Genomic DNA, 57,671 nt, shown 5'->3' on the forward strand with positions numbered 1-57,671 from the left:
CCGGAGCCGCCGCCACCACGACTTCTTCTTCTCGTCGGCCGGCCGGGCCAGCAGGTGGCCGCAGGACCGGCAGAACTTGCGGGTGGCCAGGTTGCCGACGCCGCAGTTCGCGCACTCGATGTCGCCGGGGGTCTCGGTCGCCGGCTCGTCGGTGACCACCGGGGTGTACCGGCGCTGCTTCGCGTCCGGCTGGACCAGCCGGATGCCGGTGTCGGGGGCGGCGGCCTCCTCGACCGGCTTCGGCGCGGGCTCGGGCGGGCGCGGGGCCAGCGGCTCCGGCCTGGGCTGCGGCGGGCGCGGCGCCTCGTCGACGACCGGCTTGGCCGGTTCCGGCGGCTTCGGCGGTTTCGGCGGCAGCGCGGTGTCGGGCGCCGGAGGCGTCACCGGCTCGGCGGTGGTGGTGCCGCCGCCGCGCGCGGTCTGCGTGGTGGCGGCGGACGTCTTCGCCGGCTCGTCACCGGCCCATTCGAGGAACGTGCCGCACTCGCCGCAGAACTGTGTGCCGGGCGGGTTCCGGGTCCCGCACTCCGGACAGACGATCATTTATCTCTCCTCGTACCCGATATCTCAGGACTGCTCGATCTCGAGGGTCACCCGCACGTGCGCGGGCACCGCGTCGACCACGGCCGAACGCAGCCGGGCGGCGTCGACCGTGGCGGGATCGGCCACCCGGACCTTGACGGTCACCCACGGCGGCTCGTCGCCGGGCACGTCCTCGCCGGGCTGCTCGCTCGATCGGCAGACCCCGCTGTCGGTGATCTCGACCTCGCCCCCGGTGAGCAGCCGCACCTGCCACTCCAGCGCGTTCGTGGTGCCGCGCCGGCCGTGCAGGTAGACCGCGTTGGCGACCAGCTCGCGCTTCTTGGCCATCGGCCAGGCGTCGTCCAGCGGGAAGGCCACCCACTGCGACAGCCAGGCCAGGAAGTCGGGCGGGGCGAGGCGCGGATCGAGGTACGACGGGAACGAGTCCAGGGTCAGGAACAGCGGCGCCAGCACGTCGTCGAGCCCACTGGTGAACCGCTGGGTGAACTCGTCCTCGTGGTACACCGCGGGCAGGCGCTCGCCGATCGGATGCGGTGTCGGGACGCCGGGGGTGCCGAGGCGCATCAGTGGCTCCCCGTCACCCGGACCTGGTGCCCGAACGAGAACGGCAGCGCGTTGCCGGGCAGGTCGAGCCGCTGCACCGGGTTGCCGCGCTGGCCGGTGATCGGGTCGGCGCCGAACAGCCGCACGTCCTCGACCAGGTCGACGCCGGGCAGCCGCTGCAGCACCGCGTAGATGTCACCGGCCTGCACCGGGCGCCCGAACGGCCACCCGTCGCCCTCGGGCCCGCCGAAGATCGGGTCGAGGTACGCGTACAGCGCGTCGCGGGACTGTTCGCGGACGTCCTCCGGGGTGCTGCGCCGGCGCGCCACGACCGACGCCACCACCGTGACGCCCTGGTAGTACGGCGGCTCGACCGAGATCCGGGCGCCCAGGCAGCGCCGCTCGTCGAGGTAGCGGGCGATCCGGGCGAGCATGTCCGGCTTGGGCTTGAGGTCGGCGAAGTCGGTGGTGCCGTCGTCGCTGGGCGCGACCGCGGGCACCACCAGCACGCGGACCGCCGCCGAGTCGGGACCCACCGGCACGCACCGCACCCGGGCCGCCTCGGGCGCGGCCTCCCGGGCCAGCAGCTCGTAGTCCTCGGCGGTCACCGCGCGATACCGCGTACGCAGGCTGAGCGGCCCGCGCACCGCGGCGTCCTTCACCGTCTCGCCGTCCACGCCACCGGAGGCCGGGCGGCGGTTGGTCACCGTGCTGACGAACGGCACCGGGTTCCGCTGCACGGTCAGCGAGTCGCGGGCCACGTTGCCCCGCCGGCCGCCGCCGGTCAGATAGCGCCGCACGCGGATCGGCGCGCCCTTCGGCGGCACGTCGCCGTAGTAGCGAAGATCGCCGGACGCCTCCCGGACGACCGGCCCGAAGACCACCTCGCCGCTGTTCCGGTCGACCATGAAGTGCAGGTCCTCCGGGCCGGACTCGGAGAACGACGACACCTCGCGCCACTCCTGCCAGCCGTCGCCGCCGGCCACCTCGAGGACCATCGGCTCGTCGGAGGCGACCACCGGGCGGCGGGCCAGCGGGAACCGCTGGGCCGGCACGCCCTCGGAGAGGCTGAGCGTCTCGTCCCGCACCACCTCGGCGTGCACCGCGCGGGTGGTACCGCCGACCGTGCTGGCCACGGCCGAGGTCAGCTTGGGCGACAGCCGGTACGGCGGCTGGCCGACGTCCGGCTCCACCACCTTGCACCGCAGCCACCCGGCCCGCTGCCGGCCCAGTACCGACGCGGCGTGCGAGGCCGGCAGGTGCAGGATCACGTCGCCGGTCCGGTTGAAGCCACCGGTCGAGTCCTTGCCCACCTCGCACGGCACCCAGCCGTCGCCGTCCCACGCGGTCCACTCCCACGGTGGGTAGCGCGGGTCGACGCCGACGCCTTCCGCCTCGCACTCGACCCGGAGCAGCACGGCGCCGCCGGGCACCGGGTTGGACAGGCCGAAGTAGACCGCGTCGCCGGCCTGCGGCTCGGTGGTGTAGACCGGGATCGGCACCCCGGACTTCAGGTCCTCGGTGCGTTCGACCGGGTTGCCGTCGGACGTCGCGGTCATCATCCGCTCCAGCCGGGACGGCTCGATCCGCAGCTCCTTGAGCGTGGTGAAGACGATCGGGTCGGCGGTCTCGGTCGGCGCCGTGGCGACCTGCGAGTTGCCCGGCACGGTGACCACCTCGTCCTGCACCGCGGACAGCCAGAAGGTCACGTCGGCCGAAGCCATCGTGGGCGGGAGCAGGGACACCCCGATCAGGTCGAGGAAGCGCAGCAGGTGCAGGTCGGGCATCCGGTTCATGCGGTAGATCAGCTGATCGGTCATGAACGCGAACGTCTCGATGAGCGTGACACCGGGGTCCGACACGTTGTGGTCGGTCCACTCCGGGTTCCGCTCCTGCACCATCCGCTTCGCCTCGTCGACCAGATCCTGGAACCGGCGGTCGTCGAGGTTGGGCACCGGCAGCGGCATCAGTTTCCTCCGGTAATACGGGCCATGGCGGACGGGCCGGCCTCGATCTCGTCCTGGGCGTCGCCGCCGCGCGAGGGGATGACATAGAAGGGGAAGACCAGGTTGCGGGGGTCGTTGGTGCCGCGGATGGCGTAGTCGATGTCGATCAGCAGCGTCTCGGAGCGGCCCGGCGCGAAGCCGACGCGTACGTCGAGCAGCTCGATGCGCGGCTCCCAGCGCTCCAGGGAGACGCGCACCTCGTACGCGATCCGCCCGGCCGTGGACGCGTCGGCCGGCGCGAAGACCAGCTCGTGGATGTTGCACCCGAACTCCGGCCGCATCGGGCGCTCGCCCGGGGCGGTGCCGAGGATCAGCCGGATGCTCTCGACGATCTCGCGGTCGCCACGCACCAGCGCGATCGAGCCGGTGGCGTCGGTGCGCAGCGGGAACGCCCACCCCGCGCCGACGAACCGTTGCGGATCCTGCATCGTGTCAGCCCCCTCAGCCGATCAGCACGGTCGGGCAGCCGGGCGGCAGGATCGGCGCGCCACAGCCGGACTTGTCGCCCACCCGCGCGGCCGGCTTCCCGCCGATCAGCACGGTCAGCGACCCGGGCGGGATGATCGGGGTCGGCGGGTGCGGCGGCTGCGGGAACGAGCAGGTGTGCAGGTCGCCGACCACGGCCGCGGGCATGCCACCGATCAGCACGGTCGGCACCCCGGGACCGGTGATCACCCCGGGGTGCGGGGTCATGTCGGTGACCCGGGCGGCGGGCATGCCCATGACTGCTCCTCTTCTAGTTCAGCTTGATCGGGGTGCCGGAGACGGTCACCGGGCCGGAGGCCTTGACGTCGGTCTTGGACTGGCCGGCCAGCGAGGCGGTCATGCCCTTCATGTCCAGGGCGCCGGAGCCGGCGTCGATCTTCACGCCGTTCGGGCCCTTGATCTCGACGGTCTTGGTCGCGGTCAGCTTGATCTGGTCGCCCTTGGCCTCGACCGTGCCCGACTTGACGTCCAGCCGCACCGAGAGCTTCCCGTCGCCGGTGGCGATCAGCACCCCGCCGTCCTCGATGAACTGGATGCTGTGGCCCTTGCGGGAGACGAAACCGCGGACGGCGACCGCGCCGCTGCCGCCGTCGACCGGCTCGGTCTCCAGCTTGGGCGGCTTGTCGGTGCCGTTGTGCATGCCACCCAGCACGTACGCGTTGTCCGGGTCGCCGTGCGCGAAGCCGACCAGCACCTCGTCCTTGACCTCGGGCAGCACCAGCGCGCCCCGGTTGGCCCCGGCCCCGGGCTGCACCACGCGGGCCCAGCCGGTCACGTACTCCTTGTCCAGCCACGGGAACGTCACCTTGACCCGGCCCAGCTTGCGCGGGTCCTTGATGTCGCTGACCAGCCCCGGCACCAGGCCGCTCATCACCTCGGCCGGGAGGCCGCCGCCGGCGCCGCCGCCGGACAGGTCGTAGAGCGAACGCTCGGCCCGCCCGGCCACCGTGAACATGGTCCGGTAGCCGTCGGTCGGGCTGAACGTGTGCCGGGTCTGGGTGAGCACGTACTTGCCGGTGAACGGCTCGCCGACGTTGGTCAGCGCGACCGCGGCGCCGGCCCGCAGCGACGGGTTGCCCTTCGCCACGCCGTCCAGCTCCACGGCCGATCCGCCGAGCTGGTCGGCCAGCGAGGTGGCCACCGCCTTCACGGTCTCGGTGGTCTGCCAGGCCGGGTCGGCGGCCCGCAGCGGAGGCGCGCCGACCTTGGCCGCGATCTCCGTCGGCTTGGCGCCGGGCACCTCCATGCCGGGGGTACGCGGCGTCGCCGTCGCGGTCACCGCCTGCTTGTGCTCCATGTCCCAGCCGTACGCCTCGACGGTGGGAACCTGGTTCGAGGCGCGGACCGTGGCCCGCAACGACACCAGGTTGCGGTGCGCCTCCAGCACCAGCGGGCTGGTGGTGGCCTTGGCGTCGGTGGTGGGCGCCTTGGCCGGCGGTTCGGGCAGCTGGAAGCAGAGCTTGCCCTCCTCGACGGCCAGGTGCGCGCCGACCAGGTCGGCCAGCTGCGACAGGAACTCCCAGTCGCTCACGTTGTTCTGCGAGAGCTGGCCGTCCTTGCCCGCGCCCACGCCCGGCACGTTGTCGACCTTGCCGATGTCGACCTTCGCGCGCTGCGCGACCTTGCGGACCACATCACCCAGACTCATTCCCGGGTACGCGGCCACGCGGCGACCGCGGAACAGCCGGTGGGCGACGTCCTGGCCGCGGACCTCGGTGATCGTCCCGGTCGGGTCGAGGTCGAGCTCGAGCGCGGTGACCTCGCCCTCGATCAGGTCCTTCGGGCCGCCCGGCTCGGCGGTCTGCACGGACACCTTGACCTTGACGCCGATGGCGAAGCCGGCCTTCTTCAGCACGATCGAGCCCGGGTCGCGGAACCGCAGCACGAAGACGTCCGGCAGGTTGCGGCTGTCGTCCACATAGGCCAGTGACAGCATGGCCGCCAGGTCGGCCGGGAGCGCGTTGCCGTTCACGGTGACGACCGGCGTGTTGGAGAAGCTCTCATTCGCCATGACGCGCCTCCACCTCCTCGGCCGCCGGGATCAGCAGCCGCGAGCCGGGTTCCAGGCGCATCGGGTCGTCGATGTCGTTGAGCTCGGCGATGGCCCGCCACGCGTTCGGGTCGCCGAACGACCGGTAGGCCACCGAGGGCAGGGTGTCGCCGGCGATGACGGTGTGGGTGTCCCGGGCGGCGAGCGCGCCCGAGGTCGGGTTCTGGCCGCCCTGCTCGCCCGAGATCTCCTCCAGCGCCACCGTGACGACGGCCCGGACCGGCAGGCCGCTCGGCGTGAACAGCGTGTACTTGCAGCTCACCGAGGTGACGAAGGACGGGAATCCGGTCAGCCCGCCCCACGAGAAGATCACCCAGGGCGGCGAGCCCTTCTTGTTGTTGCGGCTCGTCGTGGTCGGCACGCAGCAGGAGAAGAGCATCTCCACCTTCTTCACGACACCGTCGTCCATCTTGTCGGTGGCGTCGAGGAAGATCTCCAGCGTCAGCTTGCTCGGGTCCGACCCGGTGAACTCCGGCGGCGCGCTCTTCGCCGCGTTGCGGTTGGAGTCCCGCTTCCACTTGGCGTTCTTGGCGACCGTCAGTTCCTTGGGGTTGTACTGGAACTTGATCACCCCGATGACGCCGCCGCTGGCCGTGGCCGTGCTGCCGTCGGACGGCGGGTCCCGCAGCTCGAGCTGGGCCTTCTGCAGGTTGGACGGGGCCGGCGCCGGGGCCTGGCCACCGGCCCCGGTGGCGGCGCCACCGGCGCTGACCGAGCCGGGCGAGGTGAACGCGACGGGCGACTTCATCGTCCCTGACCTCCGCTCTTGGCCGCCGCCCCGCCGCCCATGAAGCCGTGGTGGGCGAGTTCGAGGGTCTCGGTGGCCAGCTTGGGGCTGTCGACGCTCATCTGCGGACCGGTCCAGCGCACCGGGATCACCCCCATCAGGCCCCACCGGGCGATCACGTCGTTCTTGGCGTTGCGCGCCTCGATGGTGGCGGTCTTCCGCTGGACGCCCGAAGCCATCCGCATGAACCACGCGGCGATCTTCTCGGTGTCCTTGGTGACCGGCCGGGACAGCTTGATGTTGGTGAACTTGATCCGGGTCGGCAGCTGCCAGATCCAGCCGTTGTTGCCGCCCTCCTCGCGCTGCTCGACGACGAACTCGCAGCCCAGGCCGTCGCAGCTGATGAACGCGCCGAGGTCCTCGCCGTCGATGGAGACGGAGAAGAAGACGGCGACCGACTCTTCCAGGTCCGGCATCGAACTCTCCCTTCGTACTTCGGCTCGGCCGGGTCAGTGCCGCAGGTCGGTGAGCGACCCGCGGCGTTCCCGGTCCAGGCGCAGCTCGGCCTTGAGCCGGCGCAACAACGGATCGAACAGCTTCTTGACCAGCTCGTCGGGCTGGGTGGCGGCCCCGACCGCACCGGCCGCGCCCGCCGCGCCGGCCGGGGCGCCCGGGGCCGCGGTGGCCTCGGTGGCGGGCGCCGGGGTGGCGGCGCCGTCGGAGGCCCGGGACACGGTCGGCACCGGGTTCTCGGCCGACGCGCTCACCGTGACCTGCCGCGACACGGTGATCGGCGGGGCGTCGAAATAGTTCGGGTCGGCGTACAGGCTCGCGCTCGACATCGAGGTCATGCTCTCGGCCGGTCGGGCGGTGGCCAGGCGCATCGGCGACGCCGCCGCGGCCGCGGTCGCCGTCGTCGCGGACCGCTGCACGCCGGCCGGCCCGGCCCCGGACGTCGAGTAGGTCGGCAGCGGCACCGCGGCCCGCATCGGCGCGCCGGCCGGGGGCTCGGCCAGCAGCTGGGCCACCGGCACGGCCGGCAGGTCGGCCGGGCTCGGGCCGGGAGCGATCGAGGCGCCGGTCGCCGTCGGCTGCGCGGTGGGCAGGCCGGACAGCGCGGGGCGCAACGGACGGTCCCCCACCAGCCGGGACACCACCGGGAGCACCGGCGCGGCCGAGACCGATGCGGTCGGCGCGGCGGGCATGGGCACCGGCACCGCCGGACCGTTCGACCCCGGGCCGGCCATCGGGCCGCCGTGGCTCACCGCGACCGGGAGATCCGGTTCGGCCGACCGCTGGACCGACGACGCGGCCGGCGCCGTGGCGCCGCCCGCCGACGGGGCGGGCACGCCGGGGACCGAGAACATCGGGACCATCGGGCCCGACGCCAGCAACGGCGAGCCCTCGTCCAGCGGACCACCGAGTCCCAGTCGCTGCACCGAGGGTGGTGTGCTTGCCGACGGCAAGGGCATCGCCGGGCGGTCCGGCCCGGCGGACGGCTCGGAGCCGGTCGGAACGTCGATCGGCAGCGCGGGCGCCTCGGCCGGCACCGGCCGGAAGTCGTCGAAGCCACCGTCCGACCCGTGGGCGCTCTCGGTTCCGTGAACCGCGGCGGGCTCGTCGAGCCGCTGGACGAAGGGCAGGGCCACACCGCCGTCGTCGAACCGCTGCACGGCGGCCGGGTCGATGGGCTCGCCCAGGCCGAGCCGGCGCGGCGACCCGGCCGTGGCACTGCGCTGCACGGGCCTGGTCTCGCTGAACCGCGCGGGCGTCGTACCGCTCGGCGGCGCGGCCGACGTCCCGCCGAACTGCGCGGGCGCCGCCGTCGTCTCGCTGCGCTGCACGGGCGCGGTCTCACGGCCCGGCAGCGGCAGGTGGAAGTGGTCGCCGTGGGCCACCGCGCCCGGGGCGTCGGCGGCGACCCGCTGCACGCCCGGCTCGTCGTCGTGGCGGTGCGACTCGTCGGCCAGGGCCCGCTGAAGGGGCGCGTTGAGCAGCGGGGCGTCCGAATCGGCGGCGCGCTGCACGGGCATCTCGGTGGCGCCCTCGGCCGGCGTCCCGGAGCCGCCCTCGGGGCCGGCCTCGGCCAGCGTCTCGGCCAGGCCTTCCATCGGCGACCCGGTCTGCTCGGCCGAGCGCTGCACCGGCGCCGCGGGCGAGGCCACCGGCATCGGGGTGGTGTCTGCCTGCGACCCGGGAGCGATGGCCCGCTGCACGGCATCGGGCGACCCGGTTCGCTGCACCGGAGGCGGTGTCGACCCGGAGGCGACGGCCCGCTGGACCGGAGAGTCGGACGAGGCCGTCCGCTGGACGGGCGGCAGGGTCAGGTCGGCCGACGGGATTCGCTGCACCGCGTCGCCCTCGTCGGACGTACCCTCCGGCTCCGCGACCGGCGGCGCCTGCGCGCCCAGGGTCGGCGCGGCCGGCTGGGTCAGCTCCGGCACCTCGGCCGGCTGGGTGGGCGCCGCGAGCGGCATGGCCGGGTCGGCGGCGGCCGGGGGCGTGGGTGAAGGGCCAGACGGCGCCGCGGCGGCCTCCGATCCGGCCGCGATCGGCGGCGCCTCGGCGCTCAGCGGCGCTTCCGAGGTGAGTGGCGCGGCGTCCATCCCCGGCTGCGGCGCAGCCTCCACGGGGGACGGCTCATCGGCCGTCTGCGGCTCGGCCAGACGGGAGACCACGGCGGGTTCGGCCGGCTGGAAGACCGGGCCGGCCGGGCGGGAAGCCGGCTCGGCGAGGCGCGCGACCGTGAAGTGGGCGGTGCCACCGAGGCTCCGCCCCGTCTCGGGCGCCGGCTGGGGTGTGGCCACCGGCATCGCCGGGAGCGAACCGGCCGGATAGTCGGGCACGGCCGTGGCCGGCCGGGCGAACTCGCCGATCGTCCCGGACGGCTCCCCCGCGCCCACGCCGTGCCCGAGCGAGCCGACGAACCGCGGGTCCTGCCAGGACGCCAGCGAGCCACTGAACCGCTGCACCGGGTTGGCCAGGATGTCGTTGCCGACCACCCGCTGGATCGGCGCCACGAGCCGCCACTGATCGGCCGGCGGACGCGGCGACACGACCGGCGCCGGCGCGGGTGCGGGCGCCGGTTCGTCACGCTTACGCCGCCACGGCCACATGAGACCTCACCGACCTTGACTGATGCGGGTATTGATATTGGCGATCTCCGCCACGTAGCGACGGCGATCCGGGTGTTCCAGGTCGAGGATCTCGTCCAGCGACCAGTGGAAGTGATAGGCGACGTACGCGACCTCCTCGTGGAGGCGGTCGGCCGCGTACGTCACGATTCCCCCGGGCGCCCACCCGCGAGGTCGATCGCGAACGAGTGCCCGCAGGACGGGCAGCCGACGCTCGCCAGCGTGTGTCCCTCGGTGTTGATCCGGCGGTACATGTCCTGAAGGAACGCGAGGTCGGTGGCGAACAGGTTCTCGATGACCCCGGCGTGCACGTCGGTCACGTCGCCGATGTTCGTGACGACCCGGGCCAGAAGGACCACCGTCAGGTAGGCGGGGTTCTCCCGGACCCGGTCGTCACGCAGCGGGACAAGCTCGTCCCGGCCGGTCGCCAGCCGCATCGTGCCGCTGCGGTGCACCCTGCCCTCGTCGTCCACATAGCCCCGGGGCAGCTCGAAGTCGAACGTCGTCTGCAGGGTCGGTTGCGGTGACGGACTCGCCGGACCGGAGACGGGCGGCGCGTCCGCGACGGCGGCCATGGTGCGTCGCATGGTCTTACTCGACCTCCATCATCTCGTACGTGAGGACGATCTTCTCGGTGAGCACGCTGGTGTCGCCGGCCTTGAGCGAGCCGATCTCGAGGCTCTTGGGCCAGGCGTTGGTCAGCTTGTAGCGCTTGATCGGCATGCCCTCGTAGTCGAAGACGATGATCGCGCCGCCCTTGCGGGCCGCGCCCATCTTGCCGAAGTGGGCGTCCTTGACCCACTTCTCGAAGCTGTTGTCACCGGAGAGGCCACGGGTCAGCGTGACCTCGCCCGCCTTGGGGCGGCCGGGCAGCTTCTTGATGATGTACTTGCCGTCGTTCGTGTTCTGCTTGAGCTCGATGACGTCCTGTTCCATCTTGAGCCCGCTGACCTCCTGGATCTGCGAGATCATGATCCCGTCGACCTCGAGGCCGAACGAGTGGCCGACGGATTTGTCCAAATCAGGCAGTGCCATGACAGGTACCCTTTCGCTGCTGACCGGTGGGGATTACTCGCTGACCAGGCTGGTGCCACCGCTGATCTGGGCCAGGCGGAACACCACGAACTCCGCCGGCTTGACCGGCGCGATACCGATCTCGCAGGTGACCTGCCCGAGATCGATCTGCTCGGCCGGGTTGGTCTCCCGGTCGCAGCGAACGTAGAAGGCCTCGTCCGGGGTGAGCCCGAAGAGCGCGCCCTTGCGCCACTCGGTGACCAGGAACGACGCGACGGTGCGGCGGATCCGCGCCCACAGCGCGTCGTCGTTCGGCTCGAAGACGACCCACTGGGTGCCGACGAGGATCGACTCCTCGAGGTAGTTGAAGAGCCGTCGGACGTTCAGGTAGCGCCAGGCCGGGTCGCTGGAGAGGGTACGGGCGCCCCAGACGCGGATGCCCCGGCCCGGGAAGGCCCGGACGCAGTTCACGCCGATCGGGTTGAGCAGCTCCTGCTCGGCCTTGGTGAGCTGGGTCTGCAGGTCGACGGCGCCGCGGACGACCTCGTTGGCGGGCGCCTTGTGCACGCCGCGGGTGGCGTCGTTGCGGGCCCACACGCCGGACATGTGGCCGCTCGGCGGGACGAAGCCGTTGCTGCCGGTCGCCGGGTCGAAGACCTTGACCCAGGGGTAGTACAGCGCGGCGTACTTCGAGTCGTAGCCGGCCAGGTCCTGGCGCCACTCGCGCACCTGCTGCGGTGACAGCCCGGGCGGCGGGTCGAGGACGGCCATCCGGTTGCCCATCAGCTCGCAGTGGGCGATCAGGCTCAGCTGCACGGCCTTGAGCGTCTCGAGGTCGATCGAGCCGTTCTGGTACGCGCTCATCAGGTCGGGCACCGCGACCATGGTGATCTCGTCGACCGCCTCGAGACCGCCGAAGCCGCTGCGCTCGGCCACATCGCCCACGTAGTCGTCGGCGACGACCGCGTGCGGCACCGGGGCCGGGACGGCGGGCTGCTCGGCGACCAGCGACACCGTGCCCTTGGCCAGCCCGTTGGCGGCGGCGACCTCTTCGACGGTGATCAGCTTGGAGTGCTCACGGAGCTGGGTGACGACGTTCTCGCGGCCGCGCTTGGTGGTGACGTTGAACTTCTCCGACTCCTTGCCGTCCTGCTTGACGATCAGGACGGCGCGGTCGTCGGGAGCACCCTCACCGGCGTCGTGGACCTCGACGGTGATGTTGTTGTTGGCCTGGCCGGCGGGCAGCTCGCGGGCGACGACCCGGTAGCCGCCGAGCTGGGCCTGGGGCTGGGCGATCGGCGCGCTGCCGTTGCTGCCGTCCTGCGTGCCGTTGATGCGCACGATGTAGCAGTTGCCGCCGCCGTTGAGGAAGTAGCCGTACACCGCGTGCGCGAGGTACTGGCCCTCGGCGAACTCGCCGAACGTCTGGCTGTACTGAGTCCAGTTCGACACCAGCGTCGGCGTGTGCACCGGTCCCTGCGGAGCGAAGCCGACGAAAGCCGCCACCGCGGTGCCCACACCTTCGATGGGTCGCGAACCGGCCTCGACCTCCTCCACGTACACACCCGGGGAGAGATAGGTGGGCATCGCGTGCCTCCTTTGATTCACAGTGGATCCAGGGCAGCCCGGTGGGTTTGCCTCTGGTGTTCATGCTCAGCCAGCCCGGGAGGGCGAACAATGACCCGGCGTTCGGTCGGGAGGGAACTCGTCGGTGCCCCATCGGGCAGGAGATCGACAAGTTCCTCGGTGGCCTGCGGAAACACGCCGGCCGCGGCCCCCGCCGAGGGTGGTCGCGGCCGGCGTCGCCTATCCGACTAGGAGGTCGCCTCTTCCTCCTCGCCGGCCTCCTCCTCGCGCTGCACGTAACCCTGCACCTCGGCCGGCGCCTCGTCCTCGTCCTCACCCTCACGCTGAACCGAGGGCTGGTCCTCGACGCGTTGCACGGCCGACTCGTCCTCCACGCGCTGCACGCCCGGCGCGGCCGGGGCGGCGTCGTGGTTGTGACCGGCGTGCGCGTCGGCCGACATCAGCCGATCGGCGTTGGACGAGGCCTCCCGCTCGAAGCGGTCGGACGGGTCGCTGACCTTCACGCCGCCGCCCGCGTCCGAGCCGTCGACCGGGCCGCTGCGCTGCTGCACCACGTGGGTCAGCTCGTGCGCGAGCATGTGCTTGCCCGAGTCCGAGCCCGGGTCGTACTTGCCGTCCTGGAACACGATGTTCGGACCGACCGTGTACGCCTGCGCGTTGACCGCCTTGGCCGAGTCGTGCGCGGCGCCGCCGGTGTGCACCTTGACGTCGCCGAAGCTGGTGCCGAACCGGCCCTCCATGTCCGCCTTGGTGTCGTTGTCCAGCGACGAGCCCCCGCCGCCGTTCACCACGTCGAGCACCGGCGAACGCTCCTGCTCCATCATGGAGTTCACACCCGAGTTGCCGATCGCGCGCTGCAGCCCGAGCATGCCGCCCTGGCCGAGCACATCGGTCCGGCCGGCCACCGCGGCCTTCATCGAAAGGTCGGTGTCCTCGCGCTCGACGCGGTCGGCCTTGGGCCGGAACTCGCTCTCCTGGCCTTGGTCGTGACCGTGCATAGCCGCCCCCTTGAGGATCGTCTGCTCCACCGCCCAGAGTCACACCGGACCGCGACGATCGACAGGTTCGTTGGCGCGATCCGGCGGGCAGGCCCGGCCGCCCGAAAGGGCAACCGGCCTCAGGTGACCAGCGCGAGGTACTTGCCGAACTCCCGGTCGAGGCAGAGCCGGCCCAGCTTGCGGTATTCCCGGGCCACCGCGCCGACCAGGTCGAGCATGCCGACCGGCCGACCGGCCGCCGCCGCCAGGTAGGCCGCCGTGACCGCGGCCGCCCGGATGTGGCCGCCGGCCAGGTCGAACTGCTTGGACATGAAGGTCAGGTCGATGTCGTCGGCCCGGGGCACGTCGGGGCCGATGCAGACGTTCCACAGCGCCGCCCGGTGTTCCTCGTCCGGCACCGGGAAGTCGATCACCGCGTCGAGCCGGCGGGTGAACGCGTCGTCCAGGTTGGCCCGCAGGTTGGTGGCCAGGATCGCCACCCCGTCGAAGGACTCCATCCGCTGGAGCAGGTACGCGCTCTCGATGTTGGCGTAGCGGTCGTGCGCGTCGCGTACCTCGGAACGCTTGCCGAAGATCGCGTCGGCCTCGTCGAACAGCAGCACGCCGTTCACCCCGGCCGCCTCGGTGAAGATCCGCTCCAGGTTCTTCTCGGTCTCGCCGACGTACTTGTCGACGACCGTGGCCAGGTTGACCGTGTACAGGTCGAGGCCCAGCGACCCGGCCACCACCTCAGCCGACATCGTCTTGCCGGTGCCCGAGTCGCCGGCGAACAGCGCCACCACGCCGATCCCCCGGCCGCCGCCCGGGCGCATCCGCCATTCCTGCAGCACCCGCTCGCGATGGCGGGCGCGGCCGGCCAGCTCGCCGAGCTGGGCCAGCACGGCCGGCGGCAGCACCAGGTCGTCCCAGCCGACGCCGGGTTCGATGCGGCGGGCCAGGCGTTCCAGTCCGGCCGCGTTCTGGGTACGCGCGCCCTGCCGCAACCGCCGCACGTCGACCAGTTCGCCCTCGGCGTTGGCGGCCAGCACCGCCGCCTCGGCCGCCCGGCGGATCTGCGGCGGCCCGAGGGTGAAGTGTGCGGTGGCCGCGGCCGGGTCGACGCCCGGCGCGAGCTTGCCGTCGAGCGACTCGCGCCAGACGGCGGCCCGGATCGCGGCCGGCACCGCCTCGGCGTCCAGGTGCAGCGGCGGCCGGTGGCCCCAGCGCGGGTCCCAGCCGGTGGTGCCGTGGACGAGCAGCGGGGCGTCCGTACCCGTGAAGACCTCCAGCAGACCGCCGGGCGGCGACGCGCCACTGCCGATCGGGCCGAGCACCACGCCGGCCCCGGTCAGCAGCGCCTCGCGCAGCAGCGGCCGGACCAGCTCGGGCCGGTGGCCGAGCCGTTCCGCGTCGACCACCAGGGCCGGCCGGCCGAGCGCGTGCAGCCCGGTCACGGCCAGCGCCGGGCCGCTGCCGCCGCTGCGCTCGCGCAGGTAGAGCAGGCGGGCGCCGCTGGTCAGGGCGCGGGCGACGACGTCCGCGCCGGGCAGGTCGTCGACCGGGTCGATCGGCGCGGTCAGCACCGGGCCGAGAGCCGGGTCGACCCGCAGGTCGCCGAGCAGGTGGGCGACCACCGGGTCGGGCACCCGGAGGGTGCGCGAGAGCAACGGCCGGTCCGGGTCCTCGACCACGAGCAGCCCGTTGCGGACCAGGGGCGAGTCGGCGCCGAGCCGCGAGCGCCCGGCGGCCGAGCCCTCGGCCAGGCCGCAGAGCCGCAGCGCCAGGCCGGCGGTGGCCCGGCGCCGGGTGACGTCGTCGTTGAGGTAGCCGTAGAACTGCTCGTACCGGCTGTCCACGTCGGGCGCCACCGCGACCATCAGCAGCTCGACGTCGAGCGCCGAGAGGCCGAAGCCGGCCGGCAGCACCGCCGGCTCGGCCGCGGGCTCGTCGGCCCAGGGCACGGTGGCCGGGTCGCGGTTCTGCTCGAGCAGCGCGTCGATGATCTCGTCGGAGAGGTAGAGCCCCCGGAACGGGTCGTCCGGGGCGGGGTCGCGCTTGCGCCGGGTGTTGACCGCGTCGCGGATCCGCTTCTCGAGGTCGGCCAGCCGCCCCAGCAGACCGGGCAGCGCGTTCACGTGGCGCCCGGGTCCCGGCGCATCCGGACCATGGCCACGCGGGCCTCCTCGGCCGGCTTGCTGCCGGCCGGGAGCTCGGGCGCCGGCCGGTGCCGCACCGGGTCGTCGCCGTCCATCGACAGCAGGACACCCTCGGACGCGATGGTCGCGGCCTCGGCGCGGCGGCCGGAGTCGACCGGCGCGCTGACGACCACGTCGAGCGACGGCTTGAGCTCGCCGCCGAGCGCGGACCACACGTCGGCGAACGCCCGGTCCTCCGGCGGCGGCAGGGCCACCGTGATCGGCACCGGCATGCCCATCTCGAGCAGCGAGCCGGTCAGCATGTCGACCGGCAGCGCGTCGTAGGCCAGCATCGACGTCAGCAGCGCGGACAGCAGCCGGTGCTCGTCCTCGGGCCGCTGGGTCCAGGCGGTGACCAGGTAGGACAGCTTGAAGTAGCGGGGTGGCAGGTGCCGGGCGGTGATCTTGCCCTGGTCGTCGTACTCGTTGATCCGGCCCCGCGACTTGCGCCGCATGTCCTCCCGGATGTCGTAGAGGTACAGGTTGACCGTGGGCGCGTTGCGCCGGGCGGCCCAGTCCTTGGTCGGCGCCTCCAGCACGATGTCCACGTCGCCGCTGCGCAACACCTCGTGCCGCAACAGCTGTCGCAGAGCGTCGTCCACCTCGTGAATCATGCGATCACCTCCGCACTGCCCAGTCCGCCGGGTCCTGCCCGCCGGGAACCACCAGGAACTCCGCCGCGATCTCGGCCTCCGGGTCGGTCAGGTCCATGCCGGTTCCCTCGACGACGAGCTTGCGCGGGCCCAGCTGGTCGCGGTGGAAGATCAGCACCTGGGCCCGGAACCGCCCGTCCCGGCCGACCTTCACCCGCTGTGGCGCCTTGATCCCGGGCTTCCAGGTCAGGGTCACCGTGGTGCCCGGCTTGAAGCCGCGGCCGACCGCGATCGTGACGAAGCCGGGCGTGCCGATGCCGGGTTCGGCGGTCAGGGTCGGCGTGAACGTCTTCGGCTTGACCGGATCCTCCGGCTCGACGACACCCTTGGGCCCGATCTCGATGGTCGTCGTCGCCACCGCGAAGCTGGGCAGGCCGCCCGGGAACTGGCCGGTGACCATGGCCTGCACCACGCCGGCGAGCGGCGTCGCGGTGTCCACGTCGAGGTCGACCGTGGCCGAGGCGCCCGGCGCGAGGTCACCGATCGACCGCACCTCGGGCTGTTTCGTCGGCACCAGCACGGACAGCCAGACCCGGCCGGCCGGCGCCGAGGTCGTATTGGTCGCGACCAGGGTCAGCCGGATCGGGTCGTCGCCCTGCGTCACCTTCGGCGGCGTCGCGGTCAGCGACAGGGTCAGACCCGCGGCCAGCGGCCGGAACGCGACGTCGAAGGCTTCGCCCGGAGTGTCGATGAGCACGCTGGGGTTGCCGCCGGCCGCCGGGAGGGTGCGCAGGGTGCGGCGGGCCTGTTCCCCGGAGGTCACGATCGACGTGTACGCCAGCACGGCCCCGTCCGGCGAGAAGGCCGGGTCTTCCGCCCGGGGCCCGTCCGAGCTGGTGAACTGCCGGGGCAGCAGCCCGGCCGGGTCGGTCACGCAGACCTTGCCGTCGGCGGTGAAGGCCACCGAGTTGCCGTCCGGCGAGAACGCCGGCGCGTCGTCGTTCACCGCGGCCGGGCAGCCGGCCGCGGCGTTGAGGCTGATGTCGATCTCGTCGAGGAAGGTGACCGGGCCGTCCAGGGCGGCCGCCAGCGACGACATGTAGACGCGGTTCTTGTTGTCGGCGTTGGGGTCGATCACCGCGATCAGCGCGGTGTCCTGCCCGACGTTGCCGTCCGCGTCCTCGGCCGTGCAGGTCACCGTGGTCTGCCCGACCGGGAAGGGTTCGGTCTCATCGGGCGGCGGCGTGCAGGTCGGGGTCAGCGAGGTGCCGTCGGCGGCCACCGCGCCCGACGGGTAGTCGACCGGCGCGCCGTACTCGTCCCGGGCCAGGACCGTCACGTCGTCGACGGTGACCAGGGGCAGCTCCGGGTCGTTGACGGTGACCGTGACCGGCGCCTGGTACACCTCCTGGTCGCCGTCCGGGTTCGGGTCGATCGGGTACGAGACGGCACAGTGCAGCACGGTGCCCGGGTCGTGGTCGTCGGTGATCGTGACGGTCTGCTTGTAGTGCACGTCGGCGCCGCTGCGGACCCGGGTCGGCGCGGCCGGGTCGAACGAGACCCGCAGCCCGGTGTCGCACTGGCCGATCGTCGGCGTGACCTGGATGACGAGGTTGCGCAGGCCGGTGAGGATCGCCTTGGACACGTCGTCGTCGTTGACCGTCTTGATCAGCTGGCCGGCGGTCTCCTTGGTGACGTAGGTGCCCTGCTTGGAGCAGAGGCCCTGGCAGCCCGGGAACGGCGCGGCCAGGTCGAGGCCGCCCAGGTCGACGCCGACCACCCGGGTGGCGCTCTGCTTCAGCTTGGTGACCGTGGTCACCAGCTCGGTCTTGTTGCTCGGGTTGTGGGTGGGCGCGTCGCTGATCAGCACGATGATCCGGTTGCTGTCGCTCCGCCAGCCGGTGGTCGAGACGTTGTTCAGCTTGTCCAGCGCGAAGCCCCAGTCCTCGGTGTCGTCGCCGCCGGGGTCCTTCGGGTCGATGGCGAGCTGGTTCACCCCGGCCTGAACGGCGTCCGCGTCCGACGTGAGTCGCTGGTGCATCTTGAAGAGAGTCGCCTGGTTCGCCTGGTCACGGAAGCTGGCCACCGCGAACTGCGCCTTGGGCTGAGCCTCCCGTACCTGGTCGACGACCGTCCTGAGGTTGGCCTTCACGTTCTCGATCGCCGCGCCCATGCTGCCGGTGGTGTCCACGAGCAGCACGATGTCGGGCGTCGGCAGGATCGCCGGGGTCTTCACGAGCTGGTCGATCGTGTACGAGCCACCGGGGTTGAGCCGCCGGTCGGTCGGGCCCGGGATGACCATGTGGGGCGGCTTCCGCACCTGCCGCCGGACGAAGGCGATCCGGGTGCCGTCGGGCGACCAGGCCGGCTTGGTGTCGGCCGCGCGCAGCCGCCACGGCACCGGGATGGTGCCGACCACGACGCCGTCGGCGACCCGGACCACGACCACCGACCTGCTCTCGTCGGGCCGGGTCCGGCCGAACGCGACCAGCGTGCCGTCCGGCGACCAGACCGGGTCGTCGTCGACCTGGTTGTCGGCGAAGCTGGTCAGCGGCTGCGGGTTGCCGCCCTCGGCGTCGGCCAGCACGATCCGCGAGCTGCCCGGCGACTCCTGGTCGGGCTGCGGCCGCTTCTCGGAGTAGGCCAGCCGGAAGCCGTCCTTGGAGTAGGCCGGCGCGGTCTCGTCGGCGCCCGCGCGCTGGGTGTGGTCCTCGCGGTCGAGCCCGGCGGCGTCGGACGACCAGATGTCCGCGCTGCCGTCCTCGGCCACGGCGACGTCCGAGTAGACGACGGTGGCGCCGTTCCAGGTCGGGTGGGTCTCGGCCCGGCCGGGGTTGCGGGCCACCTGGGCCAGGCCGCCGGTGAGCACGTTCAGCACCGCGATGTCGCCGGACGGGTCGGAGGTGCGGGAGGTGAAGGCCAGCCGCTGACCGTCCGGGGACCAGGCGGCTTCCTCGCCGGTGACGATCCGGGTCACCTGGGTGCTGCCGTCGGGGATGGTGGCGACCACCGCGCCCGGCTGCTCGGCGGTCGAGAAGCGCGACGTGGTGAACGCGATGACGCCCAGCGGCGACCAGGCGGGCTGGGAGTCGGCGGCCTTGTCGGCGGCGATCCGGGTGATCACCTTGTCGGCCCGGCGCACGGTGTAGATGTCGCCGGCCGGGTCGTCCCGGACGCTGCCGAAGGCGATCCGGTCACCGTTGGGCGACCAGCTCGGCGTGGTGTCGTCGGCCGGGTGGTCGGTGATCCGGGTCAGACCCTGGCCGTTGACGCCGATCGTCCAGATGTCGGGCTGGCCGCCCCGGTCGGACTCGAACGCGACGGTCAGCCCGTCCGGGGAGAGCTGCGGGTCGCGGTCGTCGAAGTCGTCGGCCAGCAGGGACACCGACTGGACCGCGCCGGGGGCGCGGTAGCGCAGGTCGCCGTCGCGGTGCCCGTCGCGCCGGGTGATGAAGACCAGCCCGCCCAGGCGCGAGCCCGGGTCCTGGGCCGGCGTGGTCGTGTCGGGCCGGGGCAGCGCGTCGCCGCCGGTCGGCCCGCCGGGCACCGCCGCGGCGAGCACCGGCACGTCGGCGCTGGCATAACCCACGCGGTACGGCACCGGGTCGCCGGGCGCGGCCTGTGCGGGCCGGCCCGCCACCCAGACCACCGCGGTGGCCAGGGCCAGCAACGGCACCGTCAGCAGGGCGACGCGACGCCGTGCCCTCGGCGTCCGGGCAGCCGTCGTCGCGCCCCCGATTTGCGCCCGAGCGTCCATAGTGCTCAACCGTGGCCTACTCGTCCCGTTGTCACATCAGCGGACCGGACAGCCCTTAGGGCATCTGCGGATGCCCCACCGGGCAACGTCACGACCTCGTTTCGCTCGGCCGTGACGTTAAGGTCTTGTTCTTGCCTCTTAGATGAGGCCGTGTCGCAGGGCGTAGGCCACCGCGTGGGCCCGGTTGCGCAGATGCAGGCGGCTGGTGATGTCGTGCAGCACGTTCTTGACCGTCCGCTGCGAGTAGGAGAGCTTGCCGGCGATCTCGGCGGTGTCGAAGCCGTCGGCGACCAGGCGCAGCACCAGGATCTCGCGCTCGGCCAGCCCGGTGAAGGTCAGCCCGCGCGGCGCCAGCACCTGTCGCTGCACCCGGCTCACCTGGGTGAGCAGCCGGCCCAGGAGGTCGGGCGGCACCGCGCCGTCGCCGGAGGCGGCGCTCGTCACGACCGCGACCAGCCGGTCTGCGGTAGCCTCGGACCGGCGGACCAGCCCGGCCACGCCGATCTCCACCACGGCGAGCAGGTCGGCGTCGTTGAGCTGGGTGGAGACCACCACCAGGTTCTGCAGTCCCTCGGCGCGAAGGCTGCGCAACATCCGCACGGTCTCGTCGGTGACCGCGTCGGTGACCACAATGGCCACCTCGGCCTCGGCGAGCTCATCGGCGGCGACGACCCTGACCTCGGGCCGGGGCCGCAGCTGACCGGCGATGCCGGCGTGCGAGATCGGGTCGTCGGCGTAGAGGTAGACCGGAATTCTGGTGGTGACCACTTATCTGCTCCCCGCTGGTTTGAAGCCCGGAACGCCTGGGTAGAACAACAGAGCCGATTTTGGGCTTCGTGATTCATCGTCCACTCAACGTGGACTCAACGGCCCTCACGTTCTGCCCGATGGGGTAGCCGAGCGTCCGGTCCCCTCCGCCCGGAAACCCTCTACGGTCTGGCGCATGACCACGTACGCGGTGCTGGAGCAGACTCCGCTCGAAATTCTGCCAGGCAACGAGCTGACCTGCGCGTTGACGGTGCGCAACAACTCCGATGTGGTGGAGGCGTACCGCTTCGAAGTGGTCGGCGAGGTCGCACAGTGGACGGTCCTCGACCCTCCGGAGCTGAGCGTCTACCCGGGCACCGAGCAGAACGTGACTGTCAGATTTCAGCCACCTCGCTCGTTCCGGGTCCGCCCCGGGGAGATCCCGTTCGCGGTGCGGGTGCTGCCGGCCGAGCGTCCCGGCGACTCGGTCGCGCCCGAGGGCTTCATCACCGTCGGCGGGTTCACCGAGACCTCGGCCGAGATCACCCCGCGTACGTCGAGCGCCCGGCGCAACGGCAAGCACGAGGTCGCCGTCGACAACCGGGGCAACGTGCCGATCCTGGCCACGATCACCGGGATCGACCCGGACGACCAGCTGAAGCTGCGGTCCCGGCCCGAGCGGATCACCATCCAGCCCGGCTCGACCGAGTTCGTCAAGGTGGTCGCCCGGCACCGGCGCCGGCTCTGGCAGGGCGAGCCGGTCACCCACCCGTTCCAGGTCGAGGTGGCGGCGAGCGCGCTGACCGAGCCGCCGCTCCCGGCCGACCCGCCGATCATGCTCGATGCCGGCGCGGTGCAGACCGCCCTGATCCCGCGGGGCGCGCGCATGCTGGCGTTCGGGCTGCTCGCCCTGGCCGTGCTGGCCGCCGGCGCCTGGTTCCTGCTGCTGCGCCCGGCCGTGAAGTCGGCGGCCGAGGAGGCCGTGGCCCAGCCGCTGAAGGAGGTCGCGGCCAAGGCCGACAGCGCCGGCAAGAAGGCGGACGACGCCAAGACCAAGGCCGACACCACCGAGCAGGTGGTGGCGAACGGCGGCGCCAACGGCGGCGCCGTGAAGAAGCCGGGCGACGGTGAGGCGGTCACCACCCGGCTCGCGCCGACCACGATCAACCTGCAGACCACCCAGGCCGCGAGCAACACCGCCCGGACCGACTCGCACACCGTCGGCAAGCGCACCACGCTGGTCCTCACCGACCTGGTGCTGCAGAACCCGCAGGGCGACGAGGGCCGGGTCGACGTCCTGGTCAACGGCCGCGCCATCCTGACCTTGTCGCTGGCCAACTTCCGCGACCTCGACTACCACTTCGTCACCCCGTTCGAGGTGCCGGCCGAGAAGAACCTCACGCTGCGGACGGTCTGCCAGAAGCCGGGCACGCCGATCGTCGGCGCGACCGCCGGTCAGTGCCGGACGCTGATGTTCGCGACGGGCACCAACAAGGTCCGCTCCGGTGGTGGCACGGCCGCGGCGGCGACCACGCCGAACTGAGCCGGGGTGGGGCCAGCACCACCACCGGCCGGGATGCTGACCGGATTCTTCGAGACCCCTCGTCTTCGTACGGTTTGAAGACTGAACCGTCGGAGCACGAGGGGATTCTCATGTTCGAGAACAAGCGCTGGATGGTCCGGGGCGTCGCCGCCACCGTGGCGACGGGTCTGGCCGTGGCCGCGCCGGCCGCCGCCTGGGCCGGCACTGACGATCGCGATCGGGCCGAGCTGCGCGACGCGGTGGGCGATCTGCGGGCGCTGGGCGTGACGGGCGTTCAGGCTCAGGTCCGCGACGGGCGCCGGGATGTGGTCGTCAGCGGGGGCGTGGCTGACGTGCGTACCCGGAAGGCCATGATGGACGACGGGCGCTTCCGGATCGGCAGCGACACCAAGACCTTCGTCGCCGTGGTCGTGCTCCAGCTGGTCGGCGAGGGCAAGCTCGCGCTCGACGACCAGGTCGACCGGCTGCTGCCCGGCGTGCTGCGCGGGAGCGGCAACGAGGGCCGCGGCGTGACCGTGCGCCAGCTCCTCCAGCACACCAGCGGCATCTACAACTACACCGACGACCTGCCCCAGCTCGCGTCGGCCGAGGGGTTCCGGGCCGGCCGCTTCCAGCACTACGAGCCGCGCGAGCTGGTCTCGATCGCCACCCGGCACGAGCCGTTGTTCGAGCCGGGCGCCCACTGGTCGTACTCGAACACCAACTACGTCCTGGCCCGGATGATCATCGAGCGGGTCACCGGGAGGTCCTGGGACGACCAGGTCGCCGCCCGCGTCCTGCGCCCGCTCGGGCTGCGTGACACGTCCTACCCCGGCGACGACCCGGGCATCCCGCGACCGTCGGCCCACACCTACCACCAGTTCGCGCCGCGAGGACCGCTGGTCGACACGACCCGGCTCAACACCACCGCCGCCGGTCCGGCCGGCGGGATGGTCAGCACCACGGCCGACATCGCCCGGTTCTGGCAGGCGCTCCAGCGCGGCGACCTGCTGCGGCCGCGGGAGATGACGGCCATGCATCACACCGTGCTGGCCGAGACGTTCCAGAACGAGATGCCCGGCTTGCGGTACGGCCTGGGCATCTTCCACGTCCCCACCGACTGCGGCGGCTACTGGGGGCACCCCGGCGACGTGCCGGGCACCAGCATGGTCAACGGCGTCACCCCCGACGGCCACAAGGTCGTCGTCCTCTACCGCACCACCGGCCTGGCCGACTCCGGCGCCGTGGACGCCCGCTCGTTCGGCCTGATCGACGAGGTCCTCTGCCACTGATCGATCATTTCCATAGATGCATGTATATTTGCACCTTCAAGTTTCGCGGAGGGTGGAGGGTCCATGCGCAGACGAACTCGGGTGTACGGAGCGGGGCTGCTGGCCGCGACGATGGTTCTCGGCGGTGCGCCGGCCGTCGTCGCGGCGCCGGCCGGGGTGACCGGCGACGCCTACGCGTATGTCGACAACCGGCCGCCGGCCGCCGGGAAACGCGCGCCGGTGGCCCTGTTCCGCCCGGACGGTCCGCTGGCGACCGGGCTGTCCAAGGACCCCGACCAGGCGGCCCGGCAGTACCTGACCGGGAACGCGGCGCTGTTCGGCGGCGTCGGCGAGCTCGACACGATCGCCCGGTCCCCGATCGGCGGCGGCACGGTGGTCCTGCTCCGGCAGCGCTTCGGGTCGTTGCCGGCGGCGCACGAGGGGCTCGCCGCGGTCGCGGTGCGCGACGGTGACGTGCTCCGGGTGACGTCCTCGCTGAGCCCGCGGGCCGAGGCGCCGGCGCCCGCCCGGCTGACCGCCGACCAGGCCCTGACGGCCGCGCTGGCCGACGCCGGCATCCCGCGCGATCGGCTCGCGAGCCACCGGGTCCGGCTGGTGGCCATGCCGATGCCGGGCGCGGCGGCCCGGGCCGCCTACCAGACGGTGATCATCTCCGCCGATGACGAGCGGCCGCTGGCGTACACCACGTATGTGGACGCGATCGACGGCCGCGTGCTGGTGCGCGAGAACCTGGTCGACTTCGCCGACGACGATCCGCACTGGAAGGTGTTCCCGGCCGGCTCACCGGCCCGGTCCGAACTCTGGTGCACGGTCGCCGCGGCGGGCTGCGACCGGGTCGTCCAGGACCCGGCGACCGGCTCGCACTGGGACGCCGACCCGGCGACCGGGCAGCCCACCCTGACCTCCCGGGGCAACAGCGCGGAGACCGTACGGGCCTGGGGCAACGGCACCCCCGAGACGTACGCGCCGGAACGCGCCGACCGCGAGTACGACTACCCGTTCACCAACCAGTGGGCGGAGTCCCGGTGTGACCCGGCCGCCCTGACCTCCCCCGAGCGGATCGACGCCGACGCGGCCACCGCCAACCTGTTCGCGATGCACAACCGCCTGCACGACTGGGCCTACCACCTGGGCTTCACCGAGGCCACCTGGAACCTGCAGCGGGTCAACACCCGGCCCGGCGGCCTGGGCGGCGACCCCGAACGCGGCAACGCCCAGCAGGGCGCGGCCACGGCGACCACCCGCAACAACGCCAACCAGACCTCCCCGCCGGACGGCGTGCAGCCGGTCACCAACCTCTTCCTCTTCCAGCCGACCGCGGGCGCCATCTACGCGCCGTGCGTGGACTCGGCCTTCGACATGACGTTCATCGCCCACGAGTACGCGCACACGATCTCGAACCGCATGATCGCCGGCCCGGACACCCGCCTCAACTCCAGCCAGGGCAACGCGATGGGCGAGAGCTGGTCCGACCTGATCGCGATGGAGTTCCTGTACGAGCACGGCCTCACCCCGCCCGGCAACTCCCCGTTCGTGATCGGCGGCTACCTGAGCGACGAGCCGGTCAGCGGGGTCCGCAACTACGACATGAGCGACAGCCCGCTGAACTTCTCCCAGATCGGCTACGACCCCAGCACCAACCCGCACCCGGTCGGCGAGATCTGGAGCGCCACCAACGCCGCCATCCGCCAGGCCATGATCGACCGGTACGGCGCCGGCGACCGCGCGTCGCAGGAGAGCTGCGCGGCCGGGACCACCCCGGTCGAGGAGTGCCCCGGCAACCGCCGCTGGATCCAGCTGGTGCTCGACTCGTTCCTGCTCCAGGCCAACGGCGACCCAAGCATGGTGGACATGCGGGACAACCTGATCGCCGCCGACCGGCTCCGCTTCGGCGGCGCCGACGAGGATCTGCTCTGGACGGTGTTCGCCTCGCGCGGCCTCGGCGCCGACGCGGTCAGCGGCCCGAACGACGTCGACCCGGCCCCGAGCTTCCGGTCCCCGCTGGGCGGCAACGCGCGGGTGACGTTCCGCCCCGCGACCGACCGCCCGGCCAAGCTCTACGTCGGCGACTACGAGTACGGCGCGGTGCCGGTCGCCGACACCGACCCGGCCACCGCCCTGCCCGACACGGTCAGCATGGTTCCCGGCGAGTACCGCTTCCTGGCCGCGGGCCCGGGCCTGGGGCACGCCCGCTTCACGAGCACGGTCGGCGGCGACGTCACCCTCGACCCGGCGCTGGGCCCGAACCTGGCCTCGACCGCCGCCGGCGCCACGGTCACGTCGCCCCACGGCAGCCAGCCCCAGCTGCTCACCGACGACAACGAGCGAACCGTCTGGACCGCGACCGGGGGCGCCGCCGGCCGGATCGCGACCGTCGACCTGCCCGGGACGGAGTCCCACCTGATCGCACGCCTCCAGCTCAGCGCGGTCGGCGCGACGTTCACCGCGGTGCGATCGTTCGAGATCCTGGCCTGCGACGCGACAACGGGCGCCGACTGCGCGACCGACAACGGCTTCCAGCCGATCTACCGGAGCCCCGACGACGCCTTCCCCGCCGCGCGGTTCCGCCCGAAGGCGCCCCAGCTCACCCTGAAGTCCTTCGCCATTCCCCCGACCCCGGCCACCCACCTGCGCTTGCGCACCCTGACCAGCCAATGCACCGGCACGCCGTTCTACGCCGGCGAACAGGACAACGACCCGCGCGCCGCCACCGACTGCTCCACCACCAGCGCCCAGCGCGGCACCATCACCCTGGCCGAGTTCGAGGCGTTCACCGCGCCCTGACTCACCCCAGCGCGTAGAGCAGCGACGTCGAGCCGGCGGCCAGAAGCAGGCCGATCGCGGCGGCGCCGATGACCAGCTTGCCGCCCAGCGCGACGTCCTCGCGCCGGGCGGCGAGCACGTCGGCGTGGCGGGTGGTGGTGAAGACGCTCAGGCCGATGCGGTTCGGCGCGAGGCCGTCCGGGGTCAGCCGGCCCAGGGCGAAGACCTCGCGGCCTCGCGGGAGGCGGATCTCGGTGAGGCGCAGGACCTCGTTCCGGCCCAGACCGTCGATCACTTCCCGGGGTACGACCGGAGGCAACGTCACCGCGGCCGACCGCCGGTGGGCCACCGTCGTCTCGATCGTCGGAGCCGCCTCGGCGCGGTCCGGCCGATACACCAGCCGCGGGTCGACCGGCAGCCGCCCGGTCCCGTCGGCCAGCGCGGGCCGGCCCGGCGACATGGTGTCGAGCAGCAGGTCGTGGCCGCTGTCGTCGGCCCGGCTGGGCTCGCGCTCGAGCCGGACCCGATACCAGACGCACTCCTCGCCGGAGAGCGGGCCGACGACCGGGCCGGCCGGGCCGTGCTCGGTGACGCCCTCGACCGCCACCCGGCCGGGGCCGGCCAGCTCGCCGATGGCCGTCGGGCGCACCCGGCTCAAGGTGCGCGCCTCCCGGCGGTCACCCAGGTTGATCAGCAGGAAGATGCCGGCGCCGGCCGACAGGAGGGCGCCCAGACAGAAAATCAGCGTCGCCGCGGTGACCACACGGTCACGGTAGCGGGGCCGGGCGAGGCCGGGCCGGCGCGCGGTTCCACCACAGGGACAGGCCGACGCCGGTGAAGGCCAGCAGGACGGCGGCCAGGACGAAGAACACGGTGAGCTCGGTCTTCTGCTTGTGCAGGCCGATCTCCTGCGGCAGGTCGCCGAGCACGTCGGTGAGCTGGCCCGCGTCCTGAGCCCGGAAGTAGCGCCCGCCGGTCAGGTCGGCCACCTTGGTCAGCGCGTCCTCGTCGATGTCGAGGGCCCGCCGGCCGCCGCGGAAGCCGCCGCCGCCGAAGGCGCTGCCGGGGCGGCCGAACTGCGGGCCGGGTCCGATCTGGTCGGCGGTGCAGACCATCGGGGCCGGCTCGGTGGTGCCGAAGCCGATCGTGAACACCCGCAGCCGGCGGGCGGCCGCCTGCTCGGCCGCGGTGACCGGGTCGACCCCGGTGGTGTTGGAGCCGTCGGTGAGCACCACGATGGTGTCCGGCTGGAACGCCGCCGGGTCCTGGTTCGGGTCGGGCTCGCCGAGGTCGACACCGGTCCGCGCGACCTGGGGGTTCGACTCGGCAATGGCGTCGATCGAGGTGAGGATGGCCTGGCCGATGGCCGTACCCCGGGCCGTCTTGAGGGTGTCGATGGCTTCGAGCAGCTTGCCCTTGTCGGTGGTCGGCGGCACCATCAGCCCGGAGATGCCCGAGAAGGTGACCAGCCCGATCCGGGTGTTGCGGTCGGAGTTCTCGACGAAGTCGTGTGCCGCCTTGCTGGCCGCGGTCAGCCGGTTGGGCTGCACGTCGGAGCTGCACATCGACGACGAGACGTCGATGGCGAGCAGGATCGAGGTGTCGTTGGACGGCACCGCGATGGTGGCCTCGGGGCGGGCCACGGCCCCGGACAGCGCGACCAGGCCGGCCACGAACAGCGCGACCGGGATGCGTCGTTTCCAGGAGCTGCGGCCGGGCAGGGCGGCGCGGATCAGCGCGACGCTGGAGACGGTGATCGCGGTGCGCTTGCGGCGCCGGTTGAACCACCAGCGGGCCAGGAACAGCAGCGGCACGGCCAGCACCGCCAGGAGGGCCGGCGGCCAGACGAAGGACATCAGACGATCCTCCCGTGCCAGCGGAGCCCGAGCAGGGCCCCGGCCATCAGCAGGAGCAGGGCCCCCGCCGCGGCCCAGGCGGTCAGCTCGACCGGCTCCTTCTTGGTGGTGAGGCGCAGGTCGATGGAGTCGGCCGCGCCGGCCAGCGCGGCCGGGTCGCCGGCCCGGTGGTACGCGCCGCCGGTGGTCTGGGCGACCGCGGTCAGCACCGACTCGTCCAGCGCGGTACCGAGCTGGTAGCCGTCCACCTCGACGGTGGTGCCCCGGTCGGTGCCGATGCCGACGGTCTGCACCCGCACCCCGGCCGCCGCGGCCAGCTCGGCCGCCGCCTCGACGTCGGGTCCGCCGGTCTGCTGCCCGTCGGAGAACATCACGATCGTCGCCGAGGGCCAGTAGCCGAGCGATCCGGCGGTGGCGTCGGCCGAGATCGGCCGGCCGGTGATGGTGCCCAGCGCGACCAGGATGGCCTGGCCGAGCGAGGTGCCGCCGCCGGTGCTGACCCGGTTGATGGCGGCGATGGCGGCGGTGTGGTCGTCGGTCGGCGCCTGGGTGACCAGGGCCTGGTCGCCGAAGGCGAGCACGCCGATGTCCACGGTGTCCGGTTGGTCCTCGACGAACCGGGCCGCCGCCTGCTGCGCGGCCGCGAGCCGGGTCGGTGTCACGTCGTCGGCCTTCATGCTGTTCGAGGCGTCGAAGGCGAGCATCACGGTGCCGGCCACCCGCGGCACGCTGAGCTCGGCCTCGGGGCGGGCCAGGCCGACGAGCAGCACCGGCAGGGCGGCCAGCAGCAGGGCGTACGGAAGATGGCGCCGCAGCCGGCCCCCGGCGAGCGACCCGAACCCGGCCGCGGCCAGCGCGGCCGCCCGCCGACGTTGGAGGGCGACGTAGCCGGCCACCGCGGCCACCGTGACGACCACCGCGACGGCGAGCAGCAGCGGGTGGACGACCGTCATCGCCGCCTCCGCCCGGAATGCCGCACCATGCCGACCAGCGCGGTCAGCAGATCCTGATCGGTGGTGATCCGGTGTGGGTCGACGCCGGCCCGGCGCATCGCGTCGCCCAGCTCGCCCTCGCGCGCGTCCACCTGCGCGGTCAGCCGGGCGCGCAGCAGCGGGTCGCTCGTGTCGACCATCAGCTGCTCGCCGGTCTCGGCGTCTTCGACCAGGATCACGCCGAGGTCGGGCAGGTCGAGCTCGGCCGGGTCGACCAGCCGCACCACGACCACCTCGTGCTTGTGCGTCAGCATGGTCATCGGCCGTTCCCAGCCCGGCTCGGCCAGGAAGTCGGACAGCACGAAGACCAGGCTGCGGCGGGAGGCGGTGGCGGCGGCCAGCCGCAACATGGCGCCCAGGTCGGTGGTCTTCCCGAAATCCGACTTCGCGGGGGTACGGAGGAGCTCGCCCGCGATCCGGAGGATCTGGTTCCGGCCGGTGCGGGGCGGGATGACCTGGTGCGAGTGGTTGTCGAAGAGCACCGCGCCGACCCGGTTGCCGCCCTGGGCGACCAGCCGGGCCAGGCTCACGGCCAGGTCCGTGGCCACCGGCTCCTTGCCCTTGGCGCCGCCGGCCCGCATCGACGCCGACCGGTCGACGACCAGCCACGCGGTCAGCTCGCGGTCCTCGGTGTACTGCCGGACGAACGGTTCGTCGAGGCGCGCGGTCACGTTCCAGTCGATGTGCCGGACGTCGTCCTCGAGGGCGTAGAGGCGCAGGTCGGTGAAGTCGATCCCGGTGCCGTGCCACACCGTCCGGTAGGCGCCCTGGAGACGCCCGTCGAGGCGCCGCCCGAGTTTCCACTCGAGCCGCCTCAGCAACCGGTCGGGGGCTGACGTCATGACCGCCTGCACCGAGCGGCAGAGCCCGGCGGCTGCGGACGGCGCCGCAGGCGAGGGCCAGAAGGGCATGACAGAAGCAACTCAGCCATGGTCAGCGGCCCCGGCCCGCGGGCTCCGGCACGGGTGTGCCGGCCAGGATCTTGGACAGGATGTCGTCGGGCGTCACGTCGTCCGAGAGCGCCTCGTAGGACAGGACCAGGCGGTGGCGCATGACGTCGAGGGCCAGGTCGGAGAGGTCGTCGGGCACCACGTACTCGCGGCCGCGGAGGAAGGCCAGGGCCCGGCCGGCCAGCACCAGGTTGATCGACGAGCGCGGGCTGGCGCCGTACTCGATGTAGCGGCCCAGGTCGGTGAGGCCGACCCGGGCGGGTTCGCGGCTGGCGTGGGCGAGGTTCACCGCGTACTCGATCAGCGACGGGTCGACGTACACCTGATCGGCCTGAAGCTGGAGCCCGGCCAGGGTCTCCGGGTCGATGATCCGCTGGATCACCGCGGCCGGCGCCAGCGAGCGCTCGACCACGACGAACTCCTCGGTCACGCTCGGGTAGCCGACCAGCACCTTCATCATGAAGCGGTCGACCTGCGCCTCGGGCAGCGGATAGGTGCCCTCCGACTCGATCGGGTTCTCGGTGGCCATGACCAGGAACGGGTTGGGCACCTTGTGGGTCTCGCGGCCGATGGTGACCTGCCGCTCCTGCATCACCTCGAGCAGCGCGCTCTGCACCTTGGCCGGCGCGCGGTTGATCTCGTCGGCGAGCAGCAGGTTGGTGAAGACCGGGCCGAGCGACACCTGGAACTCGCCGGTCGGCTGGTGGTAGACCCGGGTGCCGAGGATGTCGGCGGGCACCAGGTCGGGGGTGAACTGCACCCGGTGGAAGTCGCCGCCGATCGCGGCGGCCAGCGACTTCACGGCCAGCGTCTTGGCCAGGCCGGGCACCCCCTCGACCAGGATGTGGCCGCGGGACAGCAGCGCGACGAGCAGCCGCTCGAGCAGCACATCTTGCCCCACGATGGTCTTCTTGACCTCGTAGAGGACCTTCTCGACGGGACCGGCCGCCTCGTTCGGTGTCATCCGCACGTCCTTCTTGCTATAGAGGTGGTCCACGGCCGTCTCCGTTCCCGTCGCCCCCGCCGAGCGCCGCGCCGATCGGCACGGCGAACCCGATGCCGATGAAGGTGCCGGCGTCGGTCGGGTTGGCCAGCGACACGACGATCCCGACGACCTGGGCCTGGTCGTTGATCAGCGGCCCGCCGGAGCTGCCCGGGTTGACCGCCGCGTCGAACTGGATGAGCCCGGTCATGGCGCCGGCTTCGCCCTTGGCCGCCCGGTCGAGCCCGGACACCACGCCGTCGGTGGTGCTGGCGGTCAGGCCGAGCGGGTTGCCGATCGCCACCACGTCGTCGCCGACCTGGACGCCGCCGCCGAGCGCGGCCGGCACCACGGTCTCGGGCAGCTTCTGGGGCCGCAGGGTGGCGATGTCCTGCTTGGGGTCCTCGCTCGCGATGGCCGCGGCGGAGCTGCCGCCGTCGGCGTACCGCACGGTGATCGCGTCGGCGCCGGCCACCACGTGTCGCGCGGTGAGGATGGTGCCGTCGGCGTTGACGATCACGCCGGTGCCGATCGCCGACTCGTCGTTGGCCCGGCCCTCGCCGCTCGCCTCGATGCGCACCACCGAGGGCAGCAGGGTCTGGTAGACGTCGGCCACGCCGAGCGGCGCGTCCGAGGCCGAGGGCGAAGGAGCGGGAGCGGGTGGTACGGCCTGAGGATCGTCGCCACCGCCACGGAACAGGACCACGGCGGTGATGGCCACGGCCCACACCACGACGGCGCCGATCAGGATCCGGCGCCGGAGCCCGGAACGCCGGGGACGCGGCTCGGGCGGGGACGCGGGCGCCGCCGGATCTTCACCGACGACACCCAGGTCGGTGATCACGACGCGCCCGTCGAAGCCCGCATACCAACGACTGTAGGAGCGTTTCCTCAAAGTTGACCCGGAGGCGGTCCGGCTTCTGCCAGGTTGTCAGCCTTTACCCAGAAAAGTTGACGCTTCCACCATCGCCCGGTCACCCAGCGTTCGCGTTCCACACCACCGTGTCGGCCTCGTAGCCGTCGAACTTGATCACCTGGGTGATGGTGAGGCGCGCGATGTTGCCCTTGTCGGTCAGCACACACAGCACGGTGCCCTTGCGGACGTCCTTGACCTCTTTCCCGCCACCGGCCAGCGCCCGCTCCTTGCAGTCGGCGAAGTCGGGCCGGCGGTCCCCGGTCCACTCGGCGATCCGGCCGCTCTGGTCGTAGTCGGAGACCGGCCCCTTGGCCGTCTCGATCCCGTTGAGGCCGCCGGCCGCGATGTCGCCCTCCTCGTCGACCGTGGTCGTGCGCGGTGGCGCCTGGTCCAGGTCGGTCTGGGTGGCGAACTCCTCGCGGAAGGAGATCGAGTTCTGCCAGCGGACCGAACCCTCGGCCGCGGCCGGCGCGCTGACGGCCGGAACGGACGTCGCCGCGGGAGCCGGGGTGGCCGGCGCGGGGGTGGTGGGCACCGGCTGAGGAGCGGCGGCGGAGGGCGGTTTGTCGTCCGGCGTGGACAGCAGTTGGAGCACCGCCACCAGGAGGGCGGCCGCGGCGACCAGCACGCCGACGAACTGCCACCAGGGCCGGCCGTGCCATTTGGTCGGCGAATCGGTCATGCACGCAGTATCGGGCACAACCATGATCGAATGCGGCCCCGCTCCTTCTGCTGGAGAGCGGGGCCGCAGTCACGCGGAGGCGTTGATCAGGACTTGTTGCTGCAGCCGCCGTTGCCCTCGCCGTAGCCGAAGACACCGAGGCCGACGCCGCACAGCACGTTGAGCTGGTTGGTGATCGGGACGGCGATGTTGTTGCCGGTCAGGAAGCCGTAGCTGTCGTCGCTGCCCTGGTAGATGTTGTCGTCGTCACCACCGGCCATCGCGGGCGACGCGAAGGCGAAGACGGCGGCGGTGGTGACGCCGGCGATGGCCAGGACGGACTTGAGGCTCTTCATCAGGTTCCCCTCGTGAGTTACCGGTTCGGTGAACTCAACGTATGCCCCATTTGTGGCTTATGTGGAGAAATGGGAAAATTAGTCCCGGTTCTTACAAGCAGCGGCCAGCGCCTCGAGCTCACGCATCAGGTTGTCGGTCCGCTCGGCCCCGAACGCGGCGGCCACCTCGGCGTGATGGCCGGCCGCGCGGCGGTCGAGCCGGGCGACCAGGTCGCGGCCCAGGTCGGAGAGGTAGACGGCGACCCGGCGGCGATCGGTGGTGTCCTGGCGACGATAGACCACGGCGTCGTCGACGAGGCGGTCAACGGCCTTGGTCAGGGTCGGATGAGCCATCAGGACGGCCTCGGCCAGATCGGTCATCGAGTGGCCGTGGCCGTCGGAGAGGGCACGCAGGATGCCCGGCGCTGGACCACCTCCTGGCCCTGCACGTGGCGGTGGTGGTGCACTACGTGGTGCGGCGGGGCAGCCGGGACTGGCTGAAGCATCTCGTCGTACCCGTGATCGCATTCTTGATCCTGCTGTACGTGGTGATCAACGCCAAGGTGGCCGCGCAGGTCCTCGGATTCGCGTGGCTGGGCGTCGGTGTCATCGTGCTGATCGTGTTCTACCTGACCGGGCGCCGACCGGCGCTGTCCGGACTCGCGGCCCAGGAGGTCGAATGACCGACGTCGTCAGCTACCGCCCCGATCCCGCCGACCTGGCCTACACCTTCGGCGGCCGGGAACCGGTGCGGCGCGTCCGGCCGGGCACGATCCTCGAGCTGTACACCGAGGACTGCTTCGGCGGCCGGGTCCGGACGGTCGACGATCTGCCGTCGCGGGTGTGCGAGTTCCCCTACCTGAACCCGGTCACCGGCCCGTTCTTCGTCGAGGGCGCGGAGCCCGGCGACACCCTCGCCGTGCACTTCGTGTCGATCACGCCGGCCCGCGACTGGGCCGTGTCGTCGACCTTCCCGCACTTCGGGGCCCTGACCGGCACGCACACGACGGCCACGCTGCACCCACCGCTCGACGAGCTGGTCTGGCGTTACGACGTCGACGTCAGCGCGGGCACGGTGCGTTATCAGGCCCGGCGGGGCGACTTCAGCGTCGATCTCCCCCTCGACCCCATGCACGGTACGGCCGGAGTCGCGCCCGGCGCCTTCGAGAGCCGGATGACGATCGTGCCGGACGTGCACGGCGGCAACATGGACACGCCGGAGCTTCGGGCCGGGGCCACCGCGTACTTCGGGGTGAACGTGCCCGGCGCCCTCTTCGCCCTCGGCGACGGCCACTGCCGCCAGGGCGACGGCGAGGTGTGCGGCACGGGCGTGGAGGCGGCCATGCACACGGTCGTCATCCTCGACCTGGTCAAGGGGGCCGGCACGCCGACGCCCCGGCTCGAGACGGACGCCGCGCTGATGTCGGTCGGGTCGGCGCGGCCGCTGGAGGACGCCTACCGGATGAGCCAGCACGACCTGGTCACCTGGTCGGCCGGTCTGCTCGGCCTGGACCAGCTGGACGCCTACCAGCTGATCAGCCAGGCCGGCCAGGCGCCGGTCGGCAACGTCTGCGACCCGAACTACACGATGCTGGCCCGGGTGGACAAGCGCTACCTGGGCCCGGCGCTCGCCTACGAGGGCGTGCACGGCCGCCTCCGCGCCACCGCGGCCGGCTACCTGGCCCGGTAGGGCGGCGCTCTTCTCAGGGCGCGCCCCGGCCGTCGGCCACGAGGGAAGCGAGGTCGACGTAGTAGCGGCCCGACTCGGTGTGCTCGCCCAGCAGGATGCGCCGGGCCGTGTCGGTGACGAGCGCCGCGCCCAGCGCCACCCCGGAGGCCAGCTGCGGCCAGCCGCTGAGGGTCACGCCGACCTCGGTCAGCGAAGCGGCCATCCGGGCGCTGATCCGCTTCTCGTCCACGATGGACAGGATGAACGGCACCTTCTCCTGGGCGGTCAGGCCGGCCAGATCCTCGGCCCGGGTCGCGCCGATCAGGCCGTGCAGGATCGGGCGGTCCGGTTCGAGGTCGAAGCGTTCCACGTCGAGCAGGCCGCGGTCGTTGGTCTCCATGATCACCGGAATGCCCAGGGCCCGGGCCCGTTCCCGGACGAGCACCTTCGCGGCCAGGTCGTCACACTCCTCGACGACCAGGTCGAGCCCCGACAGGAACTCGTCGACCCGGCCCGCCCGGAGCCCGTCCCGGTGCAGGTCGAGCTCGAGCCACGGGTCGATCCCGGCCAGTTCCCGGGCGGCCAGCACGGTCTTCTCGACACCCAGGTCGGCGACCCCGCCGCGCAGGCGGTTCAGGTTGGACAGGCTCAGCCGATCATGGTCGGCCAGCCGGAACGAGCCGCCCACGCCCTCGAGCGCCAGCGTGACCGCGGCCATGTTGCCCACCGACAGGCCGACCACGCCGATCCGGGCGCCGGCCAGCCGCCGCTGCTCATCGGGCGTGATCTTGCCGCGGTTGCGGTCGGCCCGCACCTCGCGGAACTCGTCCCGCGGCAGCAGATGCACCAGACGCCGGCTCCACGGGTAGTACACCCACGTGCCGTACCGCGCCGGGTTCCGGCCGTCGAGGTGCTCGGCGACCCGGCGGTCCGACTCGGCCTCGGTGAGCCGCTCGCCCGGGTGGCGGATCGCGATCAGCTCACGAAGTTGATCGAGCAGCGTGTCGTGGACGTCGCCGGGCAGGTCCGGTCGCCGCCCCTCGTAGCGGATCGGCCGCCAGGTCATCCGTGCTCCTCCCCCGTGCCGGTCACACGGGGGAAGAGGCTAGAGCCCTTCACGACGGACGACTGTCCGACGAGCGACAGGCGCTAATTCCGGACGATGTTGTGGTTGATCCGGAACAGGTTGTCCGGGTCGTGCTTCTCCTTGACCGCGACGATGCGGTCGTACAGCTCGGGGCCGTAGACGTCGCGCAGCTCCCCCGGGGTGAGCGCCTCCTCGGGCGAGACGAAGTTGACCATCCGGCGGGGGTGGGCCCACGGGGTCATCCCGGTGATCACGCCGGCCAGGTGACCGTGCATCGGGGCGGCCGCGGCCGGTCCGGCGATCCCGAGCGCGAAGAGCTGGAACGCCAGGCCGCGGGAGGGCACCGCGTCCGGGGTCTCGGGCGCCCGGTCGAGGGCGCCGCCCAAGGCTCGGATCTCGATGCTGGTGAGCGGGCAGTCCGAGCGGGGGCCGGCGATCCCGGTCAGCACCGCCAGCGCGGCGTCGGGCAGCTCGCGCAGGCCCAGGCTGCGGTCGAAGTACGGCAGCGGCAGCGGCGGGTCGTGGTGGATCATGGCCGAGCCGGTGTACGGAACCTCGGCGACCGTGTCGAGGACGGTGGCGCCGAGCGCCCGCATCGGGGCCAGCAGCCGCTCGCCCTCCCCGGCCGGCCCCACATAGGAGTAGCGGACGTGGACCACGAACGCGCCGCGCAACGGCTCCGGCAGGTCCGGCAGGTCGGGCAGCCGCTGGACGGCGACCGAGGTGGTCGCGGCGTCCGGCAGCGTCGCCGCGAAGTCCCGCCAGGCCGGCAGCACCTCGGCCACCCGCTCGCCGGCGAACCACAGACCGCCGGCGTAGACCGTGCGGACCGGCAGCAGCCGGAACTCGACCGCGGTGACCACACCGAGGTTGCCACGCGAGCCGCGCAGCGCGAAGAACAGGTCGGTCTCGTCGGTGGGCGTCGCGGTGCGGAGCCGCCCGTCCGCGGTGACCACGTCGATCGAGGTGATCTGGTCGGACGCGTACCCGTGGGGCCGGGAGAGCACCGGGCTCACGCCGCCACCGAGCAGGTAGCCGACCACGCCGACGGTCGGCGACGAGCCGTTCATCGGGGCGAGGCCGTGCGGGCCGGCCGCGGCGAGCACCTCCTGCCAGCGCGGCGAGCCGGTGACGCGGGCAACGGCCCGTTCCGCGTCGACGTGGACCGACGTCATCCGGTCGAGCGTCAGCAGCAGCTGGCCCTCGCCGGCGCGCGGCTGGAGATGCCCGCCGCCCCGGACCGCCACGGCCAGGCCGTTCGCCGCCGCGAAGCGCACCGCGAGCTGGACGTCGCCCGGCGACGCGGCGGCGGCCACGACGGCCGGGGTGAGCGGGGTGTTCAGGTTGAACGTGGCGCGTTCCTCGTCGTAGCCGGGATCGCCGGGCACGAAGACCGGGCCGGTGAGCTGACTTCTCAGGTCGTTGATCTGCACGCCCGGACAGACGCGGGCCCGGGCGCCGCGTTCAAGTCCGGAATCCGACTCAGGGCACGGTGACCTCGTAGAAGCGCGGCTTGTAGAGGTCGGCGTCGCCCGCGATGTCGTTCAGCGTCTTACCGTTCCAGGCGATGCTGACCAGCAGTTTCCCCGAGCTCAGCGGGTATTCGGGGTGGAGCTGCGGCGCGTACGTCTGATAGTTGGACCCGGCCGGCGAGCTGATCGTGGTCGTGCCGGTGGGGGCAGCCCAGGGTGTCGGCCGGGACTCGACGAAGACCGTGTCGCCCCAGCCGTTCCAGGGCTTGTAGGTGAGCACCCACCGGCCGTTGATCAGGCGGACGCTGGAGATCTGCGCGGACAGGATCGGCGCCGCCTGGGCCCGGTCGGTCACCCAGGCGCCGGACGCGTCCCGGAACCGCCAGGCGCCCGGCGTCTCGACCGAGCCGGTGGGCACCCGGGCCAGATAACTGCGATGCGGGGCGTACGGGTCACCGGGCGCGTTCGCGTACCCGAAGACGTACACGTAGCCCCCGGTCACGATCCCGTCCGCGCCGTACTGGGCGGTGGCCGCCGAGTCGCCGTCGATCAGGCCGGTCGACGGCGTGTTCCGCATGCCCTGGAAGGCCAGCGAGCCGTCGGCGTTGAACGCGAACTTGGCCAGCTCGACGCCGCGCAGCTGGAAGAAGTCGCTGGTGTTGCGGACCCGCTGGCAGAGCACGTAGAGCGAGCCGCCGACCTGGAACATGCCCTGCGTCCAGTACCGGTCGCCGTCGGCCGCGTCCGGCACGGCGGCCTCCCAGGTGGTCGCGCCGAACGAGCCGTTCCGGTCGACCAGGATCGTGTTCGAGATCATCCGCCAGCCCGGCTTGTAGGCGCCGGTCGCCGGGTCTTCCTCACCGATCACGGTGTCGCCGAACGACCAGTAGGTCAGCCCGTTGCCCGCCCTGAAGCTGGTGACCTGGTCACCGCCGCTCCAGGTCCAGTCGTTCCGGGCCTCGAAGAGGCTGGTGAAGCCGCCGGCCCCGGTCGGCGGCGCGAGCGGCGCCGGAACAGCGAGCAGAAGCGCGAGGAGTCCATGAAGGATCACCCCTTATTTATCGCCATTCGTCGATGAATGCGCAAGGGCCCGGCCATGGTCAGCACGGCGGCCGCGGCGATCAGGATCAGCCAGCCCTGCCAGCCGCTCAGGGCGGCCACCCACGGGTTGATCTCGACGCCCGGGCTCACCAGGACGTCGAGGTAGCCGAAGACGATCGTGTTGTTGACCGCGTGCGCGACCACGGCCGGCCAGATCGAGCCGGAGGCCAGGCGCAGCAGGCCGAGCACCACACCGAAGAGCACCACGAAGATCACGAAGGGTACGAACGAAGCGCGCGCGTCGGGACTCATCGCGAACCACGGCCGGACGTAGAACGGCAGGTGCCAGAGTCCGCCGATGACGCCGATGACGATCAGGGCCGGCCAGGTGCCCAGCCCCTCGCGGAGGCGGTTGAGCAGGTAGCCGCGCCAGCCCCACTCCTCGCAGAAGGCCAGGGGCAGGATCAGGACGAACTGGACGAGCGCCGGGCCGAGTCCCCTGGTCCAGTCGAGGTGGCCGAGGTCGGCCGGGTAGACGCCGGTGACGTGGTTCAGTGCGAGGGCCAGGGCGCCCATGACCAGGAAGAGGCCGACGGCGAGCGCGCACCAGCGGAGCGTACGCGGAAGGGGACGGACCGGGACCAACGACGTGGCCCGCGGAAGGTCGGAGGGCCGCCACACCCATCGCGCCGCGACGAAGGTCGCGACCGCGACCGACATCATCGCGGCGAAGAACAGGATCTGCACGCCGGTGACCTGCTCGACCACCCAGAGCAACCAGGTCAGCCCGAAGGCGATCCCCAGGAAGACTCCAACGTCCCGATATCGCATGTGCAACCTTCCCGATCGCGGCCCCGACATACAGGATGACGGAGTTCACCGGAGGGAGTGGGATGCGCCCTGAGCTGGAGAGCGAATATGTGGAATTCGTACGGGGGCGGCTGGCGCGGCTGCACCGCACGGCCTATCTGCTGTGCGGGGACGGGCACCGGGCCGACGACATCGTGCAGGCCACGCTGACCGCGCTCTATGTGAACTGGAAGAAGGCGGCGCGCGCCGACAACCTCGACGGGTACACGCACCGGATCCTGGTGCGGCGCTACCTCGACGACCGGCGGCTGCGCTGGTCACGGGTCCGGCTCGGCGACCTGCCGGCCGAGACGGTGACCGTGGTCGCCGCCGACCACAAGCTCGGCGAGCGGGACGAGCTGATGGCCGCGCTGCGGACGCTGCCGAAGGGGCAGCGGGCGGTGATCGTGCTGCGCTACTTCGACGATCTGTCGGTCGAGGCCACCGCGGCCGCCCTCGACTGCTCGGTGGGCAACGTGAAGAGCCAGTGCTCGCGGGGCCTCGCCTCGCTGCGCTCGGTCCTGAACGACAAGCAACAGCTGGAGACGGGAGGACGGGCGTGACGCTGGAGCAGCAGTTGCGGGATCGGCTGGGCACGGTGGACGTGCCACCGTCCCGGCTGGACGTGGGGAACGTGCTGGCCGCGGGACGCCGGGCCGACCGGCGCCGGACCGTCCAGGTCGCGGCCGGGACGGTGCTGGTGATGGGTGCGCTGGTCGCTCTCCCGTCGGTGGTTTTCGGATCGAGGGGTACGCAGCACGCGACACCGACCCCGAACCAGTCGGCGACGGCCGGCCCGCCGCCGTCCGGCGACTGCACGCTGACCAAGCTGCCCGTCCCCCGGGCCATGAAGAACCTGAGCGCGAGGGGGGTGGACCCGACCGGGCGGTACATCATCGGCGTCAACGTGAGCGGGAAGCCCGGCCCGAAGTCGGATCCGGACTCCGCCGACCGGTCCCAGGACGCCCAGCCGGTGCTGTGGACCGACGGGAAGGTCAAGACCCTGCCGGCGCCGCACCGCTCGATCCGGCTGACCGGCGTCAACGCCGGCGGGGTGGTGGTCGGCCTGGCCGGTGACACCGTGAACGACACCGTGTGGCGGTGGGTCGACGGGCAGCCCCAGAAGCTCCGGAACCCGGCCGGGAGCTGGGATTTCTCGTACGCCTTCGTCAACGCCCCGGGCGACGTCGTGGCCACCGGCGACACCGGCGTCCTGGTCTGGCGGGCGGGCTCGACCACCGCGACGAAGCTGCCGCTGGAGACCGGGGCCGAGGTCCGGGCGTTCACCGACGACGGCACGCTGATCGGCCAGGTGGTGTCGCTGGACCGGACCAAGGTCACCGCGTACACCTGGACCCTGAGCGGCGCCGCGACGAAGCTGACCGCCCCGGACGGCCGGAACGTGGAGATCTTCACCGCCCGCGGCGACTGGGTGACCGCCCGCATCGCACCGGCCGGCGCGGCCGTCCGGTGGAACCGGAAGACCGGTCACCTGGAGGACCTGAGGCTGCCGTTCCCGGCGAACGGCATCAACGGGCACGGCTGGGTGGTGTCCCAGGACGTGCTGGTGAAGGACACCGGTCCGGTCGGGCTCACCGACCCGACCGGCGACTTCACCGCGCCCTCGGACATCGCCGACAACGGTCTGATCGTCGGGATCCTGAACGACTACCAGACCCAGAACCCGGAGACCGGCGAGCCCGACAACCAGCCGGTCACCTGGACCTGCCGCTGACGTACTCGGCCAGGTGCTGACCGGTCAGGGTCGACCGGTCAGCCACCAGGTCGGCGGGCGTGCCCTCGAAGACGACCCGCCCGCCGTCGTGGCCGGCGCCCGGGCCCAGGTCGATGATCCAGTCGGCGTGGGCCATCACGGCCTGGTGGTGCTCGATGACGATGACCGACTTGCCCGACTCGACCAGGCGGTCGAGCAGGGCCAGCAGGTTGGCCACGTCGGCCAGGTGCAGGCCGGTGGTCGGCTCGTCGAGCACGTACACCCCGCCCTTGTCCCCCATGTGGGTGGCCAGCTTGAGGCGCTGACGCTCGCCGCCGGACAGGGTGGTCAGCGGCTGACCGATGCGCAGATAGCCGAGCCCGACCTCGTCCAGGTGGGTGAGGATCTTGTGCGCGGCGGGCGTGGCCGCGTCACCGGCGGCGAAGAACTCCTTCGCCTCGGTGACCGGCATGGTCAGCACCTCGTTGATGTCCTTGCCGCCGAACGTGTAATCGAGCACCTCGGCCTGGAACCGCTTGCCCTCGCACTCCTCGCAGGTGGTGGCCACCCCGGCCATCATCGCCAGGTCGGTGTAGATGACGCCGGCGCCGTTGCAGGCCGGGCAGGCGCCCTCGGAGTTGGCGCTGAACAGGGCCGGCTTCACGCCGTTGGCCTTGGCGAAGGCCTTGCGGATCGGTTCCAGCAGGCCGGTGTACGTGGCCGGGTTGCTCCGCCGCGACCCGCGGATCGGGGCCTGGTCGACCGAGATGACACCGTCCCGTTTCGACAGCGTGTGGTGGATCAGCGAGCTCTTGCCCGATCCGGCCACGCCGGTGACCACGACGAGCACGCCGGTCGGCACATCCACGTCGACGTTCTGGAGGTTGTGGGTGTTCGCCCCACGGATCTCCATGGCGCCGTCGGGCTTGCGTACCTCGTCCTTGAGCGTGGCCCGGTCGTCCAGGTGCCGGCCGGTGACCGTGTCGCTCTTGCGCAGGCCGGCCAGCGTGCCCTCGTAGCAGATCGTGCCGCCCGCCGTACCCGCGCCCGGCCCGAGGTCGACCACCCGGTCGGCGATCGCGATGGTCTCGGGCTTGTGCTCCACCACCAGGACGGTGTTGCCCTTGTCCCGCAGCTGGAGCAGCAGCTCGTTCATCCGCTGGATGTCGTGCGGGTGCAGGCCGATGGTGGGCTCGTCGAAGACGTACGTGACGTCGGTGAGCGACGAGCCGAGGTGGCGGATCATCTTCACCCGCTGCGCCTCGCCGCCGGAGAGCGTGCCGGCCGGCCGTTCCAGGCTGAGGTAGCCGAGACCGATGTCGACGAACGAGTCGAGGCTGTGCTGGAGCTTGGCCAGCAGCGGCGCGACCGACTTGTCCTTCACCCCGCGGACCCAGCCGGCCAGGTCGCTGATCTGCATGGCGCAACAGTCCGCGATGCTCTTCCCGTTGATCTTCGACGACCGGGCCAGCTCACTGAGCCGGGTCCCGTGGCACTCCGGGCAGGTGTCGAAGGTGATCACCCGCTCGACGAAGGCGCGGATGTGCGGCTGCATCGCGTCGACGTCCTTGGACAGCATCGACTTCTGGATGGCCGGGATGATGCCGGTGTAGGTCAGGTTGATGCCCTCCACCTTGATCTTGGTCGGTTCCTTGTAGAGCAGGTCGTTGAGCTCGCGCTTGGTGTACTTCTTGATCGGCTTGTCCGGGTCGAAGAAGCCGCTGCCCCGGAAGATCCGGCCGAACCAGCCCTCCATGCTGTAGCCCGGGATGATCAGCGCGCCCTCGTTCAGCGACTTGCTCTCGTCGTACAGCTCGGTGAGGTCGAAGTCGTTGACCGACCCGCGCCCCTCGCAGCGCGCGCACATACCGCCGGTGATGCTGAAGCTGCGCCGCTCCTTGGTCTGCTGGCCACCCTTGTTGATGGTGACCGCGCCGGCGCCGGAGATCGACGCGACGTTGAACGAGAACGCCTGGGCCGAGCCGATGTGCGGCTTACCGAGCCGGCTGAACAGGATGCGGAGCATCGCGTTGGCGTCGGTGGCGGTGCCGACCGTCGAGCGGGGGTCGGAGCCCATCCGCTGCTGGTCGACGAGGATCGCGGTGGTCAGCCCGTCGAGCACGTCCACGTCGGGCCGGGCCAGCGTCGGCATGAAGCCCTGGACGAAGGCGCTGTAGGTCTCGTTGATCTGCCGCTGCGAGTCGGCGGCGATCGTGCCGAACACCAGGGAACTCTTGCCCGAGCCGGACACGCCGGTGAAGACGGTCAGCCGGCGCTTCGGGATCTCGACGCTGACGTCTCGGAGGTTGTTCACGCGCGCACCGTGAACGCGGATCAGATCATGGCTGTCGGCCGCATGCACCCTGGTCATGGCGGCAATGGTAGAGGCGCTGGGCGGGGAGTGTTTCTCGATTCCTGATCAGTCCGGCCTAGGCCGTGTTTCATGACCCGACCAGGGCTGCGGCGTGGTCGGGTCATGAAACACGGCCTAAACGTCGAGGTCTTCGATTGTGGGCTCGTGCACCGCGTTGAGGACCAGTTCGTAGAGCTGGGGCGGGATGATCTCGCGCACCGCGTCGAGGTCGTCGGCGATGCGCAGGCTGGAGTCGGCGGGGATGCGGGTCCAGGACTGGTCGGCGCTCCAGTCGCCGATCCAGGCGCGCCAGCCGGTGCTCCACTTCTCGGCGTTCGGGCCGGTGTTCAGGTGGGCCTCTGCCCGCTCGTGGTGGACCACGAACTTCTCGGTGCGGGTGCGGTAGACGCGGTAGGTCTCGTCGCGCTCGTTGCCGGTCTGTTCCATCTCGGCCAGGAGCAGCCCGGTGAACCGCTGCTTGCGGCCGAGACCGGGGCCGACGCGGACGACGACCTCGTCGTACCCCTGCTGTCGCCCCTCTTCGACCTCGACGAACCGCCGCAGCGCGGTGGAGATCGCCGACGACAGCGTGCCGCCGGCCAGTTCCTGGGCCCGCTGGTAGAGCGGCAGGTCGTCGTCGGACACGTAGATCGTCTTGTTCGGCATGGGCTCACTATACGCATACATGTACGTAGACAGAACGGCAGCGGCGTGCCAGCCTGATGCCAGCGAGCTGTGCGCGCGATGTCAGCGGCCCGCGCGACGCTCTTCGACGGAAACGACGGAAGGAGCGGATCATGAGCGATCTCGTGGTGCGGGCGGAGGGGCTCCGCAAGCGGTTCGGCAAGACCCAGGCGCTCGACGGGGTGGACCTGGCCATGCGACGGGGGACGGTGCTCGGGGTGCTCGGGCCCAACGGCGCGGGCAAGACCACCGCCGTCCGGGTGCTCGCCACCCTGCTGCGCCCGGACGAGGGCAGCGCGTTCGTGGCCGGCATCGACGTGCTCAAGGAACCACAACGGGTACGCCGGCGAATCGGCCTGACCGGCCAGTACGCCTCGGTCGACGAGGACCTGACCGGCACCCAGAACCTGGTGCTGATCGGCCAGCTGCTCGACCTGACCACCCGGGACGCCAAACGCCGGGCGGCCGAACTGCTCGAGTGGTTCGACCTGGGCGAGGCGGCCGGCCGGATGGCGAAGACCTACTCGGGCGGCATGCGCCGGCGCCTCGACCTGGCCGCGAGCCTGGTCGGCCACCCCGAGGTGATCTTCCTGGACGAGCCGACCACCGGTCTCGACCCGGCCAAGCGCGAGGACATGTGGAACGTCGTCCGCACCCAGGTCACCCAGGGTTCGAGCGTCCTGCTCACCACCCAGTACCTGGAGGAGGCGGACGCGCTGGCCGACGAGATCGTGGTGATCAACAAGGGCCGGGTGATCGCGCACGACTCACCGGACGGCCTCAAGCGCCGGGTCGGCGGCCTGACCCTGCGGGTACGCCCGGCCGACCCGGCCCGGGTCCCGGACGTGCTGCGGGTGCTCGAAGCCGTGGCCGCCCCGGGCACCGCCGCCTCGCCGGACACGACGGCCGGGGCCCGCCCGGGCGCGGTGTCGGTGCCGGTCACCGGCGACACCTCACTGGACATCGCGGTTCCGGCGCTGCGCCGGGCCGGCATCGAGATCAACGACCTCGGCCTGCACCTGCCCAGCCTGGACGAGGTGTTCCACGCCCTGACCGAGGGCACGGCGGAGACCAGCACGAAGGAGGATGAGCTGGTATGACCACGCTCGACATTCCGGTCCGCGCGGTCGCGGGCGACATCGACAAGCCACGCGGCGGCCCGGTCGCGGCGCTGGCCCGGCACGCCACCGCCCTCATGCGCCGCAGCCTGATCAAGACGATCCGGACGCCCGAGGCGCTGCTCGACGTGACCCTCCAGCCGGTCATCTTCCTGCTGCTGTTCACGTACCTCTTCGGCGGCGCCATCTCCGGCGGCGACCGGGCCGGCTACCTCCAGTTCCTGCTGCCCGGCATGCTGGCGCAATCGCTGGCCATGGGCGGCATCGCGCTCGGCCAGAACCTCAACGCCGACATCGAGAAGGGTGTCTTCGACCGCTTCCGGTCGCTGCCCGTGGCCCGGTCGGCGCCGCTGGTCGGTGCGGTCGCGGCCGACTTCATCCGCTACCTGACGGTGTGCGTGGTGATGCTCGGGTTCGGCTACATCATGGGCTTCCGGGTGGAGACCGGCCTGGCGCCGGCGCTCGCCGCGGTCGCCCTGTCGATCGGCTTCGGGCTGTGCTTCTGCTGGATCTCGGTGCTGGTCGGCATGATGGTCCGCACCCCGGGCGCCGTCCAGGGCCTGATGTTCCTGCTGGTCTTCCCGCTCTCGTTCGGCAGCAACGTGTTCGTGCCGACCAACACCCTGCCGGGCTGGCTCCAGGCCTTCGTGCAGGTCAACCCGATCACGCCGCTGGTCAGCGCGATCCGCGGCCTGCTGGTCGGCGGTCCGGTGGCGAGCCACCTGCTGGTCACCCTGGCCTGGATGGCCGGTCTGCTGATCGTGTTCGTGCCGCTCGCGCTCCGGGCCTACAACCGGCGCGCCTGATCCTCACCGGAGGTCAGCGCCGGCCGGCGAAACCGGGCCGGGTCGACCTGGGCCGAGGCCGTCTTCCCGTCCTGCTCCCACCCCTGGGTGTACGCGGCGGAGTAGGCGGCCTCGCCCAGTGCGGCCCGGCTCCGGCCGATCAGCTCGGCGATGTGCGGATCGGTGCGGTCGTGGGCGCCCCGCAGCCGGGACGCCGCGCCGAGCAGCAGGGCCACCTCGCGGTGCTGCCCGTAGAGGTCGGCCAGCGCGGCCGCGGTCACCGTCACCATCGCCAGGATCGGCATGTCGCGGCTCTCCACCGCGGCCGCGTACGCCCGGATCAGCGCCGCCTGCGCTCCCGGCCCGTCGCCCTGCTTGACCCGCACCCACGCCTTGACCGAGTGGGTGAGCGCCCGCCCGTGGTCGCCGCCGAAGTCGAACCTCTCGTCCATCTCCCGCTCGGCCTTGGCCACCAGCTCCAGCGCGCGGTCCAGGTCGCCGACCCGGGCCCGCAGGCCGGCCTCGAGCGCGTCGATCAGGAGGGCCAGCTCCGGCGTGGACGCGCGCAACGCCTTCTCGCGGGCCTCGGCGACGCCCGCGAAGGCCTTCTCCACCTCGCCGCGTCGCATGTCCAGGTCGACCCAGCGCAGATCGATGAAGATGTCGTCGCTCAGGCTCAGCGAACCGAACTCCCCGGCCAGCACCCGGGCCCGGCGCAGGTCGGAAAGGGCGCCGTCGAGGTCACCGTCGTACTCCCGCAGGATGGCACGCATCGGCAGCGCCGTGGCCAGACCCCAGCGGTCACCGACCGACCCGAAACACGTCAGCGCGGCCTCCACGTCGATCCGCACCTGGTCGGCGTCGCCCCGGTTCTCCGAGACCTGGCAGCGGAACAGCCGCGCCAGCCCGGCCAGCCACAGGTCGGAGCCGTCGATGATGCGCTGGAGGATGGCCACCGCCGCGTCGTGCTCGTCGAGGAAGAAGAGCGTCAGCGCGGTCATCGCACCGGCCAGGCCGGGCAGGGCCGGGTACGCGACCAGCCGGTCGGCGAGGGCCCGCAACTCGGCCTGCTGCGCGGCGGCCGTCTCACTGGTCGCCCCGGTCCGGTTGGCGATGACGTTGAGCAGCCGCACCGCCTCGGCGACGTCCCGTTCGAGGCCGCGGTGCCGGCCGGCCGGCACCGTCAGCGCCTCGCCCAGCCAATAGGTGGCGTCGGCGTGCCGGCCGAACATCTGCCAGTACCAGGCCAGATCGAGCGCCATGCGCACCGCGTCCGGGTCGCCGGCGTCACAGAGGTGGCGCAGGGCGGCGAGCGCGTTGTCGTACTCGGCGCGCATCAGCCGCATCGACGCGAGCTGCCCGTGGCCCCGCAACAGCGGGTCGTGGTGGGCGACGAGCGCACGGAGGTGCTGGGCGGCGACCCCCCGGACGGCGTCCAGCAGGCCCTGCTCGGCCAGGCGCTCGATGCCGTACTCGCGCAGCGTCTCCAGCATCCGGTAGCGGCCGGGTTCCGGCGCGAGCTGCAGCAGCGAACGGTCGACCAGGGCGGCGAGCAGGTCGGGCACCTCGGCCGGGGGCAGGCCGGTGATCGCGGCGGCCGAGGCCGCGGTCACGCCGCCGGGCAGGACCGCGACCCGCTCCAGGAACGAACGCTCTTTCGCGCTCAGCAGCTCCCAGCTCCAGGCGATCACCGCGCGCAGCGTGCGTTGCCGCGGTGGCGCCGTGCGGCTGCCGGTGGTGAGCAGCCGGAACCGGTCGGACAGCCCGGCGGCCAGGTCGGGCAACGCGAGCGTGCGCAGCCGGGCGGCGGCCAGCTCCAGGGCCAGCGGCATGCCGTCCAGGCCCCGGACCACCCGCACGATGTCACCGAGCGTGTCGTCGACCACGTCGAACCCGGGACGCACCGCGGCGGCACGCTCGACGAACAGGCGCACCGACGCCGTACGCCGGGCCTGCTCCACACCGTCGTCCGGCCCCGGCAACGTGAGCGGGCCGAGCGGGACCAGCGCCTCCCCGTCCACCGCGAGCGGCTCCCGGCTCGTCGCCAGCACCCGCAGCCCCGCGCAGCGCGGCAGCAGCAGCGCGATCAGGTGGGCCACCGCGTCGATCAGGTGCTCGCAGTTGTCCACCACGAGCAGGCTCTCCCGGCCGGTGAGCTGCTCGACCAGCACCTCCAGCTCGTCCGTCCGCGGCTTGGCGCCGACCTCGAACATCGCCGCGCCGCGCAGCCCGATCGCCGCCAGCACCGCGCCGCCCACCTTCGCCGGTTCGGTCACCGAGGCGAGATCGACCAGCCAGGCGCCGTGGGGGTACTCGTGCCGGTGCCGCCGCGCCGCCTCCACCGCGAGCCGCGTCTTGCCCGCGCCGCCCGGCCCGACCACGGTCACCAGCCGTCCCCCGGCCAGCAGCGAGTCGATCCGCGCCACGTCGTCGTCCCGCCCGATGAAGCTGGTCAGCGGGGCCGGCAGGTTGCTCGGCGCCGGCTCCGACCCGCCAACCACAACCGCTTCGGTACGGAGTAGGCGCACGTGCCGTTCCCGCAGCGCGGCGCCCGGGTCGGCGCCGAGGCGATCGGCCAGTTGCCGCTTGATCTGCTCGTAGCGGTCGAGGGCCTCCGCCTGCCGCCCCTGGGCCGCGAGGGCATCCATCAGCAGCGCGGCCGCCCGCTCGTGGGTGGGCTGGGAGGCCAGCAGAGCGGTCAGGCGTTCGGCGGCGTCGGCCGCCCGGCGCAGGGCCAGCTCGGCCTCGGCCAGGTCGGCGACGGCCTCGACCGCCGACTGGCTCAGCCGCGTCGCGGCCGCCGGCGCCACCGACGCGATGACCTCGGGCTCACCCCAGAGCGTGAGCGCCTCGCCGAGCAACGCCGCCGCGCCCGGCGCATCGCTCGCGCGCAACCTTTCCCGGCCGTCCGCGGCCAGCCGCTCGAACCGCAGCGCGTCCACGTCGCCGCTCTCGACGTCCAGCCGGTAGCCGCCGTCCGCCTGCACCACCACGCCCGCCGCACCCAGCGACCGGCGGACCCGCGACACCAGCGACTGCAGCGCGTTGACCGGATCGGCCGGCTGCTCGTCCGGCCAGAGCGCGTCGACCAGCGCCGACGGGCCGACCACCCGCCCACCGGCCAGCGCCAGCCGCACCAGCAGCCCGCGCACCCGAGCCCCGGAAACCGGCACGACGCTGCCACCCCGGCGCACCTCAAAGCCGCCGAGCAGCGTCACCCGCAGCCGCGCCGCCGAGTCCCCCACCGCCCGATCATCCCGCGCCGCGTCACGCCCGCCCACCCCGCCCCTCCGCGTGCCGCCCACCGCACCCCTTCTGCACCACCCCTACCGCAGCCTTCCGCGCCACGCCGTCCGTTCCGCCCGCACCGTGCCGGCGGGCTGCCCGCTCACCGTGGTTGCCGCGGGGTGCGGCGCGTTGCGTGGTCGCGGTTACTTCCAGAGCACCATGCCGGCGAGTTGCCCACTCACCGTGGTTGCCGCCGGATGCGACGCGTTGCGTGGTCACGGTTACTTCCAGAGCACCATGCCGGCGAGCTGCCCACTCACCCTGGCTGCCGCGCGGGCAGCGTCCACGCCTGGGCCGGGTCGGTGCGGCCGGGTGGAGGTTGTGCCGGCTTGCGCTGCCACGCTTTCGCGGAGTGGTGGCTGAGCGCGGTGTTCGAAGGGGCGAACGGCGCGTTGGGCTACCACGGTTAGAGCGAGTGGTAGCCCAGCGCGCCATTCGGGCCTCCGATGCCGTCTTGGCCTACCACCCCGCTTGATGGCGGTAGGGCAGAGCGGTAGAGCCCGCAGCCACCCCCGCCGCCCGCGCCGCCCACGACCGCCGCGCCGCCCAGGCCCGCCGCGGCGCCCGCACCCCGGTGTGTCGCTCGCCGGGCGGCATCTACGGTGTCCGGATGGTCGCGGCGCTCGAGCTCTATCTGGACACGGATGCCACTCGCCGGGTGCGGGCGTTGTGGGCGGCGTGCGAGGCCGAGGGCGTCCCGACGCTGGGGTCGCTGCAGAACCAGCGGCACCGGCCGCACATCTCGCTGGCCGCGGCCCACCGGCTCGCCCCTGAGGCGATCGCCGGGACGCTGGCCGGGCTGGACGTCGGGGTGGGCCGCACGGTCAGCCTGGACTTCGTCGGCCAGTTCGTCGGGCGGGTGCTCTGGCTCGGTGTCACGGCCACCGAGGAGCTGCTGGCCCATCATCGTGAGGTGCACGATCGGCTGACCGGGGCCGGGGTCGAGGTATGGGAGCACTATCGGCCGGGCCGCTGGGTGCCGCACTGCACGGTCTCGATGCGGGTGCCCAACCCGCTGATGGCCCCGGCCGTCCGCCGCTGCCTGGAGGTTCTGCCGATCCGGGCCACCATCACCGGCGCGGCGGTCACCGACCACGTCAACGACATCGCGCAGCCGCTGTCCGCCTGACGACACTTCCGGCCGAGCGCGAAGCCCTAGGCTGAGCAGCCAGGACGGGGCATCGGTGGGGGTGGATCATGGGCAGCGGGTCGTTGCGCACGCGCCGCGAGGCCGACGAGCAGCACGGCCACGGCCACATCGACGAGCCGGACGCGGCGGCGCCCGCCCACCACCACCCGGTGTCGCCGGCCCAGCCCGCGTCCGCCGAGCAACTGTCCTATCTACAGTCCACCGGCGGCAACGCGATGGTGACGCGGATGTTGCAGGCCTCCCCCGCGGGGCCGACGACAGCAGGGCCAACGACAGCAGGGCCGACGACAGCAGGGCCAACGACAGCGGGACCGACGACAACAGGGCCGGCGACAACAGGACCGACGACAGGACCTGCGGCCGACATCGACTGGATCGCGGCGCTGCCGGGGCACATCCAGGGGCAGATCGACATGTTCCAGGCGTCGGCGCTGGACAAGGCCACCGGCGCCAAGCACCAGAAGCTGCTCGATCAGCGGCAGCAGTACCGCGAGATCTTCGTGACCGAGATGTCGAAGTACCTCGGCGGCCCGGCCCAGGTGCAGGCGCACTACGAGGCGATCCATCCGATCAGCGTCGGCCGGGGCGAGGAGTTGTGGGTGCACGACTCGACCCGGGAACGTCTGATGGAGGTCAAGGCCGACCTCGAGGCCAAGAACGTCCCGATGCCGGCCACCACCGTGGGTCTGGGCCTACGCGGGCGGCACGTGCACAACACCGGTGGCGCGGGGATGATGACCCACGGTCTGGGCTTCGCCTGTGACTGGAAGGCGTACGCGGCGCCGCACATCAAGGACGCCAAGCTGCACACGCTGTTCGAGACGGTCACCGGCGGGAAGACGTCGTTCCAGCTCGAGGTGGGCGGCAAGCCGCTGGGCAGCCAGGGGCGGCTCGACCTGATCGAGCAGATGGGCCAGGGCACCGCCGACGCCGAGAAGCAGCGGCAGTTCCTCGAGTCGCTGACCTCCGAGTACAACCGGCTCAAGCAGGGGTCGGCCGATTTCAAGACCTCGCTGCCCGAGTCGGGGCTGGCGCCGCTGCGCGAGGTCGAGAACCGGCGCACCGAGCTGAACCGGATCGCCGCGCGGCTCAAGAAGGCCAAGGCCAAGGACCGGCCCGCGCTCCAGGCCGAGCTGGTCACGGCCCAGGAGGCGTTCGAGAAGGCGAAGGCGGCCGTGCAGGCCAACCTCGCCACGATCTTCAAACCGTGGCTCGACGAGCTGGCCAAGCGGGGCGAGGAGATCGAGAAGGGCGCGGCCAACCGGGGGGTCGATCTGCGCGGTGACGTGAGTACGCCGGGCGCGCTGGCCGAGCTGGCGAAGGAGCGGGCCGAGTTCGCCAAGAACGTGAAAAAGATCGAGCAGGAGGCCAGAAAACTGCTGTCCGGCGTACGCGAAAATCATCAGATCCTGCTGCGTGAGGCGGCCGCCATCGAGGCCGGCCTGACCGACGACAACCCGGACAAGGCCACGCTGCTGGCGGCGGCGCGGCAGCTGCTGGGCGACTCGGGCGCGCTCGGCACCGAGGTCGACGACCTGCTGACCGACGAGAAGCCGGCGAAGTACAGCGCCGCCAAGGGCCCGAAGCGGACGGTCGCGGAGTGGCGGTCCGCGTTGGACAAGGCGGGGGCGCGGCTGGGCCGGCACCGCACCACGTTCGGCGAGGTCAGCGGCCCGCTGGCGGAGGCTCGCAGTCAGCAGGAGGCGACCGCCGACGACATCGCCGCCCGCAAGGAACGCAACGCCGGCGTCAGCGCCAAGGTCGGCAAGACCGGGCTGGCCCAGCTCCAGGCCGACCGGAAGACGCTGTTCTGGCTGGACGAGACGGCGAGGTCGCTCAGCACGAACATCGACTTCGTGCTGAAGAGCAAGGACGTCGCCGACCCCGGCATCACCCAGCTGCTCGGGCTGATGAGCGGCGTGCAGGGCGGCGGCTTCTTCACGCCGGACGAGGAGCAGGGTGGCGAGGCGCAGGCGGCGAAGGGCGAGTGGAGCGGCACCCACGGGTACAACCTGGAGTTCTTCAAGGCCATGGTCCAGCACGGCTTCGAGCTCGGGGTGGCCTGGGACGGCTCGGCCGACACCATGCACTTCGAGCTCGTCGAGGGCCGGCGGCTGGCCATCTCGGGCGGCTCCCGCGCCCTGGTCGCCGGAACCGGGCACACGCATTGAGAAGGGCCCGGCCTGGTGAGGCCGGGCCCTGGGAAAGAAAGATCAGACGAGGTCGAACCGGTCGTTGTCCATGACCTTGGTCCAGGCCGCGACGAAGTCCGTCACGAACTTCTCCTTGGCGTCGGCGCTGGCGTACACCTCGGCCAGGGCGCGGAGCTGCGAGTTCGAGCCGAAGATCAGGTCGACCGCGGTGGCCGTCCACTTCAGCTCGTCGGTGGCGGCGTCGCGGACCTCGTACACGTGCTCCTCGGACGACGCCTTCCACCGCGTACCCGGCGAAAGAAGGTTGGCGAAGAAGTCGTTGGTGAGCACGCCGGGCCGGTCGGTGAGCACCCCGTGTGAGGCGCCACCGACGTTGGCGCCGAGCGAGCGCAGGCCGCCGACCAGGACGGTCATCTCCGGCGCGGTCAGGTCCAGCATGTACGCCCGGTCGACGAGCAGCACCTCGGGCTGGGTCTTCTCGCCCGGCCGCAGGTAGTTGCGGAACCCGTCGGCGCGCGGCTCCAGGTAGCTGAACGCCTCGACGTCGGTCTGGTCCTGCGAGGCGTCGGTACGGCCCGGGTGGAACGGCACGGTCACCGGCACACCGGCGTCGGCGGCGGCCTTCTCGACCGCGGCCGAACCGGCCAGCACGATCAGGTCGGCCAGCGAGATCGTGGCGCCACCGGCGCTGTTGAACTCCTCCCGGACCTTCTCCAGGGTGCTCAGGACCGACGCCAGCTGCTCGGGCTGGTTGACCTCCCAGCCGCGCTGCGGTTCGAGCCGGATGCGGGCGCCGTTCGCGCCACCGCGCTTGTCGGTCGACCGGTAGCTCGCCGCCGACGCCCAGGCGGTGCTGATCAGCTGGGCCGTGGTCAGCCCGGACTCGAGCACCTTGGCCTTGAGCGTGGCGATGTCGGCGTCGGACACCGGGGTGCCCTCGGCCGCCGGGACCGGGTCCTGCCACAGCTGCGGCTCGGCCACCCACGGGCCGAGGAAGCGGCTGACCGGGCCCATGTCGCGGTGCAGCAGCTTGTACCAGGCCTTGGCGAAGGCCAGCGCGAACTCGTCCGGGTTGGCCAGGAAACGGCGGGAGATCTGGTCGTACGCCGGGTCGACGCGCAGCGACAGGTCGGTGGTCAGCATCGTCGGGCGGTGCTTGCGCGACGAGTCGTAGGCGTCGGGGATGATCTCCTCGGCGTCCTTGGCCACCCACTGCTTGGCGCCGCCGGGGCTGGTGGTGAGCTCCCACTCGTACCCGTAGAGGATCTCGAAGAAGCGGTTGGACCACTGCGTCGGCTGGTCGGTCCAGGTGACCTCGAGGCCGCTGGTGATCGTGTCGGCGCCCTTGCCGCTGCCGTGCGTGCTCAGCCAGCCGAGACCCTGCGTCTCCAGGTCGGCGCCCTCGGGCTCGGGGCCGACGTGACCGTCGGCGACACCGGCGCCGTGCGTCTTGCCGAAGGTGTGACCGCCCGCGATCAGGGCGACGGTCTCCTCGTCGTTCATCGCCATCCGGGCGAAGGTCTCCCGGATGAAGTGCGCCGCCGCGGCCGGGTCGGCGTTGCCGCGCGGGCCCTCCGGGTTGACGTAGATCAGGCCCATCTCGGTGGCGCCGACGTCCGGCTTCATCTCCCGGTCGTTGACGTACCGGTCGCCCAGCCAGGTCTCCTCCGTACCCCAGACGATCTCCTCGGGTTCCCAGACGTCGACGCGGCCGAACCCGAAGCCGAAGGTCTTGAAGCCCATCGACTCGAGCGCCACGTTGCCGCCGAGCACCAGCAGGTCGGCCCAGGAGATCTTCTGGCCGTACTTGGCCTTGACCGGCCACAGCAGGCGGCGGGCCTTGTCCAGGTTGGCGTTGTCGGGCCAGCTGTTCAGCGGCGCGAACCGCTGACCGCCGTCGCCGGCGCCGCCCCGGCCGTCGCCCAGCCGGTAGGTGCCGGCGGCGTGCCAGCTCATCCGGATCATCAGGCCGCCGTAGTGGCCGAAGTCGGCCGGCCACCAGTCCTGCGAGGTGGTGAGCACCTCGGTGATGTCCCGCTTCAGCGCCTCGACGTCGAGCTTGGCGAACTCGGCGGCGTACGAGAAGTTCTCGCCCAGCGGGTTGCCCTTGCTCGAGTGGGCGTGCAGCACCGAGAGGTCGAGCTGGTTGGGCCACCAGTCCTTGTTCGTACGCGGGCGGCCGCCGGTCTTCGGGGTCGGCGCGTCGATCGCCGGGTTCTCGCTCTCGCTGCCGTGCGAGGTCACCGAGTCGTGGGCGACCGGGCAGCCTTCGGCCTTCGGGTCCTGGGTGTCGCTCATCAGTTTCCTTCCGGACAATCGGGACAGGTGCCCCAGTAGACGACCTCCGCCTCGTCGATCACGAAACCGTGGTCGTCCGAGGCGGTGAGACAGGGTGTGTGGCCGGCGGCGCAGTCGACGTCGGCGATGGCGCCGCAGGAGCGGCACACGACGTGGTGGTGGTTGTCGCCGACCCGGCGCTCGTAACGCGCCGTGGCGCCGGCCGGCTGGATGCGGCGCACCAGCCCCGCGTCGGTGAGCGCCCGCAGGACGTCGTAGACGGCCTGGTGGGAGACGTGGGGCTGGGTAACACGGACGAGATCGATGACGGTGTCGGTGTCGACATGCGGATGATCACGCAGCGAGGCCAGCACCGCCAGCCGGGGCCGCGTCACGCGCAGCGAGGCCGATCGGAGCTCCGCTTCGAGGTCCGCCGTCACCCGATCAACATAGGCAGTTTTCTGGAACAGTTCAAGTTTTCAGAGGCGTTTCCCGACACCGGCCCAGTTGCTGGACCGCGGCGGATCCACCGGCGGCACGTCCGGCCGCCACTCCGGCGCCCACACCAGCCCCGGCTCGACCACCTCGAACCCATCGAAGAAGCGCAACACCCCGGCCCGGTCGCGAAGGGTCATCGTGGTCGGGGTCTGCCGCGAGATCTCGACCAGCCGTTCCGCGTCCTCGCGGCGCCCGTCCCCGGTGCCGTGCGCGATGACCAGGTGGCTGCCCGGCGCCATCACGTCGCGGAGCGAGGCCACCAGGCCGTACGGGTCGTCGGCGTCCGGGATGACATGCAGCAACGCCACCATCAGGACGGCGATCGGCTCGTCCAGGTCGAGCAGCCCCCGGGTGTCCGGGTGATCGATGATCGCCTCGGCGTTCCGCGCGTCCTCCTGGATGACCGCGGTCCGGGGGTTCCCGGCCAGCAGCCGGCGGCCGTGGTCGACCGCGGCCGGATCCAGGTCGACGTACACCACCCGGGCCTCCGGGTCGGCCGCCTGGGCCACCTCGTGCACGTTGCCGGCCGTCGGGATCCCCGAGCCGATGTCCAGGAACTGCCGGATCCCGGCCCCGGCCAGGTGGCGGACCGCACGCTGCATGAAGTCGCGGTTGGCCCGGGCCTGGACCGCCAGGTCGGGGATGAAGGTCAGCGCCTGCCGGATCATCGCCCGGTCGGACTCGTAGTTGTTGTCGCCGCCGAGCAGATAGTCGTAGGCCCGCGCCGCGGTGGGCCGGGTGCTGTCGAAGCTCTCCATGGCCGTCCATTCTCGACCCTCGGATCGACGGGACCACATAATCTCCACCGACCGGCTCACCGAGGACGCCGGCGGCACGCTGATCCCGCCCGCCATGCTGGGCAAGCGGCTGGCCGTCACGGTCACCGGCCAGCGTTCCGGCCACCCGTCGGCGGCCATCGCGTCGTACGCCTCACCGGCGGTCACCCGGGGCGCCGCGTCCCGGGCCACGGCCCGGCCGGCGGTCACCGGAACGGTCCGGGTCGGCAAGACCGTCCGAGCCTCCGCCGGCGCCTGGTCCCGAGGGCCACGTCCTACCGCAACGACGGCCGCTCGATCAGCAAGGCCGTCACCGTCCGCAGCTGAGCTCCTCAGGCCTCGGGGCGTGCCGCGGGGCCTTGCGTTCAGCCCTCGATTGGCCAACCATTGACATGTTTCGATGGAAACCTGGAGGGCTCGATGCGTACGGTGATCCGCATTCTCGTCGCGACGCTGGTCGCGGCCTCCGCCCTCCTCGCGCCGAGCCCCGCGCCCGCCGCCGTGATCACCGGCCGGCCGGTCAAGATCATGCCGCTGGGCGACTCGATCACCTGGGGCGACGGGTCGAGCACCACCTCCAGCTACCGCGCCGCCCTGTGGCAACGGCTGGTCGGCGGGGCCGGGCTGGCCGTCGACTACGTCGGCAGCGGGCAGTCCGGCTCGCTGCCCGACCCCGACAACGAGGGCCACTCCGGCTGGCGGATCGAACAGATCACCGCGTCGATCGACGGCTGGCTCGCCACCAGCCGGCCCGACGTGGTGCTGCTGCACATCGGCACCAACGACCTGAACCAGAACTTCGACGTCGCGAACGCGCCGGCCCGGCTCGGCACGCTGCTCGACCGCATCCACACCGGGGCGCCGGACGCGGTGGTGCTGGTGGCGCAGATCGTCCCCGCGCTCGACGCCACCATCAACTCCCGCATCACCACGTTCAACGCGGCGGTGCCGTCGGTGCTGTCGTCCCGCGCCGCGTACACCCGGCTGGTCGATCTCAACCGCACGATCACCGCCGCCGACCTGAACGACACGCTGCACCCGAACGACGCGGGCTACACCAAGATGGCCGACCTCTGGCACGCGGCGCTGGAGTCCGTGCTCGGCGGGGGCCGGGACTGGCCGCTGCTGCGTACCGGCCTCGAACCGGGCGAAACCGCGCCCACCTGGACCGACACCGTGGACGGCAGCCAGAACGTGGGCGGCTACAACGCGGCCCTGACCACGATGGAGACCGGCCCGCGGGCCGAGACGTCCCGGGGCGGGGCGAACGCGCTGATGTATTCCGGCAACGACCTCAGCGCCACCGGCTCCTACTCCTACATGCGGGTCCTCGACACCCACCTGCGGATCGGCGCCACCTCGGTGCTCACCTACTGGATCTTCCCGCAGCAGACCAACGGCGCCCACGTGGCCGTCGACCTGGCCTTCACCGACGGCAGCAGCCTGCGCGACTCCGGCGCCACCGACCAGTACGGCGTCCGCGCCCACCCCCAGTTCCAGGGCGAGGGCGGCCACCTGGTGGTGAACCAGTGGAACCTGGTCCGGGTCAGCCTGTCCGCCCTGGCCGGCCGCACGGTCGACCGCGTCCACCTCGGCTACGACCAGCCGGCCGGCACCGGCGTCTTCCGCGGCTACGTCGACGACCTCGCGATCACCGGCACCACCCGCCCGGACGCCGTCAACCTCGCCCTCAAGCGCCCTTCGTCCGCGAGCTCCGCATGCGCCACGACCGAGGACGCGACCAGGGCCAACGACGGAACAACCGGAAACAACAGCAAATGGTGTACGGGCGTGAGCGGCGCAACCTGGCAGACCGACCTGGGCGCGGCCACCACCGTCCGCACGGTGATCGTGCGCCACGCCTCCACCGGCGGCGAGCCGCTCGCCTGGAACACCCGCGCCTACCGCATCCAGCTCAGCCCCGACGCCACCACCTGGACCACCTTCGCCACCGTGACCAACAACGCCGACGGCGTCGTCACGAGCACGGCCGGCCCGTCAACCGCGCGCCACGTACGCCTGCTGATCGACACCGGCCAACAGGACGGCGCCGCCACGGCCCGCATCTTCGAGGTCGAGGTCTACACCGCCTGACCGGCGCTCCTGCTCACATCCGGGCTCTGAGCACG

At 72.2% G+C, this 57,671-nt stretch carries 49 protein-coding genes and 1 pseudogene (2 of these 50 cut by a window edge); 12 read left to right on the forward strand and 38 right to left on the reverse strand.

All coding sequences use genetic code 11. The annotated features are described in order from the left end of the window. The 18 genes from AB0M54_RS33455 to AB0M54_RS33540 all read right to left on the reverse strand — a co-directional run. Positions 1-543, reverse strand: the beginning of a protein-coding gene (locus AB0M54_RS33455; RefSeq protein WP_364328802.1) for a zinc ribbon domain-containing protein. It extends 615 nt beyond the left edge of the window; the window shows 543 of its 1,158 coding nt (coding positions 1-543); the start codon lies at positions 541-543; the stop codon falls past the left edge of the window. A gap of 24 nt (positions 544-567) precedes the next feature. Further along, complete coding sequence (locus AB0M54_RS33460) at positions 568-1,107, reverse strand: phage tail protein (protein WP_364328805.1); 540 nt, start codon at positions 1,105-1,107, stop codon at positions 568-570. Beyond that, a complete protein-coding gene (locus AB0M54_RS33465; protein WP_364328808.1) occupies positions 1,107-3,053 on the reverse strand; it encodes a putative baseplate assembly protein in 1,947 nt (648 codons plus the stop codon). The genes AB0M54_RS33460 and AB0M54_RS33465 overlap by 1 nt, the downstream gene beginning before the upstream one ends. Then, the gene (locus AB0M54_RS33470; RefSeq protein ID WP_364328811.1) at positions 3,053-3,520 is read right to left on the reverse strand and encodes a GPW/gp25 family protein; all 468 of its coding nucleotides are present in this window, start codon (positions 3,518-3,520) and stop codon (positions 3,053-3,055) included. Before AB0M54_RS33470 ends, AB0M54_RS33465 begins: the two co-directional genes overlap by 1 nt. Before the next feature lie 13 nt (positions 3,521-3,533). Next, positions 3,534-3,815, reverse strand: a complete 282-nt coding sequence (locus tag AB0M54_RS33475) for a PAAR domain-containing protein (RefSeq protein ID WP_364328814.1) — start codon at positions 3,813-3,815, stop codon at positions 3,534-3,536. 13 nt (positions 3,816-3,828) lie between these two features. Continuing rightward, positions 3,829-5,589, reverse strand: coding sequence for a VgrG-related protein (locus tag AB0M54_RS33480; protein ID WP_364475722.1), 1,761 nt, complete (start codon positions 5,587-5,589; stop codon positions 3,829-3,831). Beyond that, positions 5,579-6,376: a LysM peptidoglycan-binding domain-containing protein gene (locus tag AB0M54_RS33485; RefSeq protein WP_364328820.1), complete on the reverse strand. Its 798-nt coding sequence runs from the start codon at positions 6,374-6,376 to the stop codon at positions 5,579-5,581. Before AB0M54_RS33485 ends, AB0M54_RS33480 begins: the two co-directional genes overlap by 11 nt. Further along, complete coding sequence (locus AB0M54_RS33490; RefSeq protein WP_364328823.1) at positions 6,373-6,831, reverse strand: phage tail protein; 459 nt, start codon at positions 6,829-6,831, stop codon at positions 6,373-6,375. The genes AB0M54_RS33485 and AB0M54_RS33490 overlap by 4 nt, the downstream gene beginning before the upstream one ends. Before the next feature lie 33 nt (positions 6,832-6,864). Further along, positions 6,865-9,471: a hypothetical protein gene (locus AB0M54_RS33495; RefSeq protein ID WP_364475724.1), complete on the reverse strand. Its 2,607-nt coding sequence runs from the start codon at positions 9,469-9,471 to the stop codon at positions 6,865-6,867. Positions 9,472-9,477: 6 nt separating this feature from the next. Next, entirely contained in the window at positions 9,478-9,636 is a 159-nt protein-coding gene (locus AB0M54_RS33500) for a DUF6760 family protein (RefSeq protein ID WP_364328829.1), read from the reverse strand. Further along, positions 9,633-10,076 carry a hypothetical protein gene (locus AB0M54_RS33505; RefSeq protein WP_364328832.1) on the reverse strand — a complete coding sequence of 148 codons (444 nt, stop codon included), beginning with the start codon at positions 10,074-10,076 and terminating at the stop codon, positions 9,633-9,635. Before AB0M54_RS33505 ends, AB0M54_RS33500 begins: the two co-directional genes overlap by 4 nt. A gap of 4 nt (positions 10,077-10,080) precedes the next feature. Then, positions 10,081-10,524, reverse strand: a complete 444-nt coding sequence (locus AB0M54_RS33510) for a phage tail protein (protein WP_364328835.1) — start codon at positions 10,522-10,524, stop codon at positions 10,081-10,083. Positions 10,525-10,557: 33 nt separating this feature from the next. Further along, the gene (locus AB0M54_RS33515) at positions 10,558-12,090 is read right to left on the reverse strand and encodes a phage tail sheath family protein (protein WP_364328838.1); all 1,533 of its coding nucleotides are present in this window, start codon (positions 12,088-12,090) and stop codon (positions 10,558-10,560) included. A gap of 227 nt (positions 12,091-12,317) precedes the next feature. Continuing rightward, positions 12,318-13,088: a DUF4157 domain-containing protein gene (locus AB0M54_RS33520; protein WP_364475726.1), complete on the reverse strand. Its 771-nt coding sequence runs from the start codon at positions 13,086-13,088 to the stop codon at positions 12,318-12,320. 119 nt (positions 13,089-13,207) lie between these two features. Next, positions 13,208-15,202 carry an ATP-binding protein gene (locus tag AB0M54_RS33525; RefSeq protein ID WP_364328844.1) on the reverse strand — a complete coding sequence of 665 codons (1,995 nt, stop codon included), beginning with the start codon at positions 15,200-15,202 and terminating at the stop codon, positions 13,208-13,210. Continuing rightward, positions 15,199-15,876, reverse strand: a complete 678-nt coding sequence (locus AB0M54_RS33530; RefSeq protein ID WP_364328847.1) for a DUF4255 domain-containing protein — start codon at positions 15,874-15,876, stop codon at positions 15,199-15,201. The genes AB0M54_RS33525 and AB0M54_RS33530 overlap by 4 nt, the downstream gene beginning before the upstream one ends. A 4-nt stretch (positions 15,877-15,880) precedes the next feature. Then, the gene (locus AB0M54_RS33535; protein WP_364475728.1) at positions 15,881-19,612 is read right to left on the reverse strand and encodes a VWA domain-containing protein; all 3,732 of its coding nucleotides are present in this window, start codon (positions 19,610-19,612) and stop codon (positions 15,881-15,883) included. A gap of 138 nt (positions 19,613-19,750) precedes the next feature. Next, positions 19,751-20,380, reverse strand: coding sequence for a response regulator transcription factor (locus AB0M54_RS33540; protein ID WP_364328853.1), 630 nt, complete (start codon positions 20,378-20,380; stop codon positions 19,751-19,753). Between the two features lie 175 nt (positions 20,381-20,555). Here AB0M54_RS33540 and AB0M54_RS33545 point away from each other — a divergent pair, with 175 nt between their 5' ends. The 3 genes from AB0M54_RS33545 (at position 20,556) to AB0M54_RS33555 (ending at position 25,957) form a co-directional block, all read left to right on the forward strand. After that, entirely contained in the window at positions 20,556-21,902 is a 1,347-nt protein-coding gene (locus AB0M54_RS33545; RefSeq protein ID WP_364475730.1) for a hypothetical protein, read from the forward strand. Between the two features lie 110 nt (positions 21,903-22,012). Continuing rightward, positions 22,013-23,173, forward strand: a complete 1,161-nt coding sequence (locus AB0M54_RS33550; RefSeq protein ID WP_364475732.1) for a serine hydrolase domain-containing protein — start codon at positions 22,013-22,015, stop codon at positions 23,171-23,173. Between the two features lie 63 nt (positions 23,174-23,236). Next, on the forward strand, positions 23,237-25,957 hold the full coding sequence (locus AB0M54_RS33555; protein ID WP_364475734.1) for a M36 family metallopeptidase: 2,721 nt from the start codon (positions 23,237-23,239) through the stop codon (positions 25,955-25,957). Between the two features lies 1 nt (position 25,958). Here the strand turns inward: AB0M54_RS33555 and AB0M54_RS33560 are convergent, their stop codons facing one another. From AB0M54_RS33560 to AB0M54_RS33600, 9 genes are all read right to left on the reverse strand, one after another. Beyond that, entirely contained in the window at positions 25,959-26,699 is a 741-nt protein-coding gene (locus AB0M54_RS33560; RefSeq protein WP_364328865.1) for a hypothetical protein, read from the reverse strand. A gap of 4 nt (positions 26,700-26,703) precedes the next feature. Further along, positions 26,704-27,792, reverse strand: a complete 1,089-nt coding sequence (locus tag AB0M54_RS33565) for a VWA domain-containing protein (protein WP_364475736.1) — start codon at positions 27,790-27,792, stop codon at positions 26,704-26,706. Next, positions 27,792-28,745, reverse strand: coding sequence for a VWA domain-containing protein (locus tag AB0M54_RS33570; RefSeq protein ID WP_364475738.1), 954 nt, complete (start codon positions 28,743-28,745; stop codon positions 27,792-27,794). Before AB0M54_RS33570 ends, AB0M54_RS33565 begins: the two co-directional genes overlap by 1 nt. Next, positions 28,742-29,626: a DUF58 domain-containing protein gene (locus AB0M54_RS33575; protein WP_364475740.1), complete on the reverse strand. Its 885-nt coding sequence runs from the start codon at positions 29,624-29,626 to the stop codon at positions 28,742-28,744. The genes AB0M54_RS33570 and AB0M54_RS33575 overlap by 4 nt, the downstream gene beginning before the upstream one ends. Before the next feature lie 91 nt (positions 29,627-29,717). Continuing rightward, positions 29,718-30,698, reverse strand: a complete 981-nt coding sequence (locus tag AB0M54_RS33580; protein ID WP_364328911.1) for an AAA family ATPase — start codon at positions 30,696-30,698, stop codon at positions 29,718-29,720. A 16-nt stretch (positions 30,699-30,714) separates the two neighbouring features. Next, entirely contained in the window at positions 30,715-31,560 is an 846-nt protein-coding gene (locus tag AB0M54_RS33585; protein WP_364475742.1) for a trypsin-like peptidase domain-containing protein, read from the reverse strand. 130 nt (positions 31,561-31,690) lie between these two features. Beyond that, the gene (locus AB0M54_RS33590; protein WP_364475744.1) at positions 31,691-32,314 is read right to left on the reverse strand and encodes a hypothetical protein; all 624 of its coding nucleotides are present in this window, start codon (positions 32,312-32,314) and stop codon (positions 31,691-31,693) included. Positions 32,315-32,400: 86 nt separating this feature from the next. Then, positions 32,401-32,649, reverse strand: a complete 249-nt coding sequence (locus AB0M54_RS33595; protein ID WP_364328882.1) for a hypothetical protein — start codon at positions 32,647-32,649, stop codon at positions 32,401-32,403. 78 nt (positions 32,650-32,727) lie between these two features. After that, complete coding sequence (locus AB0M54_RS33600; RefSeq protein WP_364475746.1) at positions 32,728-33,156, reverse strand: MarR family winged helix-turn-helix transcriptional regulator; 429 nt, start codon at positions 33,154-33,156, stop codon at positions 32,728-32,730. Between AB0M54_RS33600 and AB0M54_RS33605 the strand changes: the two are divergent. Next, a pseudogene (locus tag AB0M54_RS33605) lies at positions 33,066-33,311 on the forward strand (amino acid permease); the annotation flags it as partial. The gene AB0M54_RS33600 and the pseudogene AB0M54_RS33605 sit on opposite strands and share 91 nt — an antisense overlap. Beyond that, positions 33,308-34,318, forward strand: coding sequence for an acetamidase/formamidase family protein (locus tag AB0M54_RS33610; RefSeq protein ID WP_364475748.1), 1,011 nt, complete (start codon positions 33,308-33,310; stop codon positions 34,316-34,318). The pseudogene AB0M54_RS33605 and the gene AB0M54_RS33610, both read left to right, overlap by 4 nt. A gap of 13 nt (positions 34,319-34,331) precedes the next feature. Here the strand turns inward: AB0M54_RS33610 and AB0M54_RS33615 are convergent, their stop codons facing one another. From AB0M54_RS33615 to AB0M54_RS33630, 4 genes are all read right to left on the reverse strand, one after another. Next, positions 34,332-35,363: a ThiF family adenylyltransferase gene (locus tag AB0M54_RS33615; protein ID WP_364328887.1), complete on the reverse strand. Its 1,032-nt coding sequence runs from the start codon at positions 35,361-35,363 to the stop codon at positions 34,332-34,334. 83 nt (positions 35,364-35,446) lie between these two features. Further along, positions 35,447-36,817 (reverse strand): FAD-binding protein, encoded by a 1,371-nt coding sequence (locus tag AB0M54_RS33620; protein ID WP_364475750.1) that lies wholly within the window; start codon positions 36,815-36,817, stop codon positions 35,447-35,449. A 49-nt stretch (positions 36,818-36,866) separates the two neighbouring features. Continuing rightward, on the reverse strand, positions 36,867-37,907 hold the full coding sequence (locus tag AB0M54_RS33625) for a hypothetical protein (protein ID WP_364475752.1): 1,041 nt from the start codon (positions 37,905-37,907) through the stop codon (positions 36,867-36,869). Beyond that, positions 37,904-38,728, reverse strand: coding sequence for a type II CAAX endopeptidase family protein (locus AB0M54_RS33630; RefSeq protein ID WP_364475754.1), 825 nt, complete (start codon positions 38,726-38,728; stop codon positions 37,904-37,906). Before AB0M54_RS33630 ends, AB0M54_RS33625 begins: the two co-directional genes overlap by 4 nt. A gap of 62 nt (positions 38,729-38,790) precedes the next feature. Between AB0M54_RS33630 and AB0M54_RS33635 the strand changes: the two genes are divergently transcribed. Beyond that, positions 38,791-39,309 carry a SigE family RNA polymerase sigma factor gene (locus AB0M54_RS33635; RefSeq protein ID WP_364328899.1) on the forward strand — a complete coding sequence of 173 codons (519 nt, stop codon included), beginning with the start codon at positions 38,791-38,793 and terminating at the stop codon, positions 39,307-39,309. Further along, the gene (locus AB0M54_RS33640; RefSeq protein WP_364475756.1) at positions 39,306-40,481 is read left to right on the forward strand and encodes a hypothetical protein; all 1,176 of its coding nucleotides are present in this window, start codon (positions 39,306-39,308) and stop codon (positions 40,479-40,481) included. Before AB0M54_RS33635 ends, AB0M54_RS33640 begins: the two co-directional genes overlap by 4 nt. Here the strand turns inward: AB0M54_RS33640 and AB0M54_RS33645 are convergent. Beyond that, positions 40,462-42,831: an excinuclease ABC subunit UvrA gene (locus AB0M54_RS33645; protein WP_364475758.1), complete on the reverse strand. Its 2,370-nt coding sequence runs from the start codon at positions 42,829-42,831 to the stop codon at positions 40,462-40,464. The genes AB0M54_RS33640 and AB0M54_RS33645 overlap by 20 nt on opposite strands. 117 nt (positions 42,832-42,948) lie before the next feature. Next, complete coding sequence (locus tag AB0M54_RS33650) at positions 42,949-43,479, reverse strand: EXLDI protein (protein ID WP_364333170.1); 531 nt, start codon at positions 43,477-43,479, stop codon at positions 42,949-42,951. Between the two features lie 131 nt (positions 43,480-43,610). Between AB0M54_RS33650 and AB0M54_RS33655 the strand changes: the two genes are divergently transcribed. Then, entirely contained in the window at positions 43,611-44,597 is a 987-nt protein-coding gene (locus AB0M54_RS33655; protein WP_364333173.1) for an ATP-binding cassette domain-containing protein, read from the forward strand. Further along, positions 44,594-45,421 (forward strand): ABC transporter permease, encoded by an 828-nt coding sequence (locus AB0M54_RS33660; RefSeq protein ID WP_364333176.1) that lies wholly within the window; start codon positions 44,594-44,596, stop codon positions 45,419-45,421. The genes AB0M54_RS33655 and AB0M54_RS33660 overlap by 4 nt, the downstream gene beginning before the upstream one ends. Here the strand turns inward: AB0M54_RS33660 and AB0M54_RS33665 are convergent. Continuing rightward, the gene (locus AB0M54_RS33665; protein ID WP_364475760.1) at positions 45,403-48,645 is read right to left on the reverse strand and encodes a BTAD domain-containing putative transcriptional regulator; all 3,243 of its coding nucleotides are present in this window, start codon (positions 48,643-48,645) and stop codon (positions 45,403-45,405) included. The two genes, AB0M54_RS33660 and AB0M54_RS33665, sit on opposite strands and share 19 nt — an antisense overlap. Before the next feature lie 653 nt (positions 48,646-49,298). Here AB0M54_RS33665 and AB0M54_RS33670 point away from each other — a divergent pair. Continuing rightward, the gene (locus AB0M54_RS33670) at positions 49,299-49,817 is read left to right on the forward strand and encodes a 2'-5' RNA ligase family protein (protein WP_364475762.1); all 519 of its coding nucleotides are present in this window, start codon (positions 49,299-49,301) and stop codon (positions 49,815-49,817) included. 68 nt (positions 49,818-49,885) lie between these two features. Next, the gene (locus tag AB0M54_RS33675; RefSeq protein WP_364475764.1) at positions 49,886-52,009 is read left to right on the forward strand and encodes a hypothetical protein; all 2,124 of its coding nucleotides are present in this window, start codon (positions 49,886-49,888) and stop codon (positions 52,007-52,009) included. Between the two features lie 42 nt (positions 52,010-52,051). Here AB0M54_RS33675 and katG read toward each other — a convergent pair whose 3' ends face one another. The 3 genes from katG to AB0M54_RS33690 are packed head-to-tail and all read right to left on the reverse strand — an operon-like array spanning position 52,052 to position 55,773. Next, positions 52,052-54,289 (reverse strand): catalase/peroxidase HPI, encoded by a 2,238-nt coding sequence (gene katG, locus AB0M54_RS33680; RefSeq protein ID WP_364475765.1) that lies wholly within the window; start codon positions 54,287-54,289, stop codon positions 52,052-52,054. Further along, the gene (locus AB0M54_RS33685) at positions 54,289-54,708 is read right to left on the reverse strand and encodes a Fur family transcriptional regulator (protein WP_364333190.1); all 420 of its coding nucleotides are present in this window, start codon (positions 54,706-54,708) and stop codon (positions 54,289-54,291) included. Before AB0M54_RS33685 ends, katG begins: the two co-directional genes overlap by 1 nt. 39 nt (positions 54,709-54,747) lie before the next feature. Then, the gene (locus AB0M54_RS33690) at positions 54,748-55,773 is read right to left on the reverse strand and encodes an SAM-dependent methyltransferase (RefSeq protein WP_364475767.1); all 1,026 of its coding nucleotides are present in this window, start codon (positions 55,771-55,773) and stop codon (positions 54,748-54,750) included. A gap of 189 nt (positions 55,774-55,962) precedes the next feature. Between AB0M54_RS33690 and AB0M54_RS33695 the strand changes: the two genes are divergently transcribed. Continuing rightward, entirely contained in the window at positions 55,963-57,636 is a 1,674-nt protein-coding gene (locus AB0M54_RS33695; protein WP_364475769.1) for a GDSL-type esterase/lipase family protein, read from the forward strand. A 13-nt stretch (positions 57,637-57,649) separates the two neighbouring features. Here the strand turns inward: AB0M54_RS33695 and AB0M54_RS33700 are convergent, their stop codons facing one another. Further along, a protein-coding gene (locus tag AB0M54_RS33700) for an aminoglycoside phosphotransferase family protein (RefSeq protein ID WP_364475771.1) crosses the window boundary here: on the reverse strand, positions 57,650-57,671 show its final stretch. The gene runs 743 nt beyond the window's last position; the window shows 22 of its 765 coding nt (coding positions 744-765); the start codon falls outside the window, past its right edge — the gene reads right to left on this strand; its stop codon occupies positions 57,650-57,652.

This window comes from Actinoplanes sp. NPDC051470 (assembly GCF_040682035.1).
Taxonomy (GTDB): domain Bacteria; phylum Actinomycetota; class Actinomycetes; order Mycobacteriales; family Micromonosporaceae; genus Actinoplanes.

Coding starts and splice junctions, on each gene's coding strand:
- AB0M54_RS33460 (WP_364328805.1), bottom strand. CDS start 1,107: ATGCGCCTCGGCACCCCCGGCGTCCCGACACCGCATCCGATCGGCGAG.
- AB0M54_RS33465 (WP_364328808.1), bottom strand. CDS start 3,053: ATGCCGCTGCCGGTGCCCAACCTCGACGACCGCCGGTTCCAGGATCTG.
- AB0M54_RS33470 (WP_364328811.1), bottom strand. CDS start 3,520: ATGCAGGATCCGCAACGGTTCGTCGGCGCGGGGTGGGCGTTCCCGCTG.
- AB0M54_RS33475 (WP_364328814.1), bottom strand. CDS start 3,815: ATGGGCATGCCCGCCGCCCGGGTCACCGACATGACCCCGCACCCCGGG.
- AB0M54_RS33480 (WP_364475722.1), bottom strand. CDS start 5,589: ATGGCGAATGAGAGCTTCTCCAACACGCCGGTCGTCACCGTGAACGGC.
- AB0M54_RS33485 (WP_364328820.1), bottom strand. CDS start 6,376: ATGAAGTCGCCCGTCGCGTTCACCTCGCCCGGCTCGGTCAGCGCCGGT.
- AB0M54_RS33490 (WP_364328823.1), bottom strand. CDS start 6,831: ATGCCGGACCTGGAAGAGTCGGTCGCCGTCTTCTTCTCCGTCTCCATC.
- AB0M54_RS33495 (WP_364475724.1), bottom strand. CDS start 9,471: ATGTGGCCGTGGCGGCGTAAGCGTGACGAACCGGCGCCCGCACCCGCG.
- AB0M54_RS33505 (WP_364328832.1), bottom strand. CDS start 10,076: ATGCGACGCACCATGGCCGCCGTCGCGGACGCGCCGCCCGTCTCCGGT.
- AB0M54_RS33510 (WP_364328835.1), bottom strand. CDS start 10,524: ATGGCACTGCCTGATTTGGACAAATCCGTCGGCCACTCGTTCGGCCTC.
- AB0M54_RS33515 (WP_364328838.1), bottom strand. CDS start 12,090: ATGCCCACCTATCTCTCCCCGGGTGTGTACGTGGAGGAGGTCGAGGCC.
- AB0M54_RS33520 (WP_364475726.1), bottom strand. CDS start 13,088: ATGCACGGTCACGACCAAGGCCAGGAGAGCGAGTTCCGGCCCAAGGCC.
- AB0M54_RS33530 (WP_364328847.1), bottom strand. CDS start 15,876: ATGATTCACGAGGTGGACGACGCTCTGCGACAGCTGTTGCGGCACGAG.
- AB0M54_RS33535 (WP_364475728.1), bottom strand. CDS start 19,612: ATGGACGCTCGGGCGCAAATCGGGGGCGCGACGACGGCTGCCCGGACG.
- AB0M54_RS33545 (WP_364475730.1), top strand. CDS start 20,556: ATGACCACGTACGCGGTGCTGGAGCAGACTCCGCTCGAAATTCTGCCA.
- AB0M54_RS33550 (WP_364475732.1), top strand. CDS start 22,013: ATGTTCGAGAACAAGCGCTGGATGGTCCGGGGCGTCGCCGCCACCGTG.
- AB0M54_RS33555 (WP_364475734.1), top strand. CDS start 23,237: ATGCGCAGACGAACTCGGGTGTACGGAGCGGGGCTGCTGGCCGCGACG.
- AB0M54_RS33565 (WP_364475736.1), bottom strand. CDS start 27,792: ATGTCCTTCGTCTGGCCGCCGGCCCTCCTGGCGGTGCTGGCCGTGCCG.
- AB0M54_RS33570 (WP_364475738.1), bottom strand. CDS start 28,745: ATGACGGTCGTCCACCCGCTGCTGCTCGCCGTCGCGGTGGTCGTCACG.
- AB0M54_RS33575 (WP_364475740.1), bottom strand. CDS start 29,626: ATGACGTCAGCCCCCGACCGGTTGCTGAGGCGGCTCGAGTGGAAACTC.
- AB0M54_RS33580 (WP_364328911.1), bottom strand. CDS start 30,698: ATGACACCGAACGAGGCGGCCGGTCCCGTCGAGAAGGTCCTCTACGAG.
- AB0M54_RS33590 (WP_364475744.1), bottom strand. CDS start 32,314: ATGACCGATTCGCCGACCAAATGGCACGGCCGGCCCTGGTGGCAGTTC.
- AB0M54_RS33595 (WP_364328882.1), bottom strand. CDS start 32,649: ATGAAGAGCCTCAAGTCCGTCCTGGCCATCGCCGGCGTCACCACCGCC.
- AB0M54_RS33600 (WP_364475746.1), bottom strand. CDS start 33,156: ATGCGATCACGGGTACGACGAGATGCTTCAGCCAGTCCCGGCTGCCCC.
- AB0M54_RS33610 (WP_364475748.1), top strand. CDS start 33,308: ATGACCGACGTCGTCAGCTACCGCCCCGATCCCGCCGACCTGGCCTAC.
- AB0M54_RS33615 (WP_364328887.1), bottom strand. CDS start 35,363: ATGACCTGGCGGCCGATCCGCTACGAGGGGCGGCGACCGGACCTGCCC.
- AB0M54_RS33630 (WP_364475754.1), bottom strand. CDS start 38,728: ATGCGATATCGGGACGTTGGAGTCTTCCTGGGGATCGCCTTCGGGCTG.
- AB0M54_RS33635 (WP_364328899.1), top strand. CDS start 38,791: ATGCGCCCTGAGCTGGAGAGCGAATATGTGGAATTCGTACGGGGGCGG.
- AB0M54_RS33645 (WP_364475758.1), bottom strand. CDS start 42,831: ATGACCAGGGTGCATGCGGCCGACAGCCATGATCTGATCCGCGTTCAC.
- AB0M54_RS33650 (WP_364333170.1), bottom strand. CDS start 43,479: ATGCCGAACAAGACGATCTACGTGTCCGACGACGACCTGCCGCTCTAC.
- AB0M54_RS33655 (WP_364333173.1), top strand. CDS start 43,611: ATGAGCGATCTCGTGGTGCGGGCGGAGGGGCTCCGCAAGCGGTTCGGC.
- AB0M54_RS33660 (WP_364333176.1), top strand. CDS start 44,594: ATGACCACGCTCGACATTCCGGTCCGCGCGGTCGCGGGCGACATCGAC.
- AB0M54_RS33670 (WP_364475762.1), top strand. CDS start 49,299: ATGGTCGCGGCGCTCGAGCTCTATCTGGACACGGATGCCACTCGCCGG.
- AB0M54_RS33675 (WP_364475764.1), top strand. CDS start 49,886: ATGGGCAGCGGGTCGTTGCGCACGCGCCGCGAGGCCGACGAGCAGCAC.
- katG (WP_364475765.1), bottom strand. CDS start 54,289: ATGAGCGACACCCAGGACCCGAAGGCCGAAGGCTGCCCGGTCGCCCAC.
- AB0M54_RS33695 (WP_364475769.1), top strand. CDS start 55,963: ATGCGTACGGTGATCCGCATTCTCGTCGCGACGCTGGTCGCGGCCTCC.